At 56.3% G+C, this 57,671-nt stretch carries 43 protein-coding genes (1 of these 43 only partly in view); 14 read left to right on the top strand and 29 right to left on the bottom strand.

Annotation, left to right across the window (positions count from 1 at the left end; translation table 11 throughout):
- The 4 genes from acs to FYJ44_RS04325 form a co-directional block, all read right to left on the bottom strand.
- Positions 1-503 carry the 5' portion of an acetate--CoA ligase gene (gene acs / locus FYJ44_RS04340; RefSeq protein WP_154509510.1) on the bottom strand. The gene continues 1,552 nt to the left of window position 1, outside the view, so 503 of the gene's 2,055 nt are visible here — the first part of the coding sequence; its start codon is at positions 501-503; its stop codon lies beyond the left edge, outside the window.
- A gap of 295 nt (positions 504-798) precedes the next feature.
- Positions 799-1,425 carry a Maf family nucleotide pyrophosphatase gene (locus tag FYJ44_RS04335; RefSeq protein WP_154509750.1) on the bottom strand — a complete coding sequence of 209 codons (627 nt, stop codon included), beginning with the start codon at positions 1,423-1,425 and terminating at the stop codon, positions 799-801.
- A 68-nt stretch (positions 1,426-1,493) separates the two neighbouring features.
- A complete protein-coding gene (yfcE, locus tag FYJ44_RS04330) occupies positions 1,494-2,054 on the bottom strand; it encodes a phosphodiesterase (protein ID WP_154509508.1) in 561 nt (186 codons plus the stop codon).
- On the bottom strand, positions 2,054-2,260 hold the full coding sequence (locus FYJ44_RS04325) for a Trm112 family protein (RefSeq protein ID WP_154509506.1): 207 nt from the start codon (positions 2,258-2,260) through the stop codon (positions 2,054-2,056). The genes yfcE and FYJ44_RS04325 overlap by 1 nt, the downstream gene beginning before the upstream one ends.
- 145 nt (positions 2,261-2,405) lie before the next feature.
- Between FYJ44_RS04325 and FYJ44_RS04320 the strand changes: the two genes are divergently transcribed.
- Positions 2,406-3,263, top strand: coding sequence for a PHP domain-containing protein (locus FYJ44_RS04320; RefSeq protein WP_154509504.1), 858 nt, complete (start codon positions 2,406-2,408; stop codon positions 3,261-3,263).
- 134 nt (positions 3,264-3,397) lie between these two features.
- A complete protein-coding gene (locus FYJ44_RS04315) occupies positions 3,398-4,414 on the top strand; it encodes a glycoside hydrolase family 3 N-terminal domain-containing protein (RefSeq protein ID WP_154509502.1) in 1,017 nt (338 codons plus the stop codon).
- A gap of 170 nt (positions 4,415-4,584) precedes the next feature.
- Here the strand turns inward: FYJ44_RS04315 and FYJ44_RS04310 are convergent, their stop codons facing one another.
- Complete coding sequence (locus FYJ44_RS04310) at positions 4,585-7,368, bottom strand: amidohydrolase (protein WP_229772491.1); 2,784 nt, start codon at positions 7,366-7,368, stop codon at positions 4,585-4,587.
- Between the two features lie 171 nt (positions 7,369-7,539).
- On the opposite strand from FYJ44_RS04310, the gene FYJ44_RS04305 reads away from it, so the two are divergent.
- Both FYJ44_RS04305 and FYJ44_RS04300 read left to right on the top strand, forming a co-directional pair.
- Positions 7,540-8,229, top strand: a complete 690-nt coding sequence (locus FYJ44_RS04305) for a DsbA family protein (RefSeq protein WP_154509500.1) — start codon at positions 7,540-7,542, stop codon at positions 8,227-8,229.
- Positions 8,230-8,267: 38 nt separating this feature from the next.
- Positions 8,268-9,485 (top strand): GNAT family N-acetyltransferase, encoded by a 1,218-nt coding sequence (locus FYJ44_RS04300; protein WP_154509498.1) that lies wholly within the window; start codon positions 8,268-8,270, stop codon positions 9,483-9,485.
- A gap of 84 nt (positions 9,486-9,569) precedes the next feature.
- Here the strand turns inward: FYJ44_RS04300 and secA are convergent, their stop codons facing one another.
- Positions 9,570-12,137 carry a preprotein translocase subunit SecA gene (gene secA / locus FYJ44_RS04295; protein WP_154509496.1) on the bottom strand — a complete coding sequence of 856 codons (2,568 nt, stop codon included), beginning with the start codon at positions 12,135-12,137 and terminating at the stop codon, positions 9,570-9,572.
- Between the two features lie 691 nt (positions 12,138-12,828).
- Between secA and FYJ44_RS04290 the strand changes: the two genes are divergently transcribed.
- The 3 genes from FYJ44_RS04290 to FYJ44_RS04280 are packed head-to-tail and all read left to right on the top strand — an operon-like array spanning position 12,829 to position 15,096.
- Positions 12,829-14,019 carry a DUF3440 domain-containing protein gene (locus FYJ44_RS04290; protein WP_154509494.1) on the top strand — a complete coding sequence of 397 codons (1,191 nt, stop codon included), beginning with the start codon at positions 12,829-12,831 and terminating at the stop codon, positions 14,017-14,019.
- Entirely contained in the window at positions 14,019-14,438 is a 420-nt protein-coding gene (locus tag FYJ44_RS04285) for a GNAT family N-acetyltransferase (protein WP_154509492.1), read from the top strand. Before FYJ44_RS04290 ends, FYJ44_RS04285 begins: the two co-directional genes overlap by 1 nt.
- Positions 14,428-15,096 (top strand): IbrB-like domain-containing protein, encoded by a 669-nt coding sequence (locus FYJ44_RS04280; protein WP_154509490.1) that lies wholly within the window; start codon positions 14,428-14,430, stop codon positions 15,094-15,096. Before FYJ44_RS04285 ends, FYJ44_RS04280 begins: the two co-directional genes overlap by 11 nt.
- 131 nt (positions 15,097-15,227) lie before the next feature.
- Here FYJ44_RS04280 and FYJ44_RS04275 read toward each other — a convergent pair whose 3' ends face one another.
- From FYJ44_RS04275 to FYJ44_RS04260, 4 genes are all read right to left on the bottom strand, one after another.
- Positions 15,228-16,967, bottom strand: coding sequence for a methyl-accepting chemotaxis protein (locus FYJ44_RS04275; RefSeq protein ID WP_154509488.1), 1,740 nt, complete (start codon positions 16,965-16,967; stop codon positions 15,228-15,230).
- Positions 16,968-17,493: 526 nt separating this feature from the next.
- Positions 17,494-19,548 (bottom strand): methyl-accepting chemotaxis protein, encoded by a 2,055-nt coding sequence (locus FYJ44_RS04270; protein WP_154509486.1) that lies wholly within the window; start codon positions 19,546-19,548, stop codon positions 17,494-17,496.
- A 2,007-nt stretch (positions 19,549-21,555) separates the two neighbouring features.
- A complete protein-coding gene (locus tag FYJ44_RS04265) occupies positions 21,556-23,295 on the bottom strand; it encodes a methyl-accepting chemotaxis protein (protein WP_154509484.1) in 1,740 nt (579 codons plus the stop codon).
- Positions 23,296-23,808: 513 nt separating this feature from the next.
- The gene (locus FYJ44_RS04260) at positions 23,809-25,548 is read right to left on the bottom strand and encodes a methyl-accepting chemotaxis protein (protein ID WP_154509482.1); all 1,740 of its coding nucleotides are present in this window, start codon (positions 25,546-25,548) and stop codon (positions 23,809-23,811) included.
- Between the two features lie 21 nt (positions 25,549-25,569).
- On the opposite strand from FYJ44_RS04260, the gene FYJ44_RS04255 reads away from it, so the two are divergent.
- Positions 25,570-25,944, top strand: a complete 375-nt coding sequence (locus FYJ44_RS04255) for a hypothetical protein (RefSeq protein WP_154509480.1) — start codon at positions 25,570-25,572, stop codon at positions 25,942-25,944.
- 413 nt (positions 25,945-26,357) lie between these two features.
- Here the strand turns inward: FYJ44_RS04255 and FYJ44_RS04250 are convergent, their stop codons facing one another.
- On the bottom strand, positions 26,358-26,723 hold the full coding sequence (locus FYJ44_RS04250; RefSeq protein WP_154509478.1) for a molybdenum cofactor biosynthesis protein MoaE: 366 nt from the start codon (positions 26,721-26,723) through the stop codon (positions 26,358-26,360).
- Between the two features lie 76 nt (positions 26,724-26,799).
- Here FYJ44_RS04250 and FYJ44_RS04245 point away from each other — a divergent pair, with 76 nt between their 5' ends.
- From FYJ44_RS04245 to FYJ44_RS14995, 6 genes are all read left to right on the top strand, one after another.
- Positions 26,800-29,550, top strand: coding sequence for a hypothetical protein (locus tag FYJ44_RS04245; RefSeq protein ID WP_154509476.1), 2,751 nt, complete (start codon positions 26,800-26,802; stop codon positions 29,548-29,550).
- A 74-nt stretch (positions 29,551-29,624) separates the two neighbouring features.
- Positions 29,625-29,969, top strand: a complete 345-nt coding sequence (locus tag FYJ44_RS04240) for a DVU0772 family protein (protein ID WP_154509474.1) — start codon at positions 29,625-29,627, stop codon at positions 29,967-29,969.
- 356 nt (positions 29,970-30,325) lie between these two features.
- The gene (locus tag FYJ44_RS04235) at positions 30,326-31,711 is read left to right on the top strand and encodes a tyrosine-type recombinase/integrase (protein ID WP_154509472.1); all 1,386 of its coding nucleotides are present in this window, start codon (positions 30,326-30,328) and stop codon (positions 31,709-31,711) included.
- Positions 31,712-32,431: 720 nt separating this feature from the next.
- Positions 32,432-32,926 carry a plasmid mobilization protein gene (locus tag FYJ44_RS15000; RefSeq protein ID WP_407643775.1) on the top strand — a complete coding sequence of 165 codons (495 nt, stop codon included), beginning with the start codon at positions 32,432-32,434 and terminating at the stop codon, positions 32,924-32,926.
- Between the two features lie 72 nt (positions 32,927-32,998).
- Positions 32,999-33,442, top strand: coding sequence for an IS1/IS1595 family N-terminal zinc-binding domain-containing protein (locus FYJ44_RS14580; RefSeq protein ID WP_229772490.1), 444 nt, complete (start codon positions 32,999-33,001; stop codon positions 33,440-33,442).
- Entirely contained in the window at positions 33,346-33,717 is a 372-nt protein-coding gene (locus FYJ44_RS14995; RefSeq protein ID WP_407643774.1) for an IS1 family transposase, read from the top strand. The genes FYJ44_RS14580 and FYJ44_RS14995 overlap by 97 nt, the downstream gene beginning before the upstream one ends.
- 130 nt (positions 33,718-33,847) lie before the next feature.
- On the opposite strand, the gene FYJ44_RS04225 is transcribed toward FYJ44_RS14995, so the two are convergent.
- The 18 genes from FYJ44_RS04225 to FYJ44_RS14565 all read right to left on the bottom strand — a co-directional run bounded on the left by FYJ44_RS04225 (position 33,848) and on the right by FYJ44_RS14565 (position 56,994).
- Complete coding sequence (locus FYJ44_RS04225) at positions 33,848-34,720, bottom strand: radical SAM protein (RefSeq protein ID WP_326833667.1); 873 nt, start codon at positions 34,718-34,720, stop codon at positions 33,848-33,850.
- Positions 34,721-34,823: 103 nt separating this feature from the next.
- Positions 34,824-35,603, bottom strand: coding sequence for an FkbM family methyltransferase (locus FYJ44_RS04220; protein ID WP_195840949.1), 780 nt, complete (start codon positions 35,601-35,603; stop codon positions 34,824-34,826).
- Positions 35,604-36,311: 708 nt separating this feature from the next.
- Positions 36,312-37,892, bottom strand: coding sequence for a class I SAM-dependent methyltransferase (locus FYJ44_RS04215; RefSeq protein ID WP_154509464.1), 1,581 nt, complete (start codon positions 37,890-37,892; stop codon positions 36,312-36,314).
- On the bottom strand, positions 37,893-38,999 hold the full coding sequence (wecB, locus tag FYJ44_RS04210) for a non-hydrolyzing UDP-N-acetylglucosamine 2-epimerase (RefSeq protein WP_154509462.1): 1,107 nt from the start codon (positions 38,997-38,999) through the stop codon (positions 37,893-37,895).
- A gap of 3 nt (positions 39,000-39,002) precedes the next feature.
- Positions 39,003-40,295 carry a radical SAM/SPASM domain-containing protein gene (locus tag FYJ44_RS04205; RefSeq protein WP_154509460.1) on the bottom strand — a complete coding sequence of 431 codons (1,293 nt, stop codon included), beginning with the start codon at positions 40,293-40,295 and terminating at the stop codon, positions 39,003-39,005.
- Positions 40,296-40,318: 23 nt separating this feature from the next.
- Positions 40,319-43,723, bottom strand: a complete 3,405-nt coding sequence (locus tag FYJ44_RS04200; protein WP_154509458.1) for a heparinase II/III domain-containing protein — start codon at positions 43,721-43,723, stop codon at positions 40,319-40,321.
- The gene (locus tag FYJ44_RS14575; protein WP_229772489.1) at positions 43,711-45,315 is read right to left on the bottom strand and encodes a methyltransferase domain-containing protein; all 1,605 of its coding nucleotides are present in this window, start codon (positions 45,313-45,315) and stop codon (positions 43,711-43,713) included. The genes FYJ44_RS04200 and FYJ44_RS14575 overlap by 13 nt, the downstream gene beginning before the upstream one ends.
- A 1-nt stretch (position 45,316) precedes the next feature.
- Positions 45,317-46,609, bottom strand: coding sequence for a glycosyltransferase family 2 protein (locus FYJ44_RS04190; RefSeq protein WP_195840948.1), 1,293 nt, complete (start codon positions 46,607-46,609; stop codon positions 45,317-45,319).
- Positions 46,602-47,273 (bottom strand): LbetaH domain-containing protein, encoded by a 672-nt coding sequence (locus FYJ44_RS04185; RefSeq protein ID WP_154509454.1) that lies wholly within the window; start codon positions 47,271-47,273, stop codon positions 46,602-46,604. The genes FYJ44_RS04190 and FYJ44_RS04185 overlap by 8 nt, the downstream gene beginning before the upstream one ends.
- Positions 47,273-48,025, bottom strand: a complete 753-nt coding sequence (locus FYJ44_RS04180) for an SDR family NAD(P)-dependent oxidoreductase (RefSeq protein WP_229772488.1) — start codon at positions 48,023-48,025, stop codon at positions 47,273-47,275. Before FYJ44_RS04180 ends, FYJ44_RS04185 begins: the two co-directional genes overlap by 1 nt.
- Positions 48,022-48,243, bottom strand: coding sequence for a phosphopantetheine-binding protein (locus FYJ44_RS04175; protein ID WP_154509452.1), 222 nt, complete (start codon positions 48,241-48,243; stop codon positions 48,022-48,024). The genes FYJ44_RS04180 and FYJ44_RS04175 overlap by 4 nt, the downstream gene beginning before the upstream one ends.
- On the bottom strand, positions 48,243-49,397 hold the full coding sequence (locus tag FYJ44_RS04170) for a 3-oxoacyl-ACP synthase III family protein (RefSeq protein WP_154509450.1): 1,155 nt from the start codon (positions 49,395-49,397) through the stop codon (positions 48,243-48,245). Before FYJ44_RS04170 ends, FYJ44_RS04175 begins: the two co-directional genes overlap by 1 nt.
- Before the next feature lie 2 nt (positions 49,398-49,399).
- Entirely contained in the window at positions 49,400-50,605 is a 1,206-nt protein-coding gene (locus FYJ44_RS04165) for a glycosyltransferase family 4 protein (protein ID WP_229772505.1), read from the bottom strand.
- Positions 50,606-50,643: 38 nt separating this feature from the next.
- Positions 50,644-51,522 (bottom strand): glycosyltransferase family 2 protein, encoded by an 879-nt coding sequence (locus FYJ44_RS04160; protein ID WP_195840947.1) that lies wholly within the window; start codon positions 51,520-51,522, stop codon positions 50,644-50,646.
- Between the two features lie 3 nt (positions 51,523-51,525).
- Positions 51,526-52,830 carry a UDP-N-acetyl-D-mannosamine dehydrogenase gene (gene wecC / locus FYJ44_RS04155; RefSeq protein WP_326833666.1) on the bottom strand — a complete coding sequence of 435 codons (1,305 nt, stop codon included), beginning with the start codon at positions 52,828-52,830 and terminating at the stop codon, positions 51,526-51,528.
- Entirely contained in the window at positions 52,827-54,845 is a 2,019-nt protein-coding gene (locus FYJ44_RS14930; protein WP_195840946.1) for a glycosyltransferase, read from the bottom strand. Before FYJ44_RS14930 ends, wecC begins: the two co-directional genes overlap by 4 nt.
- Before the next feature lie 20 nt (positions 54,846-54,865).
- Positions 54,866-55,996 carry a DegT/DnrJ/EryC1/StrS family aminotransferase gene (locus tag FYJ44_RS04145; protein ID WP_154509740.1) on the bottom strand — a complete coding sequence of 377 codons (1,131 nt, stop codon included), beginning with the start codon at positions 55,994-55,996 and terminating at the stop codon, positions 54,866-54,868.
- A 518-nt stretch (positions 55,997-56,514) separates the two neighbouring features.
- Positions 56,515-56,994, bottom strand: coding sequence for a site-specific integrase (locus tag FYJ44_RS14565; RefSeq protein ID WP_229772503.1), 480 nt, complete (start codon positions 56,992-56,994; stop codon positions 56,515-56,517).
- Positions 56,995-57,671 lie beyond the last annotated feature (677 nt).

Below are 57,671 nucleotides of genomic sequence, written 5' to 3'. Positions count from 1 at the left end.
ATGGCCCCGATGCGCGCGCAGGCCAGCATGGCGATGACCAGTTCCGGAATCATGGGCATGTACAGCGCCACGTGATCGCCCTTGCGGATGTGCAGGGAGCTCAGGGCGTGAGCCATGCGGCAGACTTCGGTGTAGAGCATCTGATAGGTGTAGCAGCGCACGTCCATTTCATCTTCGCCCTGCCAGATCAGGGCGGCCTTGTTGCGGCGGCCGGAAATCAGATGGCGGTCGATACAGTTAAAGGACGCGTTGAGTTTGGCGCCGGTGAACCATCTGTACTTGTGCCGTTGCTCGTCGGCATCCAGTACTTTGTCCCAACGCTTGAACCAGTGTATCAACTGCGAGGCGCGCGCCCCCCAGAAATCGCTGGGGTCGTCCAGAGCGCGGCGGCACAAGGCGTCGTATTCTTCCTGGCCGCATATCCAGGCTGAGGATTTGCCGTGTTCCGGCGGAAGATAGCTGCGCTTCTCGGTCAATAAAGTGGTAATGCGTTCCTGGGACATGGTCGCGCCCTCCCTCCTGTGTGGACGTTGTGAAAAAAAGTTGGCACATCAGCCATGATACTGGCGTAAAGGGATTCTTCCGGCGCGTCAAGCAGCCGAAATTGTTTGTTCTTTCAGTCATGGTTGTGCAAAGCTGCACAAGCGTGGGATGATGGGGCAATTTCCCCAGCGAAACGGCGGGTGCGCGACCGTCAGAGTTGAAGAATTTTTTCACAAATAAATCGAAAAAATTTTTTAGGGAATGTCAGAGCATTGGAGACAGGGCTTCAAAACCGGCCAGAACGGCTGGACGGATTCAGTCAGCCGGGAAAATCAGGCCGCGTTCCAGCAGGATGCGGACCAGGGGCGTCACGGGCAGACCGACCACCGTGCTCCAGGAGCCTTCCACCCGTTCCGCCAGAAAGGCTCCCTGGCCTTGAATGGCGTACGCCCCGGCCTTGTCGTCGGGCTCATGGGTGCGGGCGTAGGCCGCCAGCACGGAACGCGGCCAGGCGTGGAAGAACACCCGGCTCACATCACTGAACAATTCGCCGGGTCCGCCGGGCCACCCCGGAGGCGGCAGCAGGCAGACCGCGCTGATGACCTCATGACTCCGGCCCGCGAGGCGGGCCAGCATCTCCAGGGCGTGGGCCGTATCGCGCGGCTTGCCCAGAATGTCGCCCTCCAGCGCCACCACCGTATCCGCCGCCAGAATCAGGGCGCGGGCGCGGGTCGCCGGGTCGAGACGGCGTTCCACAGCCAGGGCCTTGGCTTGCGCCGCGCGGCGGGTATAGGCGTCAGGGCTTTCGTCCGCTTCGGGACGCGGCTCCACGCCCGTGGGACGGGCCGTGGCAAAGGGCAGGCCCCATTCCGAGAGAAACTGCCGCCGCCGGGGCGAGGCCGAGGCCAGAATCAGCTCCAGTCCCGGCGCAAGCCGGAACAGGGGAGCAAATTGGGGGCGAAAATCCGCTTCTGGCGAGGGATCGGGAGTGAGCGGCGCGGCCACGGGGCTTACGCCCCGTCCGGCTGATGGCGCAGGACTTCGCGGTCTTGCGTGTCCAGCACGCGGAAGACGCCGTCCTCGTACAGGCCGTAGCTGCGGGGCGAGCCGCCCTTGGGCAGGGACAGGGAGCCGGGATTCCAGAAATGCAGGCCGTCCAGGGTTTCGCCGCGCGGCACGTGGGTATGCCCGCGCAGAATCACCGTGCCTTGCTGCATGCGCGGCAGGGGAGGGCGCTCGGGCAGATGGTGGCCGTGGCTGGCGAAAATGCGCAGGCCGTCGACGTCGATCCAGGCGGTTTCCGCCACCGGAAAGGGCAACAGGGCCAGATCCACCTCGGCGTCGCAATTGCCGCGCACCGCCGTGACGGGGCAGGGCAGGTCGTTGAGGTCTGCCATTTCCTTGAGAACCGTGGGCGTATTGTAGCCTTCGGGCAGGGGGTTGCGCGGACCGTGGTAGACCAGATCGCCCAGCAGCACCAGCAGGTCGGGGCGTTGCGCGTGAGCCCTGGCCAGCAGAAAGCGCAGGCTTTCCAGCGAGCCGTGCAGGTCGGAGGCGATGAGCAGGCGCATCAGCCCCGCTCTCCCTTGTCCCATTCAGCGCGCGGCACGGCTTCTTCCACCAGCATGATCGGGATCTCGTCGCGCACGGGGTAGACCACCCCGCAGGCTTGGCAGGCGAAGCCCGCGGTTTGCCCGTCGCGGGTCAGGGCTTCCAGAGAGCCCAGACAACGCGGACAGGCCAGGATTTGCAATAATTCGTCGGTATTCATAGGCATGGCAGTTTCCTTGCTGAGATAATCGCGGCGCAGCATACCGCGATGCGCCCCGGCCTTCAAGGGGCGGCCCGGCGACTGTGCCGGGGGTGCGCTTGCTTTTTTCGAACACTAGCTTACCCTGCTCGAAAGAGACGGAATTCTCCCTATGAAACTGATTGACCTGCATACCCATACGCTGGCCTCGGACGGTACGGACAGCCCCTCGGCTCTGGTGGAAAAGGCTCATGCGGCGGGTCTGGTCGCCGTGGCCGTAACCGACCACGACACCGTGGCCGGTCTGGACGAGGCCGAGGAAGCCGGGCGGGATCTGGGCATCAGGGTGATACGCGGCTGTGAGCTTTCCACCCATACCGAATACGGCGAAGTGCATATTCTGGGCCTCTGGCTGCCGCGCGACGCCTCTCCCCTTGAGGACCAACTCGGCTATCTGCGCCGGAAACGCTGTGAGCGGAACAGGGGCATTGTGGAGAAACTGCGCGCCCTGGGTCTGGACATCAGTCTGGAGGAAGTGCGCGCCACGGCTGCGGGGAGCGTGGGGCGGCCGCATATCGCGGCCGTGCTGGTGGCCAAGGGCTATGTGCGCGACGTGGGCCAGGCCTTCCGCGACTATCTGGGCTTTTACGGCAAGGCCTATCTGCCCAAGGAAGTGCTGGAACCGGACGTGGCCGTGCAATTGCTGGCCGGTCTGGGCGCGACGGTGAGCCTGGCCCATCCCCTTTTGCAGAAATATCCCGTGCCCTGGCTGGAAGGCCTGGTGGAAAAGCTGTCCGGCTACGGGCTCACAGCCATTGAGGCCTGGCACAGCGAACATTCGGACGCGGACACGCGTCTTTGCGTGGAGTGGGCCCGGCGCTTCGGCCTGGGACTCAGCGGCGGTTCGGATTACCACGGCGCCAACAAGCCCGGCATCCGTCTGGGCGTGGGCCGGGGCGGTCTGCGGGTGCCGCTGGACGTGCTGGAAAAACTGGAGGCGCGTCGCCGCGCGCACGGCCTGCCGTGCTAGCATCCAGCCGCCCGAGGCGGAGGTTCTTCTCTTGTCTGCTGTGGGCGTTCTGCTGCCTGTGGACGATAACCTGCCCGGCGTATCCCGGCCATGCGGCTTCGTCCTCTTCCGCGCCCCTCCCTTCTCTTGATGTCATGCTCGGCTCCATGCTGATGCTGGGTTTTCGCGGCACGGAACTTGCGCCGGACGATCCCTTTCTGGCGGCGGTGCGCGCGGGCAAGGTGGGACATGTCCTGCTGTTCGACCGCGACCTGCCCAGCGGCGGAGAGCGCAACATCCGTTCCCCCGAGCAGCTCCGCCGTCTGACGGCCGCGCTGCGCGCCGCCGCCCCCGGTCCCATGTTCATTGCCGTGGATCAGGAAGGAGGCCGCGTCAGGCGGCTCAAGCCGCAACAGGGTTTTATGGACCTGCCTTCGGCCCGGAGCATGGGGCGGGGGCGCCCGGCGGCCACCAGAGCTTTGGCCGCGCGGCTGGGCGCGGAACTGGCCGGGCTGGGCATTTCCGTGGACCTTGCGCCCGTGGCGGACGTGGACAGCAATCCGGACAATCCGGCCATCGGCAAGCTGGGGCGCAGCTTCAGCCCGGACCCCGGGCTGACGGCGCAGCATGCCCTGGCTTTCGGGCAGGGGCTGGCTCAGGCCGGGATCATTCCCGCGCTCAAGCATTTCCCCGGCCAGGGCGGCGCGCAACGCGATTCGCATCTGGGCCTCACCGACATCAGCCGCTGCTGGGACGGCGGCGGCGATCTGCTGCCCTATGCGGAGGCCTTCAGCCAGGGCTGGCCGGGCATGGTCATGGTGGGGCATCTGTTTCATGCCGGGCTTGACCCCGAGCATCCGGCCACGCTGTCGAAGATGGTGGTCACCGGCCTGCTGCGCCAGGGGCTGGGCTGGCGGGGCGTGGTCATCAGCGACGACATGCAGATGAAGGCCATCACCGGGCACTACGGCCTGGAGCAGGCCATGCTGCTGGCAGTGCAGGCGGGGGTGGACATCTTGGTTTTCGGCAACAATCTGCAATGGGATCCCGATCTGCCCGAAAAAGCGCACGCAACACTGCGCCGCCTGGTGGACAGCGGCAGGATTTCGCCGGAACGCATCCGGGCGTCGTGGGAGCGGATACGCGCGCTGCATGCGGCCTACGCGCGTTAAAAAAATCTGGATAAAAAACCAAAGAGGGAAGCCGCGCGGCTTCCCTCTTTGGTTTTCGGCAAGTCGTGTTGGAGGATGCCTCCGGCGGCCAAGGGGGCGCGGCCCCCTTGGGATTCCGTTTCCGGAGATGTCGGGTAAACCGGGCCGCCCTGCGCCGCCTGCAGGGCTGATTATCTCGTTGTTCCGCTGTTGCCCGGCCGGGGGCCGTCCGTGAGCAGAACGGCCTGTCCCGCAAGGCCGCCCTTTTGCGCGTCCCTGTCGCGCGGGCCGTTGTCCCGCAACACGAAGAAGGCGATGTGCATCTTGTCCATAGTCAGGGCGTCGTCAGGCCTGAGCGGCAGCATGGGCGCGTCCAGAGACGCGATCCACCAGTTGCCGTCAGCCATGACGGCTTCGGAGCTGTAGTGCAGGGGCCGCGTGCCCGCTATCCCGCTGCCGCCGTCCAGCAGGGTCATGTCCCGCGCCGGTCCGCCGTTGCCCAGGAATCGCATCTGGAAGACGGCCAGATCACCGTCGCGCACGTCGGCCGTGAAGGCATACGCGCCCAGTGTTTTTTCCCTGATGCTGTTTTGGCCTTCGGCGGGCGTCATGGGACTCGTCCCGGTCACCACGGCCACCACGGCTTCCGTGGGCTGGGCGTAGGAGGCGCGGGGCGCGTCGGCCAGCGCTTCGGAGCCGGGCACAAAGCCGTAAACCGGCCTGTCGCCCACAATGGTCGCCATCACGCGCATGTCGGCCAGGCGCTGCGGGTCGGCCACGGCCACGGCCAGCGGATCCTCGGCCAGAATGGTGAAGTCCGCCAGCCTGCCGGGCGCGATGGAGCCGATCCGGTCGCTGAGCTTGTTCTGCCAGGCGGGCATGCCGGTGACCGCGTGCAGGGCCTGCAGGGCATTGATCCGGTGGTCGTAGTTCCAGAAGGCGAAGGTTGTCCTGTCGCCGGTTTCCTGGGGGTCGCGCGGCGGGAAGAGCGCCTTGGCCTTGAGATCGTGCCCCTGGCCGCTGAGCAGGGTGCCGCCCTCATAAATGGCTGAATGGGCGCTGGTGCGGGTCACCGCCGATTGCAGACTGCGCAGCGGCGCAATGGGCGTGATGTAGGTGTCGTTGTGGAAGCTGAAGGGCTGGTTGTAGGCCACGCTCCAGCCCACGGGGCTCATGTTCCGGGCGCGGCCCGGCCCGAAGAATATCTGGTTGTGGCGATCGCCCCAGAAATAGGTATGGGTCACAAAGTAGGAATTGAAGAAATGCTGGTCGCGCATCAGGCGGCTCAGTTGCGTGATGTCCCTGGCGCCCACGCTTGCCGGGGAAAGTTTGCCGTCCGTAAAGGCTCCGGTCAGTTCCGTGTACATGGGGCCGGTGCCCGGCAGATCCTGATAATTGCCGGTCAGACGCTGGATGTGCTGCAGTTCCATGGTTTGGGCGTGGATGGACGTGTCGCGGGTGTCCTTGACCTGCGGATGCCGGACCACGGCTTTTTCCAGGGCCGTGACCCAGTGTTCGGCGGCGGCGCTGCCGTTGGTATGGGTCTGGGTGCTCTGCCCGTTGCCGTGATAGAGGGCGATCAGGGTTTCCAGGGCCGCCGGGGACATGTTGTCCGTGCCCACGGCCCCGTTGAAGAAACCGGCCTTGTTGAAGCTGTCGGCGGCCGTATACGCGCCCCAGCGGTAAAAGCCGGGCTGTTTCATCCAGGCCGTGTAGCCCTGGGGCGAGCCGTCAAAGGTGAACTTCCAGGCGCCGAGAAAGAGGCGGTTGTCCGCCGCCAGACCGGCGGGCGGCGTGACGGCGCCCCTGGACACGGCCACGGGCGCGCCGTTCCTGTCCTTGTCCGCCGCGTAGGCGGGCATGGCCAGCCGGGTGATGTCGCTGCCGTTGGCCACGGCCCGGCGGCCGTCGGCAAAGGGAATATTGTTCCCGGTCATGGCCGCTGTTTCCGCTCCGGCCAGGGACAACGTGCCGCTGTCCCAGCCCAGGGCCGCGCGGTTGATCCAGCCCGCGCTGTCCACGGTTTTGCCCGAGGCCAGGGTGGTGGGATAATAGCCCAGGGGATGCAATACCACGCGCAGGTCCAGATTGCCGCGCAGGATGCCGTTCTGCATCTTGGGCAATTCCGTGAGCATGCGGATGTTGGAGCAGTCCGCCGTGGTCACGCCCGCCGCCGCGTAGACTTCATTGGCGCGGGCCAGGCCGCGCTGGGCCGCCTGGGGTCCGGCGGGCGGGAAGTGACGGCTGACCACCTGCATGGCGCGGGGCTCGGTGAGCTTGCCGCTTTGCGCGTCCACGCCCACGGTGTTGAGTTCGTTTTTGGCCGCTTTGGCCAGGGCCGCGGAGTTGACCACCGCCATATGGCCGGAGACGTGCCGCACGAAGACGGGATTGTGCGGGCAGGCCGCGTCCAGATCCGCTCTGGTGGGATGGCGCATTTCCGTGACCAGGGTGTCGTCGTAGCCCCAGCCCAGCACCCACGCGCCCTTGCCCGCGCTTTGGCAGCGCCGGGCCAGGGCCTTCTTGTAATCCTCAATGGAGCGCATCTCGCCCAGAGGGAAGCTGTTCAGGTTGACCTGAAAAAGGTCGTAGCCGCCTTGCAGCGGAAAGTGTCCGTGCCCGTCGACAAGGCCCGGCAGCATGGTTTTGCCGTGCAGGTCCACAATCCCGGCCGCGTCGGCGAACAGGCCCTGTTGCCGGGCCTGGGCGGCGGAACCGGCAAAGATGATTCTGCCGTCCCTGACGGCCACCACCTCCACGGTTTTGGCCTTGCGCGGGTCTTTGGCCGCGTCCATGCTTTCGGTCAGGGTGTAGATTCTGCCGTTGTGGTAGAGCGTGTCCACCGTGGCGGCGGCCAGGGGCCGCGCGCCCCAGCCCGCGCCCAGAAGCAGGATCAGGGTCAGGACGTGGGCCAGAACTCCGGCCCTTCCCGCGAACCGGCTGAAAGCATGCCGCAAGCTGCGTTTACGCATCATATCGCTTCCTTGTAAGAGGGTTTTCCCGATTGTCCGGAATTGCCTGTGCTTCATCCGTTGCATTGGCGCACGGCCTTGTCAAGCCGGGCGCGGTTCGCGCCGGGGAGGTGCCTGTTGACGGTGGATTTTTCCGGCCCTATCTTGAAAAAGTACGACAAGGAGCGCGAACCCATGTCCCATTTTCTGTATCTTTCCGATGTGTTCTGTCCGTGGTGCTATGGTTTCGCACCCGTCATGCAGCGTCTGGCCGCCGAACATCCGGACCTGCCGGTGCGCGTGCTCGGCGGGGATCTGGTGGGCCAGGCCACGACGCTGACGGAGATGAAGGCCGGGTCCCCGAACCTGCGGGACTTTTTCGTCCGTCTGGAAAAAACCACCGCCCAGCCTGTGGGCGGTTTTCTGGCGGCTCTGGACGCTGACCGGCCCCTGCGCATGTATTCGCCGGACGCGGCCGTGCTGCTGGCGGCCTTGAAGCGTCTTGCGCCGGGGCATGAGCTGGCCCAGATGGAGTGCCTGCAGCAGCTCCTGTACCGCGCGGGCCGCGACGTGCTTTCCGCCGACGTGCGGGAGGCGACGGCGGCCCGCTGGAATGTGGACCCGCTTCTTCTGGAGCGCGCGCTGGACGATCCCGCCGTGCGGGAGGCCGCCGAAAAGGAAACGCGGGAAGCCGCCGCCCTGATGGGTGAATTCAAACTCTACCCCACGCTCTATCTGGTGCGGGACGACGGGCGCAGTCTGCTGGCGCGGGGCTATGCCTCCTACGCCACGACGGCCGCCCGGCTGGAGGCGGCGTTGAGCGGCAACAGCGCGGGTTTCGCCGGGGGCGGAGCCTGCTCCCTAGACGGAACCTGCCATATCTGACGCCCGGCGGCGCGTGACGCGGCAAGGAATATCTCTGTATGAAAAGCAACGAGCAGTTTGAATTCAAAAAGCTGGACGCCGGTGACTTCGAGGAGTTCGAAGCCCTGCTGCGCTACGCCTTTCAGGTCAGCTCTTATGAAATGTCGCGGATCGGCTGGTCGGACAAGGAGATGAAGCAGTCCAAAAAGCCGATTTTCGACGCCTCCTACGTGCTGGGCTGGTTTTACAAAGGGCATCTGGCCTCGCAGATCGTGGTCTACTCCATGGAGGTCAATATCCGGGACCGGATCTGCAAGATGGGCGGCGTCACCGGCGTGGCCACCTATCCGGAATACACCGGCCGTGGGCTGGTGCACTCCCTGATCAAAAAGAGCCTGGAGCACATGCGCCGGGAGCAGCAGTACATTTCCTTCCTCTGCCCGTATTCCATCCCTTTTTACCGCAAACAGGGCTGGGAAATCGTGGCGGACAAGATGACCTTTTCCATCAAGGACACCCAGCTGCCCAAGCACCACGCCGTGGAAGGCCAGATCGAGCGTGTGCCCGCGGAGCACGAGGACATCCGCCGGGTCTACAAATACTTCGCCCTGCAACAGCACGGCGTGCTGATCCGGGGCGATCTGGAGTGGGAGGAGTACTGGCGCTGGGAGTCCGACGACATCATGGCCGCCGTGTATTACACCAAAGAGGAAAAGCCGCTGGGTTACGTCATCTACTATATTGAGAACGAAGTCTTTCAGATCAAGGAAATGATCTGGCTGACCCAGGAGGCCAAATACGGCATCTGGAACTATATCAGCGCGCATTTTTCCATGATCACCAAGGTGGAGGGGGCCAACTACACGGGCGAGTCCATTGCCTTCCAGTTTGAGGACAGCGAAATAGACGAGACCATCCGGCCCAACGTCATGGCCCGCATTGTGGATGTGGAGCGCTTTCTGGAGGAATATTCCTTCCAGTTCGAGGACGACAAGCTCAAGCTTTATTTCCGCATCAGCGACCCGGCCGCGCCATGGAACAACGGCATTTTCCACGTCTCCTGGCAGGACGGCAAGACCGTCTGCGAAAAGGTGGACAGCCACGGTTCGGCCCCGCTGATCGAAATGGATATCCAGACCCTGACCGTCATGCTCATGGGCTACAAAAGGCCCACCTATCTCTATAACAACGACAGAATCCGCATGGAATATTATCTGCTGCCCACCCTGGAAAGCCTTATCCCGCCGGAAAAACCGTATTTTTCGGATTATTTCTGAGCCGGGGCGAAGTTTTTCCATAGGTCATAAAAAGCGGGGAATCATGTTCCCCGCTTTTTATGACCTATGCTTCTGAAATGCCGTCTACTTGTCCCGGCCGCAGCACTTCTTGTACTTCTTGCCGCTGCCGCAGGGGCAGGGATCATTGCGGCCCACGCGCGGCGCGGCTTTGGCCGGCGTGCCCTTGGCCGGCTGGGCTTCGTCTTCGCCGCCGCCGGAATAGGACAGTTGGCCCGACGATTCCTCGCGGTGGCGGAACTCCAGGGCCAGGGCTTCTTTTTCAGCCTCGGCGCGGGCCTGTTCCTCTTCCGGGCTGACCCGCTGCACGCGCACGCGGGTCAGGGCGCGGAACACGCTCTCACGGATCTGGAAGAGCATTTCCTGGAACATGTCGAAGCCTTCGCGCTTGTACTCCAGCTTGGGATCGCGCTGGCCGTAGCCGCGCAGGCCGATGCCGTCGCGCAGGGCGTCCATGTTGCGCAGGTGTTCCTTCCAGCAGCGGTCCAGCTCTTCCAGCAGGAAGTAGCGCTGGATGTCCTTGTAGCTCTCACCGGCGTCGGCTTTCAGTTCATCCAGAATGCCGCGTATCAGCTTTTCACACTCTTCCCGCTCGGGCAGGGGCGCGTTTTCGGGCAGCGCGCGGTCCAGATTGAAGACTTCGCGCAAGCGGGCCATGATGGCCCGGCGCGTGTCGGGCAGATCGTCGGGCGCGGTATTGTCCAGCGGGCCGTAGGCATCGTCCAGCACGTCGCTCATAAATTCGTTGAGCACCGGCTCCAGATCGTCCTCGACCATCAGCTCGCGGCGCAGGGTATAGATGACCTCGCGCTGCTGATTCATGACGTTGTCGTAATCCAGCAGGGTTTTACGGATCTCGAAGTGGTGGGCTTCCACCCGTTTCTGGGCGCCTTCCACCGCGCGGGTGACCATGGCGTTTTCAATGGCCTCGCCGTCGCGCAGGCCCAGCTTTTCCATCAGGCCCTTGATCCGGTCCGAGCCGAACAGGCGCATCAGGTCGTCTTCCAGGGAGAGGTAGAAGCGGGAGGAGCCGGGGTCGCCCTGGCGGCCCGAACGGCCGCGCAACTGGTTGTCGATGCGGCGGCTCTCGTGCCGCTCGGTGCCCAGGATGTGCAGGCCGCCCAGTTCCACCACGCCCTCGCCCAGCACGATGTCCGTGCCGCGCCCGGCCATGTTGGTGGCGATGGTCACTTTGCCCTTCTGGCCCGCCTGGGCCACGATTTCGGCTTCTTTCTCATGCTGTTTGGCGTTGAGCACGTTGTGCGGAATGCCCAGCTTGGTCAGGCGCTGGGAGAGCATTTCCGACGTCTCAATGGAAATGGTGCCCACCAGCACGGGCTGTTCCTTCTGGTGCAGTTCGGCGATGGCCGCCGCGATGGCGTCGAATTTTTCCTTGCGGCTGCGGAAGATCAGGTCCGGGTAATCCTTGCGGATCATGGGCCTGTTGGGCGGGATGGAGATGACCTCCAGATTGTAGATCTGCTGGAATTCCACGGCTTCGGTGTCCGCCGTGCCGGTCATGCCCGAAAGTTTGTCGTAGAGGCGGAAATAGTTCTGGAAGGTGATGGAGGCCAGGGTCTGGTTTTCCGCGGCGACGGTGACGTGCTCCTTGGCTTCCAGGGCCTGATGCAGACCGTCGGAATAGCGGCGTCCGGCCATGAGGCGGCCCGTGAACTCGTCCACGATGACCACCTGATCGTCCTGCACGATGTAGTCCACGTCGCGCTTGAAGACCTGATGGGCCTTGAGGGATTGCAGAACGTGGTGCTGGGCCGTGATGTTGGCCGGGTCAAAGAGGTTGTCCAGCTTGAGCAGCTCCTCGCAGCGGAGCGCGCCCGCGTCCGTGAGCATGGCGGTGCGGGCCTTTTCGTCAATGGTGTAGTGCTCGGGCGTGAGCTGGCGCACGATGTCGTCCACCGTGCGGTACATGCCCACGGATTCCTCGGACGCGCCGGAAATGATCAGCGGCGTGCGGGCTTCGTCGATGAGGATGGAGTCCACTTCGTCCACGATGGCGAAGTTGTGGCCGCGCTGCACAAGCTGGTCGGCATAGAACTTCATGTTGTCGCGCAGGTAGTCGAAGCCGAATTCGTTATTGGTGCCGTAGGTAATGTCCGCGTTATAGGCGGCTTTGCGCTCAGCGTCGTCCAGGCCGTGCACGATGACGCCGGTGCTCAGGCCGAGAAAGGAATACAGCTTGCCCATCCAGGCCGCGTCTCGCGAGGCCAGGTAGTCGTTGACCGTGACCACGTGCACGCCCTTGCCGGACAGCGCGTTGAGCACCACGGCCAGGGTGGCCACCAGGGTTTTGCCTTCGCCGGTCTTCATTTCGGCGATCTTGCCCTTGTGCAGAACCATGCCGCCGATCAGCTGCACGTCATAGTGGCGCATGCCCAGCACGCGGCGCGAGGCCTCGCGCACCAGGGCGAAGACTTCGGGCAGCAGCGCGTCCAGGCTTTTGCCGCCCTCCTGCACGTCTTTTTTATACCGGGAGATGCGGGCGGCGAAGTCCGCGTCTTCCAATTGCTGCATTTCGGGTTCCAGAGCATTGATGCGCTGCACCTGGGGGCGGAGGCGGCGCAGATAGCGCTCGTTTTTGCTGCCGAAGATCTTCTTGAAAAGAAAACCGAACATGGATGCTCCTCTGCTTCACACGGGCGGGCCGCTGGCGGCTCCGGCCGATTATGGTCCGGGTCGGGTTGCGACGGCAGGGCGCTCACACTGCCGTGGTATCCCGCAAAAATAAGTCATTATGTCATACTTGGCAATGCAAGGCGGTGTATCTTTCGGAAAAAGCGGGCCGAAATCCGCCATGGCGGCGGATTTGCGCGTGGCGCTCGAAATCACGCGTGCCGGACACAAGGGCCGGGGCGGAAGCGCGCGGACGGGTTCGTCAGTTTTGCGCCCGTGGCGTCATATTGTTAAATTAAAAAATATATTATATATATTATAAAATATTATATGCAATCATTAATATGGGCGTTGCCCATGCTGTTCGTATGCAAAAATAGTTTTATATGGCAGGAGGATATAGTTATCTTGTGTATAAGACAGTCTATTTTATTCTATATTGACAGCATGGAATCGTGGAAGAGGCGAAAAAAACAAGAATGTCCGTCCGGTCGGCGATTGCGGGGCGGACATTGCAATGCCTGCCGGGAGCGCGTTTGAATTTTCTCCGGCCCGAAGGGGAATCCCGTATCCGCTTTGCGAGGAGGAAGGCCGCAGCGGCCGTTAAATGTACCTGTCTCCGGAAAGGACGCCACTGAAAAATGTCCGATGCCGTCCGGCATCTCTCATGCGGGCGGCTTGTGGGGTCGATGGCATGAAGCATTTCCTTGGCATGGATGTGTTTGCCGCGGCGCGTCTGCGGCTTGAGGAAATCTTTGACAATTTTGAACGCGTCTATGTTTCGTTCTCCGGCGGAAAAGACTCCGGGGTTGCCGTGCAGTACGCCCTGCAGATCGCCCGGGAGAAGGGGCGTCTGCCCCTGGACGTGCTGCATGTGGATCTGGAAGCGTGGTATGCGCATACCGACGCTTTCGTCACGCGCGTCATGACCCGCCCCGATGTTCGCCCGTACTGGATTTGCCTGCCCATTCATCTGCGGAACTCCGTCTCCCAGATGCGGCCGCACTGGTTGTGCTGGGATCCCGCCGCGCGTGAGCGGTGGGTCCGCGAACTGCCGAAACATCCGGGGGTGATTGCCGATGAGGGCTATTTCCCCTGGTTCAGGCGCGGCATGGAGTTTGAGGAATTCACGCCCCTGTTTGCCGCGCACTTTGCCGAAGGGCGTTCCTGCGCCTGCATAGTGGCCATCCGCAGCGACGAGTCGCTCAACCGTTTCCGGGCCATCGCCTCTCCGGTCAAACAGCGCTGGAACGGCAGAAGCTGGAGCACGGTAACGCCTTCGGGCGTGGTCAATGCATATCCCATATACGACTGGCGCACCGAGGACGTCTGGACGGCCACAGGCAGAAAAGGCTGGGACTACAACCGGATTTACGATCTCATGCATCTGGCCGGGGTGGGCATTCATCAGATGCGCCTTTGCCAGCCCTACGGCGACGACCAGCGGAAAGGACTCTGGCTTTTCAAGATGCTGGAGCCGGAGACATGGGCCAGGCTTGTGGCGCGGGTGGAAGGGGCGAATTTCGGCAACCGTTATGTGGGGCGGTCGGGAAATGTGCTTGGAAATTTTCATATCCATCTTCCCCAGGGACACACCTGGCAGAGTTACGCGGAATTTCTGCTTGAGACCATGCCCCCGCCCACGGCCGCGCACTACCGGAAAAAGATCAGAACCTTTCTCAGGTGGTGGGCCAAGCACGGCGTTGAGGAAATCCCGCAGGAGGCCGACGCAAAACAGGAGGCGCTCCGCAAGGCTCCGAGCTGGCGGCGCATCTGCAAGACATTGCTGAAGAATGACTATTGGTGCAAAGGTTTGAGCTTTTCCCAGACCAAGCGCGAGATGGAACGTCAGGCTCAGATGATTCTGAAATACATGGAGCTGTGATGGAGCTTCGGGAATTTACCCATGATGCGGACCCGGTCAGGAACCGGGAGTTGTTCGGCCTGTTGGGCGAATACGCGGCAAGTCCGGCGATCCGGGATGCCCTGGGCGGTTTCATCAGTTCCGAGCCGGGCCGCCGCTGGTTCGTCATGCTGGAAGACGGCGCGCGCGTCGCGGCTTTCGGCTCGCTGCGCCGTAAACGGACGGCAGCGCATCTTCTCCACTTATACGCCCTCAAGGAAAATGCGGACATTGCGGTTCTGGAACGCTGCATTCAGGAAGCGCGGGAGTGGGGCGCGGCTTGCCTGCTGACCGCGGATTACTGGACACGCCGTGAGTTTTACTTCCGTTACGGATTCAGCTCCGTGCGCAAAGTCGGGCGCTTCGTGCGATTTAAAAAGGAATTGGGCTATGGGAATTGATGAGCTTCTGAGCATGCTTGAGCGCGCCCTTGAGGACGAGAAGGGCGATCTGGACAGACGAGTCGCGGTATACAACCAAATTGTCGCCATGGCCTCGGCCTATCTGGATCTGCCCCATCCGGTGACATGTCCCCAGCTCGTCCCCGTGGACCGGGTTCATGGCAATGAGTACAACCCGAACAAGGTCGCGCCGCCGGAAATGCGCCTGCTCACCCTGTCCATTGAAAAGGACGGCATGACCATGCCGGTGGTGGTGGCGGACGACAAGAACGGCTGGGTCGTCGTGGACGGCTTTCACCGGCGCAGGGTGGCGAAGGCCAAAGCCCACATCCGCCAAAGCCTCGGGGGCTATCTTCCGATAGTCCGGCTCAACAAGAGTCTTGAGGACCGCATCACGTCCACCGTGCGCCATAATATGGCCCGCGGCGCGCATCAGGTGGAACTGACGGCGAAACTTGTGACGCTGCTCCGCAGGCATAACTGGACAAACGAGCGGATCGGCAAGGAACTCGGCATGGACCCTGATGAAGTGCTGCGGCTGAAACAGATGCAGGGACTGGCCGAGGCCTTTTCCGACCGGGAATTTTCACGGGCCTGGGATGTGGACGCCCAGACAAGGGCGGCCGGGCAGAAAAAGCGTTCTGATTCCCGTCTGTAATGCAACGCCTTCAAAGACCGCAAGGGCGGCCCCCGGTATCTTCGCCGGGGCCCGCCCTTGCGGCGCGCTGTCCATAACGCGCCGGATTGCGGCCGGAGAGGCAGCGCCTCTCCGGCCGCAATTCCGTAACATCAGGCCTGTTTCAGTTCCTGAATCAGGCTCGTGAGCCCCTGGGCCTGCGCGGCCAGGTCAGACACTGCCTTGGCGGCCTCGGCCATGGCCTCGGCGGTCTGGCGGGACATGTCGTTGACCTGGACGATGGACTGGTTGATCTCCTCGCTGGCGGCGGACTGTTCCTCGCTGGCCGTGGCGATGGCGTTGACCTGATCCGCCGTGACTTCCACGGTGGCCACGATTTCCTGCAGGGCCGCGCCGGACTGGCTGGCCAGTTCGTTGGCCTCGCTGATGCGCGCCACGGCGTTGTCCATGCCGGTCATGCTTTTGGCCGTGCTTTCCTGAATGGCCTGGATGGCGTTGCCCACATCCTGGGTAGAGGCCATGGTCTTTTCGGCCAGCTTGCGCACTTCGTCGGCCACCACGGCGAAGCCGCGCCCGGCCTCGCCCGCGCGGGCCGCCTCAATGGCCGCGTTGAGGGCCAGCAGGTTGGTCTGGTCCGCGATGTCCGAGATGACGCCCATGATCCGGGTGATGTCCTGGGCGTGCTCGTTGAGCTGGGTCATGTCTTCCTTGAGGTCCAGAGACATCTGGTGCACCTCTTCAATGCTGTGCACGGCCTTTTCCACCACTTGCGCGCCCGCCTCGGCCTTTTCCCTGGTTTCGGCGGAGGCGGCGGAAGCCGAACCCGCGTTGCGGGCCACTTCCTGAACCGTGGCGTTCATCTCGTTCATGGCCGTGGCCGCTTCGGAGAGGCGCTGGGCGGACTCGGCCGCGCCCCGGTCGGACTGCTCGATCTGGGCGGACAACTGGGTGGAGGCGGAGGAAACCACGCTGCCCACCTGTTCCAGTTGGTCGGCGGCCACCAGCATGGCCTCGGTCTTGGCCTGGGCTTCCCGGCCCGCGATTTCGGCTTTTTCCATGGCTTCCTGAGCCCTGGCGGACTGTTCCCTGGCGTTTTCCGATTCGTGTTTGGCGTTATCTATATTTTGCTTCAGGGCGTTGACCATGGCCACAATGTTGCCGAACACGCCTATTTTTTTGCTGCCGTCATCAATATTGTAATCGCCGTCCACCACACGCCGGGCGATGACGTTCAACGCGCCGGGGTCCTTGCCCAACTGGCGCAGCACGCCGCGGACGATAAAGAAGATCAGGCCGATGCCGATGAGCAGGGCCACGATAAGCACGCCGGTGACCAGGCTCTGGGAATTCTCGTACACCTGATCGCCGAACTCGCTGGCCGCGTCGCCGCCGGCCACATTGATCTTGACCAGCTTGATGAGTTGATCGCTGGCGCGGTAGAAGGTTTCCCGCGAAGGACCGACCAGAAGGGCTCTGGCTTCATCCGTGCGGTTTTCCTGGGACAGTTTGTAAATCTGTTCGTGGATTTTTTGATATTCTTTCCAGTCCGTAAGAAAAGCGTCATAGGTCGCTTTTTCCTCGGGGCTGGAGATCACCTTGACGTACTTCGCCTCCATGTCCTGGAACAGCGTGAGCATCTCATTCATGCGTTTTTCATATTTTTCCATCAGCTCCTTGCTGGTGGAGAAGATGTGCATGATTTCCTGAATGCGGTAGTTGGAGGCATATACGTTCAGACCCTGCGCGTACCGGGTGGAAGGCAGCCAGTTGTCGGCTATTTCCGTGGAGGCCGCGTTGATCCTGCTCATCTGGATCAGGCTGAAAATGCCCATGCCGCAAAGCATGGCGAGCAGAAGACCCATTGCCAGTGAAAGTTTTATTGACAGCTTCATCTTCCCCATCCTTAAAATATGGTCGGTGCGAAAATCCTCTTCCCCAAAAAAACGTCAGACTTCACGGAGCGCACGCAAGGAATGCATGGACCTCATTCCTTTGCCATGCGTGCGGCTCGGTTTCTCCAATGAGAGAAAACCATACAGTGCTCTGCCCGTAATTATCGGAACAGAGGAATGTATCTTTAGTGATATATGGTAGTATTTCGCAGAATAGAACGAAAAGCAAGAGTGGCGCTAATTCAAAATAAAGTAATTATTTTTTGCAAAGGCTGAAATTATTAAATAGTATTGAAAAAAATGGTTATATAAAATCAAAAAGAATAATTTAAAAACATAATAGCGTTATTTTGAATTATACAGATTATATTTCGGCTTTTTCCCGCCAAAACATAAAATAAGAAAAAAATGAAAGGCGCGCCTCGCTGTCCACTACGAGGCGCGCCGGGGAAGGGGCGTGTGTCCGTACACGCCTGAGTGCGACCGGGAGGGGATGGTTATAGTCCCGGCCGCAACGTTGTCGTCATCAGGCCTGTTTCAGCTCCTGAATCAGGTCCGTGAGGCTCTGGGCCTGCATAGCCAGATCGGAGACGGCCTTGGCGGCTTCGGCCATGGCTTCGGCTGTCTGGCGGGACATGTCGTTGACCTGGACGATGGATTGGTTGATCTCCTCGCTGGCGGCGGACTGCTCCTCGCTGGCCGTGGCGATGGCGTTGACCTGATCCGCCGTGGCTTCCACAGTTTCCACAATTTCCTGCAAGGCCTGACCGGACTGGTTGGCCAGTTCCGTGGCTTCGCCGATGCGCTGCACGGCCTCATCCACGGCGCTCATGCTTTGGGCCGTGCTTTCCTGAATGGATCTGATGGCGTTGCCCACATCCTGGGTGGAAGCCATGGTCTTTTCGGCCAGCTTGCGCACTTCGTCGGCCACCACGGCGAAGCCGCGCCCGGCCTCGCCCGCGCGGGCGGCCTCAATGGCGGCGTTCAGCGCCAGCAGGTTGGTCTGGTCCGCAATGTCCGAGATCACGCCCATGATCCGGGTAATATCCTGCGAGTGCTCGTTGAGCAGGGCCATGTCGTCCTTGAGCGCCAGGGACTTGGCGTGGACGTCTTCAATGCTGTGCACGGCCTTTTCCACCACCTGCGCGCCGGCCTCGGCCTTTTCCCTGGTGGAGATGGAGGCGGCGGAGGCGGAACTGGCGTTCCGGGCCACTTCCTGGACCGTGGCGTTCATTTCGTTCATGGCCGTGGCCGCTTCGGAAAGGCGCTGGGCGGATTCGGCCGCGCCCCGGTCGGACTGTTCGATCTGGGCCGAAAGTTCGGTGGAGGCGGAGGAAACCACGCTGCCCACCTGTTCCAGCCTGTCGGCGGCGGCCAGCATGGCCTGGGTTTTGCCAAGAGCTTCCTGGCTGGCTTTTTCGGCCTGTTCCATGGCCTCCTGGGCCTTGCGGGACTGCTCTTTGGCGTTTTCCGATTCCTGGTGGGCCGAGGCTATCAATTTCTTAAGGTGTTCCACCATGGCGTTCAGGGCCGTGAAAAGCGTGCCGAGTTCATCACTGCGCTGCCGGGTGAACGGCGTGTCAAGATCGCCTCCGGCCACAGCCTTGGCGTAATTGACGCCATGTAGAAGGTCCTTGATGATGGGCCGGGTGACCAGGAAGATGATCAGGCCCACAAGAACGGCGCCGACCAGCATGATGCCCAGACTGATATTGCGGATGGAGGATGTGGCTTCGCTGATTTCCGAGACGTCGAGGGTGGAGACGGCGATCCAGCCGGATTCGGGATCCTTTCGGAAATTAAGCAGGCGTTCAATGCCCGCGTTGGTGGTGTAGTGCAGCGCGCCTTGAGGGGCGGCCAGCACCTTGCGTCCCCATTCCGTGGTTTTCGCGTCGAATTCCTGGACCAGCTTGTAATCGGGGTGGGCCAGCATAAGGCCGCCCTTGTCCAGAATGTAAGCGAAGCCGGTCTTGCCGATGTGCACGCCTTCAATAGTGCTGGCGATGATGTCTTTGGCGGGCAGGTCGGCGTAAAGCACGCCGGCGGGCTTGCCGGAGGAGTTCAGCAACGGCGTGGCGATAATGACGGCCTTGTCGTTGATGTCCCTGCTCATGAGTGGTTGGGAGATGACCGTTTTTCCCTGCAGGGCGTCCTGGAAATACACGCGGTTGCTGATGTTGAGCTTGCCGACGGTCTCCTTCACCGAGCCCGCCACGACCACGCCGTCAGGGCCGGCGATGCCGACCTCCGGAAAGGCCGTGTAAATGGCGTTGAGGCTTTCCACAACGTCTTGGACGCTGCGCCCGGCTTCCAGCGCCTGAGCGGGGTCGCCGCCCATGGCGTCCGCTAGGACGCGCAGCCGGGCCGTGGCGGCCATGCCGCGCACGCTGTTTTTATAATTCACGGCGGCGTTGGACACGCCCTTGAGCAGAACCTGGTTGGTCACCTCCAGTTCATTCTCGAAGTTGCTCTCCAGGCGATTGGAAACCATATTGGCGACCAGCAGCGTGCTGCCCAGTATCATGATGACAAGGGCTGTCAGGCTTGGCAGTAGTAATTTACTTTGAATCGTAAGCTTCATGGGCTCTCCTTGATGGAATGTTTGCCCGGCGCGCTTTACAAAGGTCAAAGCCCAAATGGGGCGTTTGACCCGCGCGGTTGTCCGCAAAAAGCGAAAAAACTGTGGCGCGCCGGTATCCGGCATGCCCCTGCGGGGCGTGCCGTGGGGGGAAAGGCCGCCTTCATGCGGCCGGTGGCGGAGATGCGCGGACGGCTCCTTGGAGCGCGGCCCGGTTTCCCGCTATGAAACTGCTCCGGATCGTGGGGGGATGCCGTCTGGCGCGGCGTTGCTCCGGGGCGGTCGGACGGCGAAGAAACCGTAGCCTGAAGAGAATAAGGCTGTTTCGCCGCTTAGCAATAATTTCACATATGCCGTGCATGGGAATGCGACTGGCGTCGGGTATGTCTGTCATCCGCGTGTCAGGCCAAATGCTCCTCACGGGCATATACGCTGTTGAGCGGCCGGGGGGTCAACACATCCTTGTCCAAGCCGGTCTTTTTCATCTTATTTTGTTAAAAGTCGAAAATAACCGGCTACTTCCATCTGATATTGGGATTAAATATTATTATAAGAGGAATAAATGTAGTATATCGTACCAAAAAATAAATCATTCTTTATATAGCTATAGAATACGAAATACGATTTAATCGTACACGATAAAAAATAAAAAAGCTATTCTTTTATCCGGGAGAGGTTTCCGGCCTGTTAAAAGTGCTGTAACTGGTTTTTATTTCAGCAAAATTCTTGTGCATAAACGCTTCTCCGGCCCCATTGCGAGCTCCGTGGAGCGGCCCGGCACCACTTCAAGCAGGCGGAGCTCCGCGTCCGCGTTGCCAAAAGCCCCCGCTATTGTCGACAGGGGCTTTTGTTGCCGGTATAATTCCGGCGAAACGTCATTGATTTGCGACAGCAGAGAGCTGCTCAGAATGGCCGTGCGGCGGCCGACGCGCTCAGTATAGTGATTTTCGCCGACAGCCTCATTTTTTTCTCCGGATAACGTGATTGAAACATCAAAAGCTGTTTCCGGTTGAAAAATGGCGCGATAATAAAAAATGCCATTTTCCCTTTTGGTGGCGCGGCCGGACCGTGTTGCTTCTGTTGATGCCCGCGAACGGCTGAACTTTGCGGGTCGTTTTCAGTCAGAACATCTTGGCATGTTCAATTTCAGGAGGCTCCAGGCGACGGTTCCCCGCGACAAAGGGAAAAGGCGGTTCCGTCCGGCGGAAAAAGGTACAAAAAGCGGGGCGTCAGGAGACCGCCCCGCTTAGGGAAGCGCGCCCCGCTGTCCACTTCGGGGCGCGCTGGGGAGGCGCGTGCTGTCCATACGCGCCTGTTTGCGGCCGGGGAATGCGCTAACCCCCAACCGCAAGTGTTTGCACCGTAGGAGCGCTCAGCCCCTGATGCGAAAAGTGCGGCAGCGGGACGGCGTCGCGTCTGGAGACGACGGCAATCCTGTCCATACCTGTCTGTTGTTCTTCTTCATTCCAACCGGAAAAAGCGCGCAAAAAACGACGGTATGCTTTGCATTTCGCAAAGCATACCGTCGTTTACGCTGTCTCAGCGTATATAAAAGTGAAGAAAAGGAGGCGCAGAAGCTACTCTCTCTCTCTCTCTCTCTCTCTCTCTCTCTCTAAAGGAATCAGAGCGGCACAGAGTGCCGCTACAGCGATGAAGATGAGATGTTGCTGCTGATCTCTTCATTGCAAACTATCCTTTACAGAAATAAATATTGTACGGAACCGTTGCCAGATTTCCACTATTCTACGGATGAGTGGTTTTCCCATTCCTGAAGTTCGGACATCGACAAATATAGATACTTTCTTGAGCGGAATATAAACGCCTCCACCTCAAATGGATAAAATACGTTTGCACATATTTTTTAGAGTTTCAAGTAATAATATTGCACTTGCGTAATAGAACAGGGTAACTAATATTAATAATTGGGGGCGGCGTGGGTGCGGCATCGCTCACGAGGCTTTCGCCGTGGAGAGTGTCGCGCCCGCATCCCGCTCGGTCACCGCCGCGCCGTCAGGCCTGCTTCAGTTCCTGAATCAGGTTTGTGAGCCCCTGGGCCTGCGCGGCCAGGTCGGACACGGCCCTGGCCGCTTCAGTCATGGCCTCGGCGGTCTGGCGGGACATCTCGTTGACCTGGACAATGGACTGGTTGATTTGCTCGCTGGCTGCGGACTGTTCCTCGCTGGCCGTGGCGATGGCGTTGACCTGATCCCCGGTGGCCTCCACGGTGGCAACAATTTCCTGCAAAGCCTGACCGGACTGGTTGGCCAGTTCCGTGGCCTCGCCGATGCGTTCCACGGCGTTGTCCACGCCGGTCATGCTCTTTGCCGTGCTTTCCTGAATGGCCCTGATGGCGTTGCCCACGTCGTTGGTGGAGGCCATGGTTTTTTCAGCCAGTTTACGCACCTCGTCGGCCACCACGGCGAAGCCGCGCCCGGCCTCGCCCGCGCGGGCCGCTTCAATGGCCGCGTTGAGGGCCAGCAGATTGGTCTGGTCAGCGATGTCCGAGATGACGCCCATGATCCGGGTGATATCCTGGGCGTGCTCGTTGAGCTGGGCCATGTCATCCTTGAGATCCAGAGACATCTGATGGACCTGTTCAATGCTGCGCACGGCCTTTTCCACCACTTGCGCGCCTGCCTCGGCCTTTGCCTTGGTGTCGGCGGAAGCGGTGGAGGCCGAACCGGCGTTCTTGGCCACTTCCTGGACCGTGGCGTTCATCTCATTCATGGCCGTGGCCGCTTCAGAGAGGCGGGAGGCGGATTCTGCCGCGCCCCGGTCGGATTGCTCGATCTGGGCCGAAAGCTCGCTGGAGGCTGAGGAAACCACAGTGCCGACCTGTTCCAGCTTGTCGGCGGCTACCAGCATGGCCTGGGTTTTGGCCTGAGCTTCCATGCCGGCGGCTTCGGCCTGCCGCATGGCCTCCTGGGCCTTGGCGGACTGCTCCCTGGCGTTTTCCGATTCGCGCCGGGCGCTTTCAATATGGCTTTTCAGGGTGTTGACCATTTCCACGATGGCGCCGTAGACGCCCATTTTTTTGCCGCCGTCATCCACATTATAGTCGCCGTCCACCACGCGGTGGGCAATGGCGTTCAGCTCGCCGGGGTCCTTGCCCAACTGGCGCACGCTGTTGCGCACAATCATAATGGTCAGTAACACGGATATGAGAATTGACAGCACGGTCAAAATGATGCCGATCATATTGCTTCTTTCAAACTTGACGTCGGCCTCGGCATTGGCTGCGTCGACGTTTTTTCTGACCTCCAGCACCAGGTTGTTGATCCGTTCACTCAGGTCATTGTAAAGGATGCGCGAGTCGCCCAGCAATAACTTGACGGCTTCTTCCGCCCGGTCCTGGCGGGAGATATCCATCAGCTTGTCGGAGAGGCTGCAATAGGCTTTCATGCCTTCGTCGGCCAGGCGCAATGCCTGCTTGGCTGCGGGGGTGCGCACGAGACCGGAAAGTTCCTGCAGATAACCGTCAATATTATTTTTCAGGGAGGTCATGACTTTTTCCCTGTCTTCCTTCATGGCCCTGCCGGTGGCATAGACGTGGCGTATTTCCATCATACGATGTTGCGACACATCGTTGTTCAGCCTGCCCGCCAGATCAATGACCGGAATATATCGTTCAGCCATGACGGTAGCCGCGTGGTTGATCTGTTGCATCTGCAGCAGCAGATAAACGGCCAGAATGGCGATCAGCACCGTCAATGTCCCCATGCTGTAAGAAATTTTAGTGGACAATTTCATGTGCGCTTCTCCTTTGAGCCTGAGGGGTTTGTATTGCTTATATTTATAAAAAATATTGTATATATTGGATATTGCAAATATACTCAGTATTATTTTGTAAATATCAAGTTTTATTACTATAGCATGCCGGTTTGATAATGTGAATAAAATTTAAATTATTTTCAAATAAGATAAAAATTTTTCTCAATTTGCTATGAATAGGGTTTTTCTGAAAATGAGCAGGCATTATATCCGTAAAATATTTTTATTCGGACAAAATATTATCTTATACAGAAAAATTTGATGATATATCATTCTATCTGATGTATAAATTTTATGAAAATACACATATCTGTGTAATTAAGAATATTCTATGCATATATTTCTTTAAACCGCTAAATATGGTTATAGTATCGCCAAAAAACCTCTTTTGCATGGGCGCCGGGACAGATGGCGGAAACAAAAAGGGCGCGCCTCGCTGTTTCCTGCGAGACGCGCCCATGAAAAGTCTGGATTATATGCGACTGGTCAGCGTCAGGCCTGTTTCAGTTCCTGAATCAGGTTTGTGAGCCCTTGGGCCTGCGCGGCCAGGTCGGACACGGCCTTGGCCGCCTCGGCCATGGCCTCGGCGGTCTGGCGGGACATGTCGTTGACCTGGACGATGGACTGGTTGATCTCTTCGCTGGCGGCGGACTGCTCCTCGCTGGCCGTGGCGATGGCGTTGACCTGATCCCCGGTGGCTTCCACAGTGGCCACGATTTCCTCCAGGGCCGCGCCGGATTGGCTGGCCAGTTCGTTGGCCTCGCTGATGCGTTCCACGGCATTGTCCACGCCGGTCATGCTCTTGGCCGTGCTTTCCTGAATGGCCTTGATGGCGTTGCCCACATCCTGGGTGGAAGCCATGGTCTTTTCAGCCAGTTTGCGCACTTCATCGGCCACCACGGCGAAACCGCGCCCGGCCTCGCCCGCGCGGGCCGCTTCAATGGCCGCGTTGAGGGCCAGCAGATTGGTCTGGTCAGCGATGTCCGAGATGACGCCCATGATCCGGGTGATATCCTGGGCGTGCTCGTTGAGCTGGGCCATGTCATCCTTGAGATCCAGAGACATCTGATGGACCTGTTCAATGCTGCGCACGGCCTTTTCCACCACTTGCGCGCCTGCCTCGGCCTTTTCCTTGGTGTCGGCGGAAGCGGTGGAGGCCGAACCGGCGTTCTTGGCCACTTCCTGGACCGTGGCGTTCATTTCGTTCATGGCCGTGGCCGCTTCGGAGAGGCGCTGGGCGGATTCGGCCGCGCCCCGGTCGGATTGCTCAATCTGGGCCGAAAGCTCGCTGGAGGCGGAGGAAACCACATTGCCCACCTGCTCCAGTCTGTCGGCGGCGGCCAGCATGGCCTGGGTCTTGCCTTGGGCCTCCCGGCTGGCGGCCTCGGCCTGCCGCATGGCCTCCTGGGCCTTGGCGGACTGCTCTCTGGCGTTTTCCGACTCGCGCCGGGCATTTTCAATGTGTGTTTTCAGGGCGTTGACCATATCCACAATGGCGCCGTAGACGCCCATTTTCTTGCCGCCGTCGTCCACATTGTAGTCGCCGTCCACCACGCGATGGGCAATGGCGTTCAGTTCGCCGGGGTCTTTGCCCAACTGGCGGATGGTATTGCGCACCAGCAGCAGGGTCAGGATGACGCCGATCAGAATGGCCGCCGTTATCAGAATGATGCCGGTCAGACGTGAATTGTCGTACATCCTGTCGGCAACAGCGTCGCTTTCGTTGACGTTCTTTTTGATAGCGGTGATGGTGTTGTCCAGGGCCGTGCTCATCATGTCGTAATCTTTGAGAGATTCGCCGAGCAGCAGCGCCACGGCCTGTTCCGTGCGCAATTCCCGCGACAGTTCAAGCACCTGCTTGGACACATTGCGGTAATTCTGCCGGGCCGCCAGGTAGGTCTGAAAAAATTCTCTGGTCCCGGGGCTGACGATCAGGCGCTCAATTTTTTTGATGCCCTCGGCGATAATTCCCGTCCACTTTTGCTGCGCCTTTTCATAGTTGCTCATCTGCGCGGGGTCCGTGGCATAGATGTGCATGGCTTCGGCCAGACGGTATTCCGAAGCGGCGTTATTGATGGTGCCGATCATTTCCACCAGTGGTATCTGGCGCTGACTCAGAACCGTCGCAACATCATTGACCTTGGACATCTGCATGAGCAGGTAAAGGCCCAGAACTGCCATGAGAGCGGCCAGCGCGCCCATGCTCACGGCGATTTTCATTGACAGCTTCATATTTTCTTTCCTCCCGATGTAATGGTTGAAAAGGCAGAGGCGTTTTCCGGACGGAAAAAGAACGCGCCAATAAAAAAACCGTCAGCCATGGCCGCGACGGCCAAGGGTAACGATTTTTCCTTTCGGAGGGAAACGCCTCTGATTTTCGTTGGCAAAACAGCCGGTTACCTCTCTCTCTCTCTGCGCAATAAAGAGCTGCACAGGGCGGAGCAGCGCCGCGAGACCTTTTTGGGGGAGGAAGGGAAATCCGGCGTTTTTATTCATCATAACCCCGCACTGGAAAAGACTCCGTGGCGTTGCACAATAAATCAGACAATATTGAATGTATTTCTGCCAGCTATTATCGGATCAAGGAGAAAAAATATTAGTGCTCTGAAAAATTATTTGACAGAATAGGGATGAAATCAAGAAAAATTACAATAAAATATAAATATGATATGGATGCATAAGGGCATAAATATTATTTTATATGGAGAATATAATTTTACTAGAATAAGAATTATAATATAAAAAATAGTTTTTATTTAGCTGCATGTATTTTAATGCATAAATTATACAAAATACAAAAAACGCGTCCCGCTGTTTACTACGGGGCGCGTCAAAAAATATGATTATATAAAATGTATGCTCTTTTAATCGTGATTTAATCCGGAGCGGTGCTTGCCGTCGTGCTTTATTTCGGGCTTGCGGTCAGGAGCGACGGCTTCTCATCAGAATAAAGAAAGGCCGCCGCGCTGAAAACCGGCCCATCCGGCTAATAACCATGCGCAAGCGGCCGATAAGGCAGGAAGAGGGAAAAAGGCGCGGCCTCAGACCTCGTGGTACTCCTGTTTGATGACGGCTTCGGCTTTGATCCGGTCCAGCAACTCGGCGAAGGTCGCCTTGACGTGCTCGCGGATGTCCCCGGCCACCACCAGAAAGAGCAGATCGTCGCCGGGCTTGAGCAGGCCCTCTTCGGCTTGGGCCACAATGGCGAAAATGCCGGGACGCTGTTCCATCTCACGGCAGATTTCGCGCATTTTCGCGTTGTCGTGACTGACGCGCACGGCGCTGACCGGCGCATGGCCCTTGCGGGACCAGCCGCGCACCACGCCGTTGTGCACGAGCATCATGCCCACATGCTCGGTGAAGCCGGGGCGGGCTTTGAGTTCCTGGAGAGTTTTGTTAATATCCATAGGGACCGCCTTGGTTGAAAGGATATTGGTCTGGTCAGTATATATGCAGGCCTTCCGCTCATAAAGGACTTTATTGATGGCGCAGTTATCGCAGCTTCTGTCCCGCCTGCCCGAAGGCAAAGACGTGCACATGAGCACCATGGGCCATGTGCTCTGGGTCTGCTGGCACAACAATCTTACCCCGGCGGTAAGCCAGACCCTGCTCAACTACGGCGGCATGCTGGTGGGCGAGGAGCACGAACAGGCTCTCTGGTTCTTTTTTACCGACGACGTCTTTCTGGCCCTGGCCCGGCTTATGGTCTGGGGCAATTTCAACGAACTGGCCGTCAGCATCGAACTTTTTCCGGGCCGCCTGCAACTGAGCAGCAAGCGTACGGCCAGTCTTTCCCTGGACGGCGCGCTGCAGGCCCAGCAGATGCTGGTCCGGGACAGCCTGGAAGTCTGGGTGCATCCCAAGAGCCGGGAAGGGCGGAGCGCCCTGCCCGGCATTTCCTTTGAAAGCCGTCCTGCCCGTCAGGGCATGGCCTCCGTGGACTGGGCCACGCCGGTGGTGGACGTGCGCATGCCGTATTCCTCCACGCAGACCTGGTTCGCCATTCTGCATCCTCTGGGCAGCCCTCTGGACAAGGCCTTTCAGAGCGGCTGGAGCGCCATGTTCAAGCGTATCGAGGCGCTGCTGCAAAAGCACAAGATCAAGTCCATCGTGCACGAAACCTTTGTCATGGTGTCCGTGGACAATCTGCTGATGCTGCGCACCTTTCTGCGCGACTATCTGCGCAGTTTCGACAAGGAGAACAACGAACCCGGCACCTGCTGGCCCTGCGTCTGCGTGGTGGCGGACCGTAACAATCTCAATTTCAACACGGACCTGCCCAAAAAAATCGGCCTGCAATGGGACAATCTGATGCCGGATTTCCCATACATCAGCTATCGCAACGCCTATCTGCTGGGCGACGGCTTTACCGTGCGCGATCTGCGCTTTACCGGCGATCAGACCAGCATGGACAGCTGGTGCAATGTGCTGCTGGACGAAAACAGCATCAGCGTTCGCTCCATTCCCCTGCTCATGGCCGGGCATCTCACGGCGGGCAGCTCCGGGGCGGGCGGTTGCTTTTACTGCGGCATTCCCAGCCACACCGCGGCGGAGTGCCCCACGCGCACCTATTTTCCCAGCCGGCCGGAAACCTGGGAGGAAGTGGCGAGCCTGGACCTGGAGAACATCAACGACGCCTTCCGCCACATTGAGATGGTGCTGGGGCAGAAGGGGGCGGACGGCTACGAGGAACTGCTGGAAGGCAAGGACGACGCGGCCGTATTGATGCAGGCCGTGCTGGACATTAACGGCCCGAGCCAGTTGCGCAATGTGCCCCGGCACTGGCTCTATCGCCTGCGCGAACCGGACCCGGATGAGGAAAAACCCACCCGTGACGACAGCCCGGCCTGGGATTTGCTGGACCAGCTGTCCAGAGCCACGCCCGACGAACTGCCTGATCTGGACAAAAAAGTGGCCCAGAGCATCACGCGTCACCAGCGCGATCCGCGCTTGCGCATGGTGCGGGCCTTTCTGTTCATCCAGCGGAATGATTTCAGCCATGCCTCGGCCTGCTTTCGCGAAGCCGCCAGCCTGACCCCGGCCCCCACGCTCCAGGCCTGGAACGAATACCTCCAGGCCCGGCTTTCGGAAGAGCAGGGCCAGTACGGCACGGCCATCGAACAGTACGCCCAGGTCTGGCGGGTCATGCCCCAGTGGCGTGACGTGCAGTACCGGGGCATTGTCTGCCGGGTCAAGATGGGCTTCGCGGAGCAGGTGCTGGAGCAGATCACCAAGCTGGTCCGCGAGGATCCGTCATATTTCAACCGTGTACTCATCGATCCGGCCCTGGAGCGCGGGCGGCTGCTGATCCTTTCCTCGTTGTATGATCTCTGGGCCGAGGCCAAAAAGAACGCCGAGGAGGAGAGGGTCAAAATCAACGCCATGGAGGCGCGGCTCAACGACTGGTTCCCGGCGGACCATCCGGTACAGTTGAATCTCGGGCGCAAGATCCACACGCTGGAGGCGCTGAGCAACATCAATAACTATCTGGCTTTTCTTCAGGTGCTGGAGCAGCGTCCGCTTCTGGAAAAGGAACTGGAAGAGAGCATCGAGCGCGAGGTGGAGGAACTGAGAAACCGCTACAAGTATTATTTGGATGTGCTTCAGGAAATCCGCGACGAAGCCTCCTGGTTTCCCTTTCCGTCGGTGTTGCGTGACTTCAGCAGCGATTTCAACGAGAGCGCGGGCATCATCAACTGGGCCTTCGCCTGCAATTTCAATGAGGCTGAAACCTTCAAGCGCGCCCAGTCCACCACGCCCCGGATCAACGAATTGCTGCGCAATCTGAAAAAACGCCTCAAGTTTCTGCGTATGGTGCGCGACGGCACGCTTTTCGGCCTGACCATGGTCAAGACCTTCATCTGGGTGGAAATCGTGGGCCTGCTGCTCTGTTTCCTCGGCGTGCCCATTGTGGTTTTCTGGGGCGACAGTCTGCACCTGGGCTGGCTCAAAAACCTGCTGGGCGAAAACCAGTGGTCCATACAAAAGGTGCTGGCAGTTATCATCACCATTATCGCCATCGGCGTGGGGGCCTTGCGCACCACTCTGGTCTTTGACCGCAAGCGGGAAAAGCTTTTGGAGCAGGCCCGTGAGCAGCGGGAAAAGGCCCAGCAGATGCGTCTGGAGCGCATCCGCAGGCAGCGCGTGGCCGAGGCGGAAAAGGCCCGCCGCATACAGCAGGCCGAAAACGAGCGCGAGGTGCGCCGGCAGCTCAAGGAGCGCAGCAAGAATTGAGCGCTGCGGCGGGGACTTGTCAGATTTATCGATAAGCATTATTGATAAAGAAACACTTGCCGCTGGAGGTAGCTATGCCGAATCTGAAGGATTTCGCGCTCTATGATATAGATTGGAATCTCACGCCGGAGCACGCGGTGACCATGTATCTGGAATGGGGCAACAACGACTGGCACGCCGAATACCCGCCGGTGCGCTCCAAAGAGGACGTGGCCCACTATTTCGTGGTGGACAGCTGGCAGGATCCCCCGGTGGTGCGTCTGGTGCGGCGCAATTCCGAGCGGGCCGACGACCTGATCAGCGTGCCTCTGCCGGACGACCTGCTGCCGGATTACCGGCAGGCCCACGGCACGTGGCGCGGCATCAGCGAACCCACGCCGAAAATCAAGGCCTGGCTGAAAAGCGAGTTGGGACAATAGAGCAATTCATTTTGAAGTTGCCCAAGTAGTTTCAAGAAATCCAAACATGCCCAGTTGGCATGTAATTTCAGCATGTTAACTGGACATATTTGCTTTATATCACCCACCAAAATCCCCCTGAATCCGGAAAATCCGTTGGTAGACACGTTGGTAGTCTTTTGGTAGATCGGGGCTGTCAATGATGGCGTTTCCCAAGGCCGGACAGTGCAACCCCCGGCCCTGGGAAACCGGGAGGGACGGTCCCTCCCGCTACCGGCATATTTCTTGTAATTCCTTGTCGCAAAAGAATCTCTCAAGAATATGTTGGTAGCAGTCAGTCCAACCGTACCAAAAAACACCATACTGGAGGTGGGTGGATGAAGCTGACCGATACCTTCATACGGCATGTAACGGCCAACGGCAAGGTCCAGAAGCACTCGGACGGCGGCGGTTTGTTCCTCTACGTCACGCCTACTGGCAAAAAGTCATGGCGGCTGGCGTACCGCTTCGCGGGCAGACAGAAGCTTATTTCCCTTGGGCCGTATCCGTCCGTGAGCCTGCGTCAGGCACGGGAAAAACGGGAAGACGCCAAAAAGCTGCTGCGGGAGCATATTGACCCCAGCGAAGCACGGCGGCAAGCCAGAGAAGCGGCGGCGGAAGCGGCCCGCAATTCCTTTGAGGATGTGGCGCGGGAATGGTACGCCAAGTATTCAGGGCAGTGGACGAACGCTTACAAACAGGCGGTCATCCGTATTCTGGAAGAAAATCTTTTCCCTCACATCGGCAAGCGTCCTATCAATGCCATCACGCCGAAAGAACTGCTTGCCGCGATCCGGCGAGTGGAGGAACGGGGCGCGTTGACCATTGCCCACAAGGCGCTGCGCGATACCGGGCGGATTTTTCGTTATGCCGTCGTCACCGGCAGGGCGGAACATGACATTGCCGCCGATTTGCGAGGCGCTCTCGCGCCCACTGCCAATGGCCACCATGCGGCCATTACCGAACCCGCCGCCGTGGGTGAATTATTGAGTAAAGTTTACGCCTATGAGGGGAACTTTTTCATCTCCCGCGCCCTGCGTCTTGCGCCGCTGGTTTTCGTTCGCGCCAACGAGCTGATTCGCGCGGAATGGACGGAAATCGACCTTGAGGCGGCGGAATGGCGCATTCCGGCGGAACGGATGAAGATGAAGCAAATCCATATTGTGCCCCTCTCGCGTCAGGCCCTGGCGATTTTCCGGGAACTGCACAAGAAAAGCGGCGGGGGACAATTTGTCTTTCCGGGCAACCGGGCGGGAAACGACGGTCCCATGTACAGGGGAGGCCCGTTGCGTGTCCTGCGGCAAATAGGCTGCGCCACCGGCGAACATACCTTTCACGGCTTCCGGTCAATGGCGTCCACGCTTTTGAACGAGCTTGGGTATAACGCGGACTGGATAGAACGGCAGCTTGCCCACTGTGAACGCAACGGCGTCCGCGCCGCATACAATTATGCCGAGTACCTGCCGGAACGGCGGCGCATGGTTCAGGATTACGCCGACTATCTCGACAGACTGCGATTGTCATCTGACAGTGCCGGAGTGGAAAAACAGGCCGACGAGACGGAAGACATTTCCAGAGAGATGGACACCACTGTCGCCATCGGAAAGATAGACGAGAACGCCCAGATCACGGAAAAGGATACGGGCTGGAGCGAGGCATATCGGGAGAAGCTGCGAGCCGCCGGTTATGACGGCATGGACATTATGCGGGCATGGTACGGGTAGAAAGGGAATCCGGCCTGTGCGGAACATACGGCCGTTTTCGGGCCACTATCCGTCCGTAACGTAAAATCAAACAGCCTGGAATCTGACGGCGGGGTTGAGAACTTTTCCTGACCCCGCCGTCCCCTTTTTCTCTTCGCTGACACCTCTTCTTTCCCGCCGCTCTACTGAAAAGCGGCACTTCTCCGAGCCGGAATCGCAAGAAGGCGCGCCCTCCGACGAGCCCCGCATGAACCCATTCCCAGTCGCGCATCGCGCTGGGCTCTCCCTTAATTCCGTCCGGCGTATAGCCTTGTTCTCACTCCTTTACGGACCTTCCCGATTTATCCCCCTCCCTTTTTCAAGTGAACCTGTCCGCTTTCCACGCGGCACGGCGTGCGAACTTCCCTTATCGCTCCCGTCCATTCCATCGGACAGTCCGTCACTTTTGCCATGAAAATTCCCCGTCTTTCCTGAAGCCATTTCACAGGTCAATCCTCTCCTCTTGCGCGACAGGCGCATGGATTTTCATCCAGAGCCATATTCTGAACTACAATGGACGTTATTGAACGCATGATTACGAAATCATACAACTATGGACAATCACCATCTTTCAAAATGAACACTTATAAAATGTATGATGAATGTTCACGGAAATATAATATGGTCTTTTTGCTTTTTTATCTGGAAACCAACACAAAATTTCAGCTATGCTTGCCGTAAAAGAGAGAAGGAAGCGCGTGGATACACGCTGGAAAAAGAAATGAAGCGGTTTCAAACCGCGTCGGGTGTTCTTCCTTACAGGATGGTAGCTGTCTGACGCCAGCTACTATCCTGCCAAAGGCTTCGCCTCTGGACTCCCCCGGAGCGTTCGGCGCTTCGCTTCTCACGCTCTCAAAAAGGCGGAAAGACCATGAAGAAAAACAGCGGACGAGGCACAAGATTTCAGCACAGACGCACGGTGGCCTCACGGCGGCGGAAGACGAAAAACTGACCCGGCAAGCCGCGACAGCCGGAGTCTCCGTTTCCGAATACACGCGGCGACTGCTCTTCGGAGGCAGGCCCATCATCGCCAGAACGGACGATCAGACCATCCGGGAACTGCGACGGCTTGGGGGCCTGCTCAAGCATCATTGTACGGACATTCGGGTAGCGGGAAGAGCGAAAAGCCTGGAAGAAGTGAATCGGACGCTCCAGTCAATCCGGCGGACCATTGAGGCATTGAGCAAGACGGCATGATTCTGAAAAAATTGAGAGTTTTGACAAAAAGATAGATATAAGATATACTTAATCCTCTAAGAGGAGGTGGATATGTCAGTATGCAAAAATTGTAGTTCAACGCATATCGTCAAAAATGGTTTTGTTCGAAAGAAACAGCGCTATCGCTGCAAGGAATGTGGATTTAACTTTGTTGAAGGAGATGGTAGAACAAGTGATGCAATTGCCGCCAAAAAAGCAATGCTCATTCTTCTGTACTCTATGGGGAAAATTTCCTTCAATATGTTGGGGAAAATATTCAATATGTGGCCGTCTCAAGTATATCGATGGATAGTCAAGGAGGGAAAAAAATTACCTGAGCAATCGATTTCTGGAGAAATAAAAGAAATAGAATTTGATGAGATGTGGCATTTTATAGAAAGAAAAAAAACAAGCTTTGGATCATCAAAGCCGTTGATCGCGGCACAAGGAAAACTGTGGCCTGGGTGCTCGGTAATCGTGATGTTGCAACTTTCCGACGACTCTATGAAAAGTTGAAACATTTAACAAATTGCATATTTTATACTGTTCATTGGGTGGCATTTTCCGAGGTGTTACCATCGGAACGGCATATTGTTGGGAAAGCACATACGATTACAATTGAGCAAAATAACAGCAATACACGACATCATTTAGGAAGATTTACACGTAGAACAAAAGTTGTTTCTAAGAAAAAGAGCATGGTAGATTTGACGTTAAGGCTATGGCATTATGTAGCTGAGGGTTCTCTTTTTGGAAAGTACCAGGCCCAAGCTATATCTATCTTTAAGTAAAAACTCTCAAAATTTAGGCGAGGAAATTTTCAGAAAACCAAAGCCGCCATGATCGGCGGACTGGTGGACTATGTGCTTGCCCACAAGGACGAAGAAGGGAACCGGGACTTTTCCCGGCCGGGCGTCACGGTTATGCGGGAAAGTGTTCTACCCGCAATTCGTCAATGGCCTGTTGCCATTTGGGAGGGATGAAGGAAGGGGCGCATTTCATGTTCATTTCTGTGGCCAGGAATTGAAAAAATGCCGCTCCGAGCAATGTTTTCAGTGAAGGGCCAGCGCCATTCAGCTCCTGAAAGTTCAGGGAATACTGCACATTACTGATGCCGAGTTGTGCGCAAAACGCAAGAAAGGCCTTGATTTCCGCAGGGCTATTGTTCAGCTCAAAGATGATGTATTTGAGATGCACATCGTCGGGTATGAGCGCGCCGGACATGTATCGCTCAAGATTTTCGCAAACCTTGGCAAAGCCGTTGAGACCCTTTACCCATTCATAGGTGGATGGAGTTCCGCTGTCCAGGCTGACGTTGATGCCCCCGAGTCCCTCATGCAATAATGTCGCAATGGCGGGGGAAAAGCGCAGGCAACTGGTATGCACATACTGCCACCAGCCGTGTTCCCTGATCCACAGACTGGCCTCGTCAAAATCATGCAGGATGCTCGGTTCGCCTCCGCCCCAGCTGAAAAGGCACCGGGGGTGCAAGGCATGCTGCTCATGCAGGCTTTGCAGAACCGGCATGATGGGGTAGCCCTTGCCCTTGCCGCGCCACAAATTGCAATACACACATTTGCAGTTGCACAGATGCCGGTGCATATTGATGCTGACCGTCCGGAAAAGAATCCGTATATTGCCGGCGTTATTGTCTGCAATCTCCTTGAGTTCCGGGCAGTTGCGGCAGAGTTTGTCCTCGCTGGCCTGCAAGCGTTGAAAAGATTTTTCGATATGCGCCGCATAGGCCGCCATATCCAGCCTACCACCAATAAACGGAAAACGCGGCACTTCCACACCATGCACATCACAACAGGGTTGTACGGCTGTGGGTTCAAAATTGATGTCATGGACAAGACTGGAGCAGAAGTTCACCATGTGCATCTATCCGTAAAAGCATTCAACCATGGATTGGATAAGCGTACAAAATAGTATCTGTAAACACGCATGACGAGTGCGCGACATACAGCGCATAATTTTTAACAAGTTCATGAATAAAAAGAGGAATGTCAATCATATCTGACGGCTTGTGATACAGGCAGATAATGAGTTTTGGGTGATGTTTCACAATGGTTTGCCTGCTCCCTGCCAGGGCAAGCATTTCCGCGCCTTCCACATCAAGTTTGATGCAGTTTATCCGGCCAAGCCGATGCTCGCGCACAAAGTCGTCAACACTTGTCATCTGACACAGGATGGAATCTCCGGCATCGGGGTTGAGAACCATATGGGAGGAATCCCGCAGATTTTTGAAACAGACTTGTCCTGTGCTCTCGCCCAGCCCGGCGGTTTGCAGATGATATTGCGGGAAAGCCGCCAGTTTCTTCCTGGCAATGGCGGCCATAGCCGGAATGGGTTCAAAGCCGAATATGCTCCCTGTTTCTCCCACACTTTGCGCAAACTGCATCTGAGCGCCCACCATGTCCGACACGCCGCCATCCAGCATGATGTCCCCGTATTGGGGCCGCACCAGGGGATGATAATATTCCTGATGGGCGGAGAGCGGCAAATACCCGGCCTCGCCCATCGTCAAGGCCTTGATGCGCGCCGCGTACACCTCTCGGCTGGCCTCGTCCGCCAGAAGGCCATAGACTTTTTGCAGGCCGGCTTCGTTCTGGCCATAAAAATCCGGCAGGGCTTTCCGCGCGCCGAAGCCTCGCTTCCGCCCGGCGTACAGATACACGCCGCGCACGCCGCAGGCCGTCAGACAGCGGCAGAGCATCGCCGTTACCACGGCCCCCGACGGCCCCGGCTGGCAGAGAATCACTTTTTCCAGATTGGCGGCCCGCTCCACGCCCTGCAACCCGCAGACCGGAATGGCGACCATGCCACCGCTGGTGGAAAAGCGTATGTATTCCGGGTTATTGGCGGGAAGATCCGGCATGAGCAACAGGCGGACTTTGCTCCTGGGATGCTCTTCCAGAAAGGATGGCAAAAGAATGAGGTCTTCCCGCATGGCGATACAGCAAACATGGCCCGGAGAATCAGATATATCCCACGAGCGCAGCAAGGGGGCGGAGTGAATATGAGTCTTCAGAGTCATAAAAGTAGATAAAGCTTGAGGTTAATTTTACTATTTTGTATTAAAATATACAGCTTATCATTAAATGAGAACATGCTTATTATGTCACCTTCAGGCGTTATGTCTTTTTTTCTTTATATTGATTTAAAATTATTTTATTTTTTTGTATATAGTATAAACTTTTGTTTTTTATATAATATATCCTGTCATGAATAATTTCAGAATATTTGTCTATTCCTTGCAATAAAATATCATGTTTTACTATGAAAATAGTATCATATTTAGCATAATATTTATCCTTAAAAAGGCATAGTACAAGAATCATAAAAGATGATATAGTTATGCCTGCCCACCCCAGATAGATGGAGATTAGCACAGTATTCGCTCTTCCGGTTTGCGCAGCCGGAGGTTGATGAAATCCTTTTCCAAGTCTTCCCTAGGGTAACGGCCCAGTTTTTCCGCGAAACACTCGTAAAAATCCTCGTTAAAAGGACGTGTGGAATAGGTGCATTTGAGAATCTCAAAGCCCAGTTCACGCACCTTGTTCAGATAGTGCAGGTGCGTGAGCTTGTTGACCCAGGCGGGCGTGACGCCGCGCCGTCCGTCTTTATCCTTGTAAAAACGCATGAAAACGTCATCATCAAACAACAGATGCGGCCAAGGGAAAAAGACTTCCCTGTAGCGGTGCGAGGCCATGGGGCCGCGGTAGAGGTTGGCCGTCAAATACACCTGCCCTCCGGGTTTGAGCAGCGCAAACATGGCATCCAGCATGGCAAGCGGCTTTTGCACATGTTCCAGCACGGCAAAGGACATGATAAAGTCAAAGCTGCCCGGCGCGAACGGAGCATGTTCCGTCAAATCCACTTCCACAAGGCGTACGCTATCGCTCTGGCGTTCAGGCCATTCGGGGTATGTATTGACATCCACCCCCGTCACCCGGCAGTTGCCGCGCTCGGCCAGACGTACGGACGTTTCGCCGCGCCCGCAGCCGACTTCAAGGCAGTTTGCGCCTGTCATGTCGCCAAAGTGTTTTTGCAGATAGTCCACGCGGCTATCGGCTTGGGCGAACAGGCTTTTGGGAGAAATTTCGCGCGGCTGGGGAACAAGCGGCGTTTCCGCATATAGTTCATTCAGCGTCTGGAAAAGATAGCGATCATACACAAAGGGCGCGGCAAGCCCCCTGGCGGCCAGCTTCTGCGCCAGGGCATTGCGTGGCATTTCGGCCGGACGTTCGCGCAGATACAGGGCTATCTCGTCGCCAACGGACTTGCCGGCTTCTTTCAGCTCCGCAATTTTTGTGGCGCGTTTGCCCGCGTCGGCTTTCCGCTGAATCTGGATGATGCCCTTTTCGGCAAGTTCCGCCAGCAGCTCGGCATCGGGGGCGCGGCGAGGTTCGGAAGTATCGCAGAGGCAGCGCAGATAGGCGTCTTCCACTTCCATTTCCAAAAGAGAAAAATACGCGCCAAGTTTTTCGGCCAGACTGCTCGGCAGAAAAACCTGTTCGTGGTCAGGGTGAGGATGCAGGCCAAGGGGTACCGTCACCACCAGACGCCCGCCCGGTGCAAGCAGTTCGGCCATATGCGCAAGATGCCTGTCCAGCATATCGTCCGGCAGATGCTCCAGATATTCGCCGGCTACAATGGTGTCAAACAGCTCCCCGGGGGCAAAGTGCAGAAAGTCTTCGCGGACAAGCCTGATATTAGCCTGCGCTTCGGGCGCGGCTGTCGCCAGCTTTTCCGTGGCCCAGGCCAGGGCTTCCCTGTCCATGTCCACGCCGGTGACATTCAGGCCCCGATGCCCCAGAAGCCAGGGCAGAAGCGCCTGGGAGCAGCCCACATCCAGCACACGGCCGCGAGCCTGCTCGCACAGCCAGTCCGCGCGGCGGCGCGCGGCGTTCTGGCTCCAGGCATTGCCGGTATGCCCCATATAAAGCTCAAAACCGCGATCCATCTATTGCTCCTGAAAGTAACGTCGAAGAATGTTCACAATACGCCCGCTGGCCTGTCCGTCTCCATACGGATTAATAAAGGGGGGCTGACGGTTTTGGCTGCTGTTCAGCACAGCCTGCGTCTCGTTTACTATGGTTTCCGTCTCCGCGCCCACCAGTTTGGCCAGCCCCAGTTCCAGTCCCTCCTTGCGCTCGGTTTCATAGCGCAGCACCAGAACCGGCAGGCCGAAACTGGGCGCTTCTTCCTGAATGCCGCCGCTGTCGCTGAGAGCCAGAACGGCGTGTTGCATGACCAGCACCATTTCCGGATAGCTCAGGGGGGCTGTGAGGATGACGTTTGACAGCCCTGAAAGGGCCTGCCGCACGACCGTTCCCACATTGGGGTTGGGGTGTACCGGCAGAATGAAGTGGCAGGCGGGGTATTGCTCACTGAGGATGTGAACCGCCCGCAGAATTTGTTTCAGGCGCGAACCATGATTTTCCCGTCGGTGTACCGTGACCAGCACCAGGGGGCTGGCGAGCGCCGCCCCAAGCTGTTCCTTTGCCCTGGCAAGGGCTTCCGGCGTCAGGCATTGGAGGGCATCGATAACCGTATTGCCGGTAATGTGGATGACTTCTTCCGCTACCCCTTCGGCGCTAAGGGCCGCCCTTGCGGCCTGTGTGGGGGCAAAATGAAGGCTTGCCAGCCTCGCCAACATCTGACGCAGCGCTTCTTCCGGAAAAGGTTCATTCAAATCATAAGAACGAAGGCCCGCCTCCACATGAAAAACGGGAATATGGCGGTAAAAGGCGGCCAGAGCGCCGCAAAAGGCGCTCATGGTATCGCCCTGCACAATGACGCCCTGTGGCCCGGAGCTATCCAGAAACGCATCCAGTTCTCTCAGAAGCCTGCTCTGCAGGGCGGCAAGACTCTGGTTGGGACGCATGACATCCAGTCTTGCGTCGGCCCTGATGCCAAACCAGGCCAAGGTTTCACCGCAGAGCTGTTCATGCTGTCCGGTATTGCAGACAAGGGGCTGCATGCCAGGCTGGCTGGCAAACGCCTGAACAAGCGGAGCCAGTTTGATGGCCTCAGGTCTGGTGCCTACAATGATCACTATTTTTGCCATCGTTCAGTCTTGAAAAAAAGGTTCCACCCTTGGGCGCAATTGTGCATTAGCCGGGCAGATGACCAGTTTGGAAGGCTTGTAATAGGCATATTTTTCTTTCAGCGTTTGCAAAATCCGAGGACTAGCCTTTTGCATGGCAAAAATCACCAGAGGCAAAGGTTCTGTGAGGGTGGGCAGAAAGGCATCAGGGTGATGGACAGGGATACCGTCAATGTATTTTTGCCCAGCGTCTGCGGGAGTATCCATAAGTATGGCTACTGGTTCGCATTCCACGAAAAAGCTCTTGTAGGCACGGTAGGCCTCCCCCCCCCCCCAGAAAATCACTTTCTGGCCACGCAATTCTCTGGCCTGCCATGCGGCCATGCGGGCAAGCTCGTCAGCAGAAGGAAATGCGCTATAAGCTTGGCAGGTGTTGCATACAGGAATTTTATCTGGCCGCATAGCCCACCATGATTCATAGAAAAATCTAAATTTTTCACCGGTAAAAATTTCTTCCAAGCTATTTTTACGTAAATTTCCCAAAACAAAATCATCTTCTATGAACAAACAACAAGGAACGACATCAAGATTTTCTAATATGTAAATCCAAGATGCCGTTGTCCCTCCCCATACAACTGAACATGGTGAAGGCAGCTCCCACAGAGATTTGCCATTTGGGGGAATTGTTTTGTTCCAAGGAAATACATCACTCGCTTCAAAATGGCTTATGTGATTACGAGCCACAGTTTCCATAAATTTTTTTTGTTTTTGATCGGCATTGCGTACACCAAAAAGGTGTTCCATCTCATTGAGATATTTGAAATGAATTTTATTGCCGATCTCAGGTTGTAATTTCCCAATAGCTTCTATGTTTTGCATGAGACCAGAGAAAAGCGGCGCGCCATGTATTTTATGATAATCATCCTCTGTATAACCGTAACATGAAACATAAATGTCATCCAAACCAGCTTTGAAAAGTTCTGCAAGCCAGCTCTGACCATGAAAAATATTGAATGTTGTTAATGTATGAACTGTGCATTCAGGCCATGCATTTTTTATAATAGCTACGCGTTCCGGTAAATTTTCAAGCATGAAAACTTCACCGGATCCTAATAGCCAGACTCCACCTTTATAATCAGGAAATATATCAAGTACAAAATGCAAGTCTTCCATTGACATGGTCTGATGTTGATGCCCTTTTTGTGCTTTTGCACACATAACGCATTTGTTTGGGCAAAGGCTTGTCTGCCGTAGATCAATACCATTAAATACTTTGTAGACAGAGTTATATCCAAAATTTGGCAAAGGAAAATTCATTGCAAAGCCTTCTTGTTGTTCGTTCAGATAGCAAATTTCTCGATTTGTTCGTTTTTATCAAACTGTAAGTGAATTATGTTACTATATCTTTGTAACATTATACACGATCCAACAAGTGAAAATAGCGTCTCAAATTTCGTTGAACCTCCTTTATGATGTATGCCCAATGTCCAAGCTGACTCAAGTTTATCGCTGCTTTCTACCGCTTGCCAACCCTGAAGGCGCGGAGCAAATTCACCTTTATGTAAACTTTGCTTGTTTGCTTGAAAACTATGACAATGCAACAGTGTACTGTCCGGCAACTTCATTATGGTGAGTCCGGCATGGCGCTCAGCAACATCAAGGCTGTGATCAAAATGAAACCACTGTGAAAAACTGCTTTCTTTTTCACTGTTGTTCATAGGAGCAAGTTCATCCAGAACCAACAGCCAACGTCCGGGTGAAAAAATCAGTTTTCGTATTTGAAGGAATCCCTCGGGTCTTTGCCATTGTCCTTCCAAAATCCAGTGGAGTTTTGAAAGCTGTCGCCCTTGCAAAGGCAATATCCCATAAGGTGTAATGCGTCGTGACCATGTTTGGCCATTGATTTCCACCACATTATGGGCATGGGCGGACTCCGCATAAACGCAATTTGGGCTAGAATAATAAAAGCCTTTTTCCCAAAGAGGGCCGGAATGAAGAACTCCTTTGTAGCTGGACTGCATGCCGGAATCCACAAGCAAATTTTGTTTTCCTTCACTCCAGATAAAGCTCAAATCATCACAATGCTTGTGGACTATAGAATGAAATGCACCACACATGGTTAAAAATGAGGTTTTTTCCGGCTTGGCATGGCCTGATTGAATACGCAAAAAAGCATACCCGGACTCTGAAAGAAGAGTAATATCCTGTAAAGGATCGCAGGAAGATATGGCTTGGGCAACAACAGGTTTTATGAGGGGGTAAAGCTTGGGTTCTGTGTCTCCAAATTCCACAAGATTGCCATCTGGTTTAATAAAACAGGCCAGACAATTGCGCATCTTACATTCATAATTTTTTAGTGTACATGGAGTCCCAGCTAGGAGAGCCTGTGCCATATCCAGCATGCAAACCATGAAGGCCTGGTAACTAGGGGAATGTTCCTTCCACATGCCATCGTCTGTGGCAAGAGTTGTGAACATCCTGTGCAGGCGCCAAGAGGCAAGGTGTGCGGCCTCCTGCATGCAATCAAGAAATTGCATTCCACGACAGAAGGCAAGCAGGCTAACCATCTGGATGATACCATGATTAGACTGTTTCTGTAAAAAATGTTCAGCACAGAGAATGAGAAAATGATCTATTGCTGAACGAAAAATTTTTTCAATGAATTCATCTGAATATTCTGGTAATGGCAAAATACGCAACAATATATAGGCCATAAAGTCAAGTCTTAATCCAGTAGCTGTATCATGCCAGACCATCCATCGTGTATGTCTGTCCCAGGCATATGAGCACGATGAAAACCCATAAGCATCAATCCAACGTTCAATTTCGCGGCTTAATCTCTGTAAAGCGGTACTGTCGCCGTAATTTGTATCTGTTTGAAGTTCGTGCAGCAGATAGGTAAAAGACTGAAAAGGATAGGGGTGAATATGCGAAGGATAGCGAGGCGGAAACTCCGGACTCGCTTTCGGTGTACGTACTTGCGAAATAGGTGTAAACTGTAACATGAAGATGGCTTCCTTAAGCCAGTCCAGGTTTTGTGCGACAAAATTGCTACGATAGCTTGGCCAGTCTTGAAAATCAGGCAGGAAGTACCGTATGGGGGCGGCACTGGCGTCCAGAAGGATTCTTGCAGCATTGCTTGCCAGTAACGGCGCGCTCAACATCAGGGCAGAATCTGCACCGGCGTTTCTGGGTACGCAAATCATCCACCAGGCGGGATCGCCCGTGGCCTTGTCATCCGCCTTGAATATCCGTGTATAAAAGTATGGTTTGAACGCTTCTTCCCAGTCCTTACGGCCAAAACGGCGAAAATCGCCAATGCCGTAGGTATCCAGCTTTTCCTTGCCGTACCAGGAAATCTGTTCCGCCTCGTCTGTTATTTCGCGGCCATAATCGGCGTTTTCAAGGCAATCGGAACAGAGCAGAAGGCCGCCGGGGCGCAGCACACGGGCAATTTCCTTCAACGCGGCATCCAGATTTTTGACATGACGAAACACTTCACTGGCCAGCACAATATCAAAGGAATTGTCCGCCAGTTCGGGCATGTTCTGAATATCGACCTGAATATTGCATCCCGGCAGAATATTGAGCGTGGTTACGCGCGGCTGGTACATGCGGCGTAGCACTAATTTTTCCGGGCGACCGGGCGCGATGTGCAGGATGTCACGCTGATGGAAAAGTTGGGGTCCAAAGGCTCCGTTATAGAGAAGATCTACAAGAGTACGATGACGTTCTACAGAGCCGCAGAAGGGACAACGGCGCTTGTAATTGCTATTGTAGTTTTGAAAATGGCTGACCGGCTCGTAGCAGATGGGACAATGTTCGACAATAAGGCTGGCGTCCACGCGTTTCTGGGCGCAACGCACATCTTCGTTTTTAGCTAGCTTGCCAAGTGCGATAATTTCATATTTCGTTTTGAGAAAGCCAAGAAGTCGTTCAAAAAGTTCAAGGCTGGCATCGTTGGGAATGGCAAAAAAGCCCCCGTCATCCATTCCCCAGAAAGACCAAGAGTGCATGATCAGGGTAGCAACAGCATCGTCACCATGCCGTTTGAACCAAGAGTCCAGAAAAGTCTCATGCCGTCGCAGGTTTTCTTCAATGTCAGGCGTGAGAAAGCAGCGGTGATTGAAGTTCCAGGGAATCAGCGGCCCTGCGTTTTGAAAGTAGGGAACAAACGGCACGGGTATTTCCAGCAGACCATTGGAAAAACGGAAAAGCCCACGGAGCCCTAAGCGCAGGGGATCACGTTTGCAGGACAGGGAATAGCTGGCATCAAGGGTAAAACCGGCATTTTTAAGTGAGTCCAGATACGGCGCGCTTAATTCATAGCCTCGGCTGCGGTGCGCCAGTGGTGCGGAACCCGTGACCCGCGTATGGCAGTCAACCAGATATTCCACCATACGGTCTGCCTGTTGCCGTGAGACATTGCCGATGCGCACGGCATCGGGATTGTAATTACCAAAGAGCTTTTTCCCCAGATACTCAACATGGCAATGCGGTTGCAAATCGTGACCGCGCCGGCGTATTTCACGCGCCACATTCAGAAATTCTTCTCCGTATACCTCGCTTTCGGGATAATCGACAAAAAACGTCAGAGCTAGGTCGTGGCGGTCGGCAATGTCCATCATTTTGCCGATGCCGTGTTCACGGTTCTGTTGCCGTCCCCAAATCAAGCGATCGATATGATGATCTTTGGCACGAAAATCATGAGCCTCCACATCCACGGTAATGGCTATGCGACGCAAGGGGCATACCTCTCTTTTTGGGGTGTGCAGGCCAGCCACCAAGCGGGTGAACCTGTGGCTTTGTCATCAACTTTGAAGAGCCGTGTGTAGAAATAGGGTTTGAACGCCTCTTCCCAGTCTTTACGGCCAAAGCGGCGAAAATCGCCAATGCCGTAGGTATCCAGCTTTTCCTTGCCGTACCAGGAAATCTGTTCCGCCTCGTCTGTTATTTCGCGGCCGTAATCGGCGTTTTCAAGGCAATCGGAACAGAGCAGAAGGCCGCCGGGGCGCAGCACACGGGCAATTTCCTTCAACGCGGCATCCAGATTTTTGACATGACGAAACACTTCACTGGCCAGCACAATATCAAAGGAATTGTCCGCCACTTCAGGCATATTCTGAATGTCAGCCTGGATGTCGCAACCGGGCTGAATATTCAATGTATTAACGCGGCATTCAAACATACGTCGTAAAAGCAGGCGTTCGGGCCACCCCGGTGCTATATGCAAAATATCTTTACCGGTAAAAACATGAGGCCCCAAAGCACCGGCATAGACAAGATCCACCAGGGTACGCTGGCGTTCCACAGACTTGCAGAATGGACATTGGCGTTTTGGCGCGTTATTGTAGTCCTGAAAATGAATGACTGGTTCGTAGCAGACCGGGCAATGGCCTGTTACTTCCAGCGGACTGACTTCTTCAAGGCGCGTATCCGAGTTTTCGTTTTTTGCCAGTTCCCCAAGATTCACAATTTCAAAATTGTCTTTGAGCATAAACAGCAAAGCATCAAAAAGCTCTTCATAGCCCTCAAGGGGCATACTCATATGACCTTTTGCATCCATCTGCCAGAACGACCACGAATGCATAACCAAAGTGGCGATGGCGTCGTCGCCGTGCCGCTTGAACCATGTATCCAGAAATTTTTTGTGCAAGACCACATTCTTGGCTACTGAAGAGCGCAGAAATCCCTTGAAGTTAAAATTCCAGGCCACTAGGTGGTTGGCTTTTTGAAAATAGGGAATAAGCGGAACAGGAATTTCCCAGAGGCCGTTCTGCCACATGAAGGGGCCGCGCAGACCAAGGTTGAAAGGGTTTTCCGGGCAGAACAGATTGTAACTGGCATCCAGACGGATGCCGCTTTGCTTGAGTGCATCCAGATAATGGGGGCCGATAAGATAGGCCCCGCTGCGGTACGCCGGGGGAAATGTTCCGGTGATGTCGACGTGCCGCTTCACACAGGCATCTACAATGGCCCGGGATTGTTCCGGCGTGGCTGTGGGCAGGCGAACGGCCCACATACCGTCCAGACCGAACAGTCGTTTCATCAGATATTCCGCATGGCAGTGCGGCTCCAGGTCATGCCCCCGGCGGTGGATCTCCCTCCCCACGTCCAACAAGTCCTCGCCGTACAGCTCGGCTTCGGGGTAATCCAGAAAAAAGGTCATGGGTACGCCGTGGCGATCGGCAATATCCATCATGGTCTGGATACCCGCCTCGTGTCCGTTCTGCCGTCCCCAGATCAGGCGATTGACATGATCCTGCGCCGCCCGGATGGGATGGGCTTCCACGTCTACGGTCAGGGCCACACGGCGTTTTTGTGAGGCGTTATTCATGTCAGTTTGCCTTCCTGGTAATATCAATATCCGGGGCCATGATGGCCGTGATTGCCCGCGCCAGTTGAGCGTTACCTAGAAGCAGAGCCAGAGCGGCGTCATCGGAAAGGTTGCTTGCAAGTTCTTCGCGATCAAGTTCGGACTTTGCCAGGCGTAAGCCAAGGCGCATACCGCACTGGGCAATGCGTCGGCAGGTTGTGGGCGTAAAGTCCCGGCAGAGCCACTCGCGCACGGCAAGCTTCAAGGCCCCCAGAAGGGAGGGATCAGGCAGGCAGGGAAAAAACGAACTTCCCAGGGCATGGATACGTAACAGATCCTCAACCCATCCATGAAGCTTGGTCGTGTTATCCGCAAGGGAAACACACAGGGCATGATGTAGTTGTTTGCGGCTGAGATTGGTCAGAATGTTTTCCTCGAGCCAGGCGCATGGACTATGTTCCTGCTCCAAGACTTGCCTGAGTTCGGCCTCAGCCATGAGGGAAAGATGCCCTGTCTGGATGACTAGGCGGCGTCGGCAATAGGCGAGGAACGCATCCAGATGATTCGGGGCGTGTCGCTCTACCTGTCTGGTAAGCTTTTCCTCCAGCAACAGAAGCGCATCCACCTGACGGGCATACAGCCATGCGGGACGATGGGGGCGCATCCTGTATTCATACATCAGCTCGTTACAGGCCGTATAGCTTTGCGCGTATAAAAGAAAGAGCAAACCAAGGAACTTGACATCAAAATAGCGCACTGTAATGTCAGGCGCGGCGGTCAGCACGGCCTTGGCCAGGCGGGCCGAGAAGAACTTGTTCCAGAGTATGGCGGGCGGATAGGCCTGGGCCATAAAGGTGCTGAAAATTTCACTGCCTGTCAGATGTCCGGCCACCGGTTCTGTCCAGGGTAACGGCTTTTGTATGGTGTCGCCGGGCATCACCCCGCATGCCTTGCCGTGCAGAATATCCGGCTTTTCTCGTTCCATAATGACCAGAGCGGCCTGAATATTGGCGTTGGGCGGTACAATGTCATCCGCATCCATGCACCAGACAACAGGCGCGCTGGCCAGAGCCAGCCCCTTCAAGCGCGACCTGTACGAAAACATCTGTTCCTTATTGCACACTATCTCCACAGGCTGATTGTTACGTCTGCTCCAATCCTCCACACGGGTTATTGTGTTGTCTTCCGAAGCGTCGTCAATCAACACAAATTGCATGGAAATATTCTGGGCCAGCAGACTATCCAGCATGGCGCACACGCAATGAGCGCAGTTACGCATGGGGATAACGACCGAAAGGCGAGGCGTGTCAGACACGGCTACCCCCTTCCGCTTTTACCGATGGATAGCGTTTTTCTATCAGTGCCGGATTTCCGGTCATCAGGCAGTGATCCTTGCAGCCCTTGTAGACAACTGTACCCGGAGCAAAAACATTCCAGTTGCCCACCTTTACGTGTTCCAGAAAGAGACACCATGGAGCCACCTGATTGGCGTCGCCCAGCCTGACATGACCCGAAATGCCGGTATGAAGATTGAAGGTGTTGCCGTCGCCAACGACAGCATCATGACCAACAATCACACCGCCGTTGAAGAAATTGGCATTACCTATGCTTGCATTTGCCTGCACGGCACAATCCCGCTGAAAGATGTTGGCCTCCCCCACCGTGGCTGAGGGGCAGACATATACATTGGGATGCCGCAATGTATAAAAGCTGGCCTTGAGAGCCTTGAGCCAAGTATACACGGCCAGCCGCAATGCGGGCTTGCCTATGCCAATAACAAACAGATCGTCATGAGCCGGCTGGTAGTCCTCTGAACTGCCAAGAGAAAACCGGGCCAGCTCGCAGAGCTGCCCCGCATAGCCCTGCCAGGCCAGAAACCCCTTGAAGGGGGGCGTCGCCGCATCCGCCTCCCGTGCCACCCGCAAGAGCCAGTAACATTCCCGCGCAGCGCCGGAATTGCCGACAATAACCACCCCCATCAGTAGCACCCTCCGCCCAGCACGAAATTCTGGCCGGTGATCCAGCGTGCCTTGTCTGAAAGAAGAAAGGCCGCCATCCAGGCGACGTCCTCCGGTTCGCCAAAACCCAGTGGATAACGGGCTTTCTCTTTTGTTTCGTAGCTTTCACCCATATGTTCTATGGCCATATCCAGCATGGGCGTGCGTACCCAGCCAGGCGCAAGACAGTGCACTCGCAAGCCTTTATGCGCCATTTCCTGACTGACTGTTTTCATGGCTGTGGCCAGAGCGGCCTTGGCGGCTCCGTAGAGACAATGTCCTTTCTCCGGATAGACCGCTGAAGCCGAGGAGAGAAAAAGCATGGCTCCCCCTCTGGCAAAATTGCGCCTGTCCGAAAAGCCCTTGGCGATCTGCATGGGCACAAGAAAATTCAGCTCAAGGTGACTTTTGGCCTCAGCCAGCTCAAAGTAGGAGATACTGTCCAAACGACCTTCACCGGCGGCATGAATCAGGCCCCAAAGCCTGCCGTATTTCTGCCGCAAACCGGCAACCCATCGCGGCAGGGACTCAAGGTCGGCCACCAGGTCCCTGACCTCATTATGCCAGTGCGCAGGGCTTGCACACCGAGCCTGCGAGGCTGCCAGACGTTCCTCATTGCGCCCGCCTGCTATCACACTGGCCCCAAGCTGGTTGCACAGCATGGCGCAGGCCCGGCCTATGCCGGAGCTGGCCCCGGTAACAAGGATATACTGCTCCCGTGAAAACAGGGTCATGCTTTTCCTGCCAGAGCGAGCAAATCCCGCACTGTGCGGCACTTGGCAATTTCGTCTGAAGAGAGCCGGATTCCCAGTTTACGGTCAAAGAACGCCGCCATGCCCGATTGAGAAAGGGAATCCCACTCTTCAAGCTCGGTCAGGATTGTTCCGGCACACAAGGGGACATCGCACTGCAATACGTCCTGCCATTCCAGTAAAAGTTCTTTAATCTCCATCAACTGTCCTCCTTGCCGCAAAAAATTTTTTGCCAATGGGCCAGGTAGTCGGCATTATACGTTTCTGACGCATTGCCCTGGTAATCTGTCACTGGCCCCACATGCAGGCCCGCTATTGGAACGAGGCAGGACGCCCATGAAAGTCCTACGCCAAAACCACAGAGGAGCATCCGCCCACGCGCCTGTCTGCTTCCGCCCAGCCGGTCGCAAATGCTTGCCGGGATGGAGGCACAGGCCAGATTGCCGTAGCGGCTGAAAGTTTCGCTCCAGACTTTTGAAAGGGGAAAACCCGCCTTGTCGGTTACACTTTCCACTATCTGACCGTTGGCCTGATGTAAAAAGAGATAATCAATCTGCGCGGGGCTGACCTTGGCGGATTCCATAAAGCTTTTGATGTGGTCAGGCACCACCTGCAAACTGAAATCAAAAATCTTGCGTCCATTCATATAGGGCTGGAGCATCCGCCAGGGATTTCCGTCAGCGTCAAATATGTCCTCATAGAGTTCAGCATCGTTAGTCCGATCAAGCGAGAGGGGACGGCGCGCGCGTCCGGCGGGCATGGCGATCAGTTCATGGCCGCTGCCGTCCGTGCCCAGCGCAAAGGCAATATCCGAAGCGGATGTTTCATGCAGCAGAAGTGAGGCCGTCCCGCAGTCGCCAAATATCGGGCTTACCACCCGGTTGGCGGGATTGCGCGGAGGAAAGACGTCTCCCACCAGCAAAAGCAGCTTTTTGCAGGCCCCGGAAGATATGAGGCTGGCCGCCATCCAGAGCCCATAGACATAGCCGGAGCAGCCCTGACTGAGATCGATGGCCGCGCATTCCCGCGACAACCCCAGTCTGTCCTGCAGAACACAGGATGTGGCGGGCATCTGATAGTCCGGCGTCTGGCTCAGAAAAAGCAGAGCATCAATCTCTTCACGCCGTATGCCGGTGCTGTCCAGGAGTTCGCTTGCCGCCTGAAAGCACAAATCCGAAGCGGTCACGCCTTCCGGGCAGATACGACGGGTATTCAGACCTATGGCCCTGCGCAGGCGTTCAACCTTCTTGCGATTTCCGCCGTAATATTCCAGCTCATCCATAATGGAAACTTCGTTGGGCGGCACACAGGCGTGTACCGCAGCTAGGCGAACATGGGAAAATGTGCAGAACATCGTTATTTCTCCAGCAGTGCTTCGTATACGCGCAGAATACGCTCACTGATCTTGTGCCAGTCCCTTTCAGTCAGCACCCAGGCGCGGCCCTTATGTGCAAGGCGTTGCCGCAAATCCGGCATGGTAAGCAGCGCCTCCAGTTTTTTCACCAGATCGGGCGGATTGCCGGATTCAAAAACCAGTCCGGTTTCGCCATCCCGTACAATCTCGGTCAGGGCCGCCACATTGGAGACCAGAACTGTTTTGCCCATTGCCATTGCTTCCAGCGGTTTCAAGGGGGGAACACATTGACAAACTTTTGCCGGAATGCGGGGAAAAGGCATGATGTCAATCAGCGAATAGTAGCGCTTTACGTCCTCAAAGGGGACGCGCCCGGTAAATATAATGGCCGGATGACCGCCGCGGGCTCGGTGCAGGGCCTTCAGCCGCTTTACGTTGTCTGCGCCGTCCCCGACCAGAAGCAGGGAGACCGGAAAGTTGCGCCAGTTCAGCTCCAGAACAGCATCCATAAGACTTTCCAGCCCCTCGTAGGCTGTGAACGAACCGATGAAGCCCACGACGATGCGGCCGTGCAGAGCGTATTTTTCCAGCAACTCCTGATCGGGCGGCAAAGGCGCGAATCGCTCCACATCCACGGCATTGGGCAGAACCATTATTTTGTCTTCCGGCAGACCTTCGGCGACCAGTTCGGCTTTGAGCGCCTCGGATATGGCAAAACAGGCGTCCGCCAACTGACCGGTTTGCAGCTCCAGCCGTTGTCTGCGCTGAAAGGGTTCTGTCCAGGGAAACCATGTGTTGCGCGCGGCTGTGGAATAGTGCCACATGCCGCGATATTCATAGATGCCTTTTGTGCCCGCTTTTTTTGCGGCCAGCATGGCGGGCAGACCGTTTTCCATATCCGAAGCGGCGTGAATAATGCTTGCGCGACAGCGCCTGGCTACAGCGGCAATCAAACTGGAAGCCTGCTCCCGATATCCCTCCCCAAACTCGCCCATACCGACAGGATGGAGCGGCAGACGGTTATAGGTGACGTTTTCAACGGTGTCGCTTGGCGTTACCGCCTGCGGGCCAGTCCAGGCTGTAAGGGGATAACCGGGCTTGGTGAATACACTGAGGCGCACACCGTGTCGTAACAGGTGACCGGCTATGGCGTGAGAACGTATCCCATACCCCGATGGGCTGAGCGGCAGGGAAGAGCTGAACATCATCAGCACGCCCGCGTCATCATGCTGTGCCGACCAGTCAGTCACTGTCTCTCCTCCTTATTGACATGCTCCAGCCAGAATTTGCCATACAGATCCAGATAGCGCTTGAGCGAATCATTTAACTGCAACCAGGCTCTTTGCCGCTGCATCAGATAGTTCTCCAGAGGGAGGCCGGGATGTTCGGGGCTCTCCAGAACAATCCGCGCCCTTGGCGCGTAGCGTTGGCAACAAAAGTCCGGCTTGCAGCCAAAAAGACGGATAGATAAATCCAGTGCCCCATAGCCGCCGATGAGGCTTTCATCAAAACCACCCAGCGCGAAAAAAATATTCGCCCGCACGGCCATGTTTTCATCCAGATCAACCGGCCAGAGCACTGTTTCATCGGCGAGAGCAAAACTGCCTGTGACTTGGCAAGCACAGTCTTCAAGTCCTGTAACGTGTAGAACGCCCCGTGCGGCTAGGGTTTCAGGGTGCGCTTGGAACATTTCCCTGTATGCGGCAAGCAAGCCTGTTTGCGGCATTGCCGCGCCATTCAGAAAAACAAGCAGGTCGCCACCGGCGCAGGCCGCGCCAAGGTTGAAGGCTGTGTACCAGGGGGTGGAAGAAGAAAGGACAAGGTGTGCATCCACGCAGTTTCCTTGCTCTCTTGAGGTCGTCATATGGTCTTCTTCCGGAATGTCCACCAGTATGCTCTGAAAGGAGACTTCTTCTTTTTTCAGGAGCTCAAAAACATCACAGGGAAAACTCGGCTGGACATTACGACGTATCACCACAACGCTGACAGACGCCGTGCGCATTGATGCAAGCGAGCCATCCCGCAGCCATTGGCGCACACCAAACATCCGGCCCGCCCAGCCATGCATGGTCATGGAACTTTCCAGCAGTTCCAGAAGCGGGGCAAGCATATTCGATCTTACCATATTTTACTTCCCGCCCGCTTCATGGCTATGCCGTTTTGTCCGTTCGCCTTGCCACAACCCGCAAACGTCAATAACAGTTTTTTTTACAAGTGCATTCGGGTCAACAGCGGCAAAAGCCTTGTGCCCAACCAGAGCCAGGATGATGTTCCCTTTTTGCAGGCAGTTATGCAAATCCATTTTTCGCACATTGGGCTTGCCTTCCAGTTCCGGAGGCAGGTGTTGAACATGAGGTTCACAGATGACCAGATTTATGTTTTTCTTGGCCAGTGCTTCGGCGATGAGCAGGGCCGGGCTTTCCCGCAAATCATCTATATCCGGTTTGAACGCCAAGCCAAGGCAGGCAACAGTGGAGTCGGGGCGAGCAGCCACGGCGTCCAGCGTATGGGCAACAATTTTCTCCGGCTTGGAGTCGTTCACCTCCCGCGCCGCACGAATCAACCTCGTGGTCTGCGGCGCGGAATCCACCAGAAACCATGGGTCAACCGCGATGCAATGCCCCCCTACGCCCGCGCCTGGCCGCAATATGTTCACGCGAGGATGACGGTTGGCGAGAGCTATAACTTCCCAGACATCAAGGTCCAGTTCTTCACAAATAAGCGATAGTTCGTTGGCAAATGCAATATTGACATCCCGAAAGGAATTTTCCGTCAGCTTGATCATCTCGGCTGTACGCGAGTCAGTGCCCTGCACATTGCCGCTGACAAAGCTACGGTAAAACTCCACTCCTCTGCGGGTTGAATCCTGGTCAATGCCGCCAACGATACGATCGTTTTCCACCAGTTCATGCAGAATACGACCAGGTAAAACCCGTTCAGGACAATGGGCCACGTAAACAGGCACGGAATCACCATGGCTATGCTGGCCGATTCGCAGATCCGGTCTCATTTCCGCCAGTACTCTCGCCATTTTTTCCGTAGCGCCGACGGGAGCCGTAGATTCCAGGATGACAAGATTGCCGTTGCGCAAAAAAGGCGCAATACTGGTCGCGGCTGCTTTCACATAACGGAGATCAGGTTTATGACCTGTCGTAAAGGGAGTCGGAACACAGATAATAAAAATATCCGCCTCACTGGGTCTGGTATTAACTGTGAGGTTGCCGGATTGCAGGGCGGATTTTACCAGCACATCCAGTGCGGGTTCGTAAATGGCGCATTTCCCATGACGCAAATCATGGATCAGAACGTCATTGATATCCACTCCATGCACCCGGAATCCTTTGCTGGCCAGTAGACTGGCCGTTGGCAAACCGATATATCCCAATCCAAGAATACAAACACTTAACGTATTTTTTTCATATTGCTGCATCATTTGGGGACTTCCTGCGCAACTGGAGGCTGATTCGTCAGTGTAAGTTGACTGAGAAAAAACTTGCCGAATTTCGGATATGATTCGCACGCCAGGTCAAGAAAGTGCTTGTCGCCTTCTTTCATAAAAATTTCCAAAAAATCGCACAGAACCCCGTTGGCAAGCTTTGCCAAGGGTAAAAGATAGCGATCCTGAAAATGTTCATTGACCGCATGATAGGTTTCCAGCTCCGCCATTCCGAATTTTCGCCGGTGTTCCAGGCGGTTGATAAAAGAATATTTGTACAGTGAACTGCCGTGGCGACGGTAAACAGACATAATGTCAGGCAGAAACCCTATTTTGCCCTGCTCGGCATGGAGCAGATGCCAATACCAGTCCCCCGGACAGAGATCGTGCCGGAACCATGCGGGCAGCCCATCCCTGAAACGCCATTTGTAAACAACGGAGTTGGTCTGGATCATGTTGCCTTTGAACAGATCCGAGAGATAATACTCTTCGCGTATGCCGCGCGGCAGCATGTCACGCGAAGGAAAAACACCCGGCTCCTGCCCGTCTTCAAAGACCACTGCCACAGGGTGGAAACAAAGGGAACAACGGGGATGACTTTTTAAAAAATCCATCTGTTTTTGCAGTTTGCACGGGTCAATAAAATAGTCGTCTCCGTCACACAGTGCGGCGTACTCACTATTACAGCGAATAAACAGATCATGAACGTTCTGATAAATACAATGATAATTGTTAAGAAGTACGGGCCGAATGGAAGGATATTCTCTCGCATACTGGTTGATAATCTGCGGCGTGTCATCTGTTGAATAATGATCCAGAATCAGATGACGCACCGGAAAATCCGTCTTCTGAGCTAGGACCCCCTCTATGCACGAACCAATATATTTTTCATGGTTACGCGTCATTGTCAGAACAGTAAGTACCGGCTGCTCTTGCGCTTCCTCAATGCGTTTGAACTCTGTTCCTTCCATGGCGGCCAATGCCGACGCCAACGCTTTCTGATCTTCCGAGAGAAAATCATGATCATTGGCAAAGCGTTGGAGCAAAATGTTACGCATGGGGGGCGTTAGAGTCTCGGCAAAGGCATGCAGCCGCTCCGACTTAAGCGACATTGAGGCATCCATCTCCGGTAAAGTACCGTACCAGTCCGGCGCATCCAGCGAATGCGCGGGGAGGTCAAGAAGATTTTCCAGTTTCCTTTGATCTTCACGGCCATTTTCAAGCAGGGCCTGCCGATAGGACAGAGGGGAATATGGCTCAGGCCCCCAGTTCTGATCCAGCTTCTGCAAGGCCGCCATGTAGGACGTATTATCAAGAGGCGGCCAATCGTTGTGGCGCACCTGTCTGGCTTCCAGCAAGCGTAACGCGGAGGCTGTGTTGGTGAAATAATAGAAAGGGAGTGGAGCGGCTATATGAGGTATGTCGTCTATGCCGAGTAATTTGAAAACCAGGTAGGATATTTCTGTAATACTATTTTGTGTGATGGCATCATGCAGATACGGAATCAGAATAAGACGTTCCTTGTCCCACTCATCCTGTGCTTGTAATACAAGTTGTGAAGTATTTTTGGCATAGTTTATCCATTTGTCCGCCAGGTTTTCGCTCACTCCTTGTGGCGTTGCTTGCCACCAAAACTCCATGCAAAGAGTTGGCTTGCCCATAATTATGAGCGGAATCACTGAATGAATTTCAGTGCAGAGATATTTTTGAATAAAAGCGAAAAAATTTTTTTGGATGTTCAAATCCGCGCTTTGCCCAAGAAAAAGGACACTACGGCCCGCATCAAGACTGGATTGAACAGTATCCAGCTTTTCCGTCAAAGCGGGTGAGAGGGGTTCACCGGCTGAAGCATACCAAAACGATATATTGAAAGGCACAAAATCGGCGTTTGCACTATCGAATGGAACCAAGTCAATGTTGTGAGCGGCGAGTAGCTGTTGATTGGCGTGAATAGAGGCGGCAAGCCAAGCATTGCTTATACTGAGATTGATGAGTACATAGATGTTGGCCACTGTCCACCTCAGAATCTTGATTAAAAATTGGAGGAGAAAAGTTTTGCGCTGCCATACAGGGCTGAATTCATATATGATGCGACCCGCTGGGTATCCTTGCTGTTCAACCCGCCGTACATGGGCAAACACAAAACCCGCCGGGCGGCATCTTCGGCAACCGGACAGGATACTCGCCATTCTTCTTTCAGGTATGGCAATGTATTGAGCGTGGGGTAAAAATAGCGGCGGGGATGAATACCGTGTTCTTTTAACGTCTGTTCAGCGAGGACGCGGCACTCTTCATCCGGCAGAAGGACGGGATAATAGGCGCTGTTCCAGTCCAGCCCTTCGCGCAGGGCCGGGCGTTGCAACGGCAGTCCCTCCAAAGCCGCGTCGTACATGGCGCGCACTTCCCTGCGCCGCGCCAGTTCCGCATCCGTGCCCGGCAACAGGGACAGGCCCATCGCGGCGTGGAGTTCGCTCATCTTGCCGTTGATGCCCAGACTGTAATGCGTATCATTGATGTGCCCGAATGCGCGGGCGAGCGGCAGGGCTTTATGGGCGTCCGCGCTATGGTAAACAACACAGCCGCCTTCCACCGTATGAAAAATTTTGGTGGCGTGGAAGCTGCAGATGCTGTAGTCGCCATACTCCAGCAGACTTTTTCCGTGATAGCGGGAACCGAAAGCCTGCGCCGCGTCGTAGATGAGAACCGCGCCGTATTCCCGGCAAAGGGCGTCCAGGTTTTCCACATCACAGGCCAAACCGTAAATATGTACGGGCAGCACTCCGGCAATATCCGGTTCTTCCTCAAAACGCCCGCGCAGCAGTTCCGGTGAGAGACAGAGCGTATCCGGTTCAATATCCACAAAAACGGGAGTACAGTGCAGCCAGAGCAAGGCGGAAAGCGTCGCCACATATGTATAGGGTGTGACCGCTACTTTTTTCCCGGCCAGCCCGGCGCACTGGATGGCCAGCATGAGGGCCATCGTGCCGTTATTGCACACCAGCACATGCGACACGCCAAGGTATTCCGCCAGGGTACGTTCAAGCTCCTGTACACACTGACCGTTATTAGTGATCCAGGCGCGCTGAAAAATGTCCTTGCAGAGCCGTGAAAAAGTTTCCGGCTCTGGCAGACGTGTTTTTGTAACGTATATAGGATGTTGCATCGTCATGTCAGGCGTGTCGCGTACAGTATGAAGACTAAATCCAGCGCGGACAGCGTGCGCCGCCCGGACGGATTCCGGAGAGTTTCCCTCGATATTTCTCCGACAGCTGCACTGTCGTTTCCTCTTTTTAATTCTTACAATTAAGAAGGGGCGTTGGCAAGGATTACCGCTGGAATAAAAATATCTCTGTCTCACACGGTTATGAAATGATCACGTCGTTTCGCGTCATTACGCCTCGCCTGAAAATTTTGGACAGCTCAAAAACCGACAGTGCAGCTGTCGATGAGCGGCTGAGTTGCGATCGGAGAGAGCCAGCTTGGGCCGTTTTTGTCCAGAGACGGACAGACGTTCCCCCCCTTCTTTTCTGTTGTTCGTTCACAGCGTTCAGTGTCCAGCTTGGCGGCGGACAGCGGGGCTTGCCCGGCTTACGCTCTTTCTTGTGATGAGCGAATAAACGGCGCTACGCCTGCCCCAGGTTTCTCCGTTGCCGTCCCGGCGGGCACGAGCAAGAAACGCGCTCACGGTTTTCGTTGCAGCCACCAGTGATGCCTGCCCCAGATGGGCGTAACGCATGGTCGTGCGGGGATCGCTGTGCCCAGCAGCTTTTGTACCTCGTAGAGCGAGTGCCCGGCATTAACCAGCAGGATGGCGAAGGTATGCCGCAAGTCGTGGATGCGCACATCGGTAAGGCCGAGTCCGCGCCGAACCTTGTTCCAGAACTGATATATATCGGAGAGCGGCTTGTCCGGCGCGTGGCCGGGGAAGAGCCACGGGCATCCCGGCACGCAGGGTATGGCGCGGATGACCGCTATGGCCTCGTCGAGCAGTGAAATATGGCGCGGCTTGCCGGACTTGGACAGAGGCACGGTGAGCAGACGCTGATTCGGACGCACATGCTCCCATCGAGCCTTGAGGACTTCGCTCTTACGCGCGCCGGTCAGCAGAAGTAGACGAAGAGCAAACACTTCCAGCCGGTCGCTTTTTTCCAGCGCCCGCATGAGCCGCTGTGCTTCGTCCCCCGTAAGATAGCGTTCGTATGGATTTTGAAGGAACAGACGCCCGTACACGGTGATTGCCCTGTGGGCAGAAGGCTATGCATTGCGGCCAGAGAGCAGATTGCCTTGAAGACCGCCAGAATGCGGTTGCAGGTGGCCGGTGCCAAGCCACTGGATAAAACAGCCCATGCAGCCATCCCATCATTTCGTGGCGTTGTATGTCGGCAAGTTCCCGCGCTTCGAATGTCGGGGACAGATGCTGCCGGCAATGCGCTCATCCACGCGCCAGCTCCGCTTGCGGAGTTTTACGTGCGGCAGATAGACGTTTGAGACAAAGATGCCAAAGAGGGCTGGAGTATCGTGCTACCCGACCTGCGCGGGCGGTTGATCTGCTGAGGAAGCTGACAGGTGTTTACGGGCCATGCGGTGTTCTCCTACTGGAAAAAGGAAATAGTCTGCCATCCTGATTCAACTGCTTTCCTTGTTGAGTGGGACGGAATCCGCACAGCGTATCACGACTTTTTCAGTTGACCCCTTGTCTGAAAAAGAGGTTATAGCCGAAGTAATCCAAATACCTCCGACTGAATATTGCCTGCACAACAATTTTTTGCTTGACATGGTTTGACGCGGGGTATTTTCTGAGCATCTCTTCACCGTTGAGCGGGACTTGCGTGGAAAAT

It is taken from the genome of Desulfovibrio porci, from assembly GCF_009696265.1.
In the GTDB taxonomy this organism is placed as follows: Bacteria; Desulfobacterota; Desulfovibrionia; order Desulfovibrionales; family Desulfovibrionaceae; genus Desulfovibrio; species Desulfovibrio porci.
This window is presented reverse-complemented; position numbering and strand designations above follow the sequence as displayed.

Excerpts from the sequence above, each read along its gene's own strand:
- yfcE (WP_154509508.1), bottom strand. The coding sequence starts at position 2,054 with ATGCGCCTGCTCATCGCCTCCGACCTGCACGGCTCGCTGGAAAGCCTG.
- FYJ44_RS04325 (WP_154509506.1), bottom strand. The coding sequence starts at position 2,260 with ATGCCTATGAATACCGACGAATTATTGCAAATCCTGGCCTGTCCGCGT.
- FYJ44_RS04320 (WP_154509504.1), top strand. The coding sequence starts at position 2,406 with ATGAAACTGATTGACCTGCATACCCATACGCTGGCCTCGGACGGTACG.
- FYJ44_RS04315 (WP_154509502.1), top strand. The coding sequence starts at position 3,398 with ATGCTCGGCTCCATGCTGATGCTGGGTTTTCGCGGCACGGAACTTGCG.
- FYJ44_RS04310 (WP_229772491.1), bottom strand. The coding sequence starts at position 7,368 with ATGATGCGTAAACGCAGCTTGCGGCATGCTTTCAGCCGGTTCGCGGGA.
- FYJ44_RS04305 (WP_154509500.1), top strand. The coding sequence starts at position 7,540 with ATGTCCCATTTTCTGTATCTTTCCGATGTGTTCTGTCCGTGGTGCTAT.
- FYJ44_RS04300 (WP_154509498.1), top strand. The coding sequence starts at position 8,268 with ATGAAAAGCAACGAGCAGTTTGAATTCAAAAAGCTGGACGCCGGTGAC.
- secA (WP_154509496.1), bottom strand. The coding sequence starts at position 12,137 with ATGTTCGGTTTTCTTTTCAAGAAGATCTTCGGCAGCAAAAACGAGCGC.
- FYJ44_RS04290 (WP_154509494.1), top strand. The coding sequence starts at position 12,829 with ATGAAGCATTTCCTTGGCATGGATGTGTTTGCCGCGGCGCGTCTGCGG.
- FYJ44_RS04285 (WP_154509492.1), top strand. The coding sequence starts at position 14,019 with ATGGAGCTTCGGGAATTTACCCATGATGCGGACCCGGTCAGGAACCGG.
- FYJ44_RS04280 (WP_154509490.1), top strand. The coding sequence starts at position 14,428 with ATGGGAATTGATGAGCTTCTGAGCATGCTTGAGCGCGCCCTTGAGGAC.
- FYJ44_RS04275 (WP_154509488.1), bottom strand. The coding sequence starts at position 16,967 with ATGAAGCTGTCAATAAAACTTTCACTGGCAATGGGTCTTCTGCTCGCC.
- FYJ44_RS04270 (WP_154509486.1), bottom strand. The coding sequence starts at position 19,548 with ATGAAGCTTACGATTCAAAGTAAATTACTACTGCCAAGCCTGACAGCC.
- FYJ44_RS04265 (WP_154509484.1), bottom strand. The coding sequence starts at position 23,295 with ATGAAATTGTCCACTAAAATTTCTTACAGCATGGGGACATTGACGGTG.
- FYJ44_RS04260 (WP_154509482.1), bottom strand. The coding sequence starts at position 25,548 with ATGAAGCTGTCAATGAAAATCGCCGTGAGCATGGGCGCGCTGGCCGCT.
- FYJ44_RS04255 (WP_154509480.1), top strand. The coding sequence starts at position 25,570 with ATGGTTGAAAAGGCAGAGGCGTTTTCCGGACGGAAAAAGAACGCGCCA.
- FYJ44_RS04250 (WP_154509478.1), bottom strand. The coding sequence starts at position 26,723 with ATGGATATTAACAAAACTCTCCAGGAACTCAAAGCCCGCCCCGGCTTC.
- FYJ44_RS04245 (WP_154509476.1), top strand. The coding sequence starts at position 26,800 with ATGGCGCAGTTATCGCAGCTTCTGTCCCGCCTGCCCGAAGGCAAAGAC.
- FYJ44_RS04240 (WP_154509474.1), top strand. The coding sequence starts at position 29,625 with ATGCCGAATCTGAAGGATTTCGCGCTCTATGATATAGATTGGAATCTC.
- FYJ44_RS04235 (WP_154509472.1), top strand. The coding sequence starts at position 30,326 with ATGAAGCTGACCGATACCTTCATACGGCATGTAACGGCCAACGGCAAG.
- FYJ44_RS14580 (WP_229772490.1), top strand. The coding sequence starts at position 32,999 with ATGTCAGTATGCAAAAATTGTAGTTCAACGCATATCGTCAAAAATGGT.
- FYJ44_RS04215 (WP_154509464.1), bottom strand. The coding sequence starts at position 37,892 with ATGGATCGCGGTTTTGAGCTTTATATGGGGCATACCGGCAATGCCTGG.
- wecB (WP_154509462.1), bottom strand. The coding sequence starts at position 38,999 with ATGGCAAAAATAGTGATCATTGTAGGCACCAGACCTGAGGCCATCAAA.
- FYJ44_RS04205 (WP_154509460.1), bottom strand. The coding sequence starts at position 40,295 with ATGAATTTTCCTTTGCCAAATTTTGGATATAACTCTGTCTACAAAGTA.
- FYJ44_RS14575 (WP_229772489.1), bottom strand. The coding sequence starts at position 45,315 with ATGAATAACGCCTCACAAAAACGCCGTGTGGCCCTGACCGTAGACGTG.
- FYJ44_RS04185 (WP_154509454.1), bottom strand. The coding sequence starts at position 47,273 with ATGGGGGTGGTTATTGTCGGCAATTCCGGCGCTGCGCGGGAATGTTAC.
- FYJ44_RS04180 (WP_229772488.1), bottom strand. The coding sequence starts at position 48,025 with ATGACCCTGTTTTCACGGGAGCAGTATATCCTTGTTACCGGGGCCAGC.
- FYJ44_RS04175 (WP_154509452.1), bottom strand. The coding sequence starts at position 48,243 with ATGGAGATTAAAGAACTTTTACTGGAATGGCAGGACGTATTGCAGTGC.
- FYJ44_RS04170 (WP_154509450.1), bottom strand. The coding sequence starts at position 49,397 with ATGTTCTGCACATTTTCCCATGTTCGCCTAGCTGCGGTACACGCCTGT.
- FYJ44_RS04165 (WP_229772505.1), bottom strand. The coding sequence starts at position 50,605 with ATGATGTTCAGCTCTTCCCTGCCGCTCAGCCCATCGGGGTATGGGATA.
- FYJ44_RS04160 (WP_195840947.1), bottom strand. The coding sequence starts at position 51,522 with ATGGTAAGATCGAATATGCTTGCCCCGCTTCTGGAACTGCTGGAAAGT.
- wecC (WP_326833666.1), bottom strand. The coding sequence starts at position 52,830 with ATGATGCAGCAATATGAAAAAAATACGTTAAGTGTTTGTATTCTTGGA.
- FYJ44_RS04145 (WP_154509740.1), bottom strand. The coding sequence starts at position 55,996 with ATGCAACATCCTATATACGTTACAAAAACACGTCTGCCAGAGCCGGAA.
- FYJ44_RS14565 (WP_229772503.1), bottom strand. The coding sequence starts at position 56,994 with ATGCGGGCGCTGGAAAAAAGCGACCGGCTGGAAGTGTTTGCTCTTCGT.